We start from the raw sequence: 55,850 nt of genomic DNA on the forward strand, positions 1-55,850 counted from the left end.
GCAACGCGACACCGAACCATCCGGCTTCCAATGGATCGTGAGCGACGCCACCGACGACAACGTCCTCGCCTTCCTACGGCTGGACGCACACGCCACACCCCTGCTGGCCGTCTCCAACCTCTCCCCCGTCGTCCGCCACGACTACCGCCTCGGCGTCCCCGACACCACCCCCACCTGGCACGAACTCCTGAACACCGACGCCGCACAGTACGGCGGCAGCAACGTCCACAACCCCGACCCACTGAAACCGGACTACTCCCCCTGGCACGGCCGCCCGTCGAGCATCCGGCTGACCCTGCCGCCACTGGCGACGGTGTGGCTGAGCCCGGCTTTGTTCTGACGTTCGGTGTCGGTGACTGTCCGTCCAGATCGGCTCGCGCCCGTCCGGCGCGCCGAACGCGCAGTCGGTGGCGAACTCATTCCCCGGTCGCGCGGCGACCGGCGCACTCGTGTAGGGATGAGGCCACCCTGGGGAGATTCCCGATGCCCGCCCTTCCAGCGAGCACCCGGAAACTCCGGACAGGCCTAGTCGAGGGCGTCCGCCAACGCCTCCGGCAGGTCACGGGTGTACAGCATGCCCAGCCTCTGCGTGGCCCGGCTCAGGGCCACGTACAGGTCGCTCGTGCCACAGCGGCCGGGCTCGACCACCAGCACGGAGTCGAACTCCAGCCCCTTGGACTGACGCGCGTCGAGCAGCACCACGGTCCGGGTCAGGTCCGGTTCCGCGCCCGCCGTCACCCCCTCCAGTCGCGCGGCGAGCGAGCGGTGCAGTTCGCGCGGCGCGATCACCGCGAGCCGGCCTTCGGAAGGGGTCAGCTCCTCCACCGCCTCGGCCACGGCTGCGGGCAGGTCGTCGGTGGCGCGCACCCAGGGCCGTACGCCGGTGGACCTGACCGAACTCGGCGGCTGGAAGCCGGGGTTCTGCGCGCGCACCACGCTCGCCGCCACCTCCATGATCTCGGCCGGGGTGCGGTAGTTCACGCCGAGGCGGGTGTGTTCCCAGCGGTCCTCGACGTACGGCGCGAGGATCTTCGACCACGAGCCGACCCCGGCGGCCTCGGCCGTCTGCGCGGGGTCACCGACCAGGGTCATCGAACGGGTCGGGCAGCGCCGCATCAGCAGCCGCCACGCCATCGGCGACAGTTCCTGCGCCTCGTCGACGATGATGTGCCCGAACGCCCAGGTGCGGTCGGCCGCCGCGCGTTCGGCCGCGCTGCGATGGTCGGCCTCCTCGTGCCGCTCGGCGAATCGCTCGGCGTCGATGATGTCGTGCGCGGACAGCACCTCCGAGGCGTCAGGATCACCGTCCTCCTTGTCCTCGAACTCGTAGGTCCGGGACGCGTACGACACGTCCAGCACGCCCTGCGCGTACGCGATCTGCGTCTCACGCTCACGCTCCGCGCGGGAACGGGCCAACCGGTCGTCCTCCCCCAGGAGTTCGGCCACCTCGTCGAGCAGCGGCACGTCGGCCGTTGTCCAGGCGCGGGTGACCCGGCGGCGGATCGCCCCGGCGTCCTCGTCGGACACGTACCCCTCGGGGTCGGCGAGGAAGTCCGCGACCAGCCGCTGCGGGGTCAGCCGCGGCCACAACCGGTCGATCGCCGACCAGACTTCGGGGTTCTCGGCGAGTTCGTCACGGATCTGGGTGATGTCGCTGGCGTCCAGGAGGTTGGAGCCGTCGTACGGATCGGTGCCGATCCGCTCGGCGACCATGTCCGTCAGCGTGTTCAGGATGTGGCCCTCGAAGTGCTCGCGTGCCACGTTGTGCGGCAGCTTGGCCGCCCGGGTTCGCTCGCGGGCGACGCTCACCAGGCCGTCGTCGAGCATCAGGATCTCCCGGTCGTGCTCGATGGCGATCACCGGGTCGGGCAGCGCCTGCCGGTCCCGTACGACGGCGGTAAGCACGTCGGCCATGTCGGCGCGGCCCTTCACAGCGGCTGCTTCGGGCGTGTCGGTCGCGGTCGCCTTCACACCGGGGAACAGCTCGCCGACCGTCGCCAGCAGCACACCCGTCTCACCGAGCGAGGGGAGCACCTCGCCGATGTAGCCGAGGAAGGCGGGGTTCGGGCCGACGATGAGAACCGCACGGCGGGCGAGCAGCTCCCGGTGTTCGTAGAGGAGGTATGCCGCCCGGTGCAGGGCGACGGCCGTCTTGCCGGTACCGGGACCACCCTCCACCACCAGTACGCCCCGGTGCGGCGCCCGGATGATGCGGTCCTGATCGGCCTGGATGGTCCGCACGATGTCGCCCATCCGGCCGGTGCGCGCCGAGTTGAGCGCGGCGAGCAGCACGGCGTCACCGGACGGGTCCTCGTGGCCGGTGCGCTCGCGGTCGCCGAGGTCGAGGATCTCGTCGTGCAGCGCCGTGACCCGGCGTCCGTCGGTGGCGATGTGCCGGCGTCTGCGCAGGCCCATCGGAGTATGGCCGGTGGCCAGGTAGAAGGGACGGGCGACCTCGGCCCGCCAGTCGATCAGCACCGGCGTGCGGTCCGCGTCGTCGGCACGCAGCCCGACACGGCCGATGTGGTGGCTCACACCGGAGGTGAGATCGATACGTCCGAAGCAGAGCGAACCTTCCACGGCGTTCAGCGCCGCCAGCAGCCCGGAACGTTCGGCGACGAGAATGTCCCGCTCCAGCCGGGCCTGCATGGGCTTGTCGCCCTGCGCCAGCGCGCCCGTGACGGATGCCTCGGTGTCACCGCGCAGTGCGTCCACGCGCGCGTACAGCCCGTCGATGAATTCCTGCTCCCGGCGCAATTCATCGTCTGGAAATTCGGTGTTTGACAATTCCACTCCCGCCCGGATATACTCTGCTCAGTGAACTTCTCCGCGACTCTATTCATCTGGAATCGCGAACCATCGAATATACGCAGAAAAATCCCCCGAGCGCAATTGCTCGGGGGATTTCTTGTGTACTGCGTGGATTCAGAGGACGTCGGACAGCTCCTCCAGCAGCCGCCGCTTGGGCCGCGCCCCCACCATCGACTTCACCGGCTCGCCGCCGCGGAACACCATGAACGTCGGCATCGACAGCACCTTGTAGGCGTTCGTCGTCGCCGGATTGGTGTCCACGTCCAGCTGCACCACCTTGAGCCGGCCCTCCTGCCCGGCCGCGAGATCGCTGAGCACCGGCCCCATCTGCCGGCACGGCGGGCACCAGTCGGCGGTGAACTCCACCAGCACCGGCAGCTCCGCCCTGATCACCTCCGCCTCGAAGTCCGCGTCCGTCACCTCGGCCACACCTGCCGCCTTGATCACAGCTTCCGCCCTCCCAGCTCGCACACCGGTTCCGGACCGCCCGGAACCGCCGCCTCGGCCGCCAGCGCCTCACGCGCCCGCTCCGCCTTCGCCAACTGCTCGCCGACCTTCTCCCGCACCGCACGCAACTCGCCGATCAACGCGTCGAGTTCGTCCAGCTTGCGCCGGTAGACCGCGAGCGACGCCGGGCACGAGTCACCCTCCGGGTGCCCGGCCCGCAGACACTCCACGAAGGGCCGCGTCTCCTCCAGGTCGAACCCGAAGTCCTGCAGTGTGCGGATCTGCCGCAGCAGCGTCAGGTCCCGCTCGTCGTAGGTGCGATGCCCCTGGGTGTCCCGCCGCGCGGGCAGCAGCCCCCGCGACTCGTAGTACCGCAGCGTCCGTGTCGTCGTCCCGGCCCGCGCGGCCAGCTCGCCGATTCGCATGGGTACGACCGTAGGCGTTGACGTCGGCGTCAAGGCAAGGCCGGTGAAGGTGGGGTCAGGACCCGTCTGGCGGGAGCGGCGGCTAGCGCGGCACAGGGGAGTCGGTGAAGACGTCACGCCGGTACTTGGTGACGAACACCAAGTGGACGTGCGGGTTATGGCCGACATGGCGGCCGGTGGGGACCTCGTGATCGGATTCCAGCGTGGTGTCAGGACCCGAACGCTACAGTGATCGCATGACCACCGAACGTGTGCAGAGAAGCTGTGGTTCGGGCATGGTGCCCGGCTCGCGCTGACCCCTGCCCAGGTCCGGCTCATCGACGGCCAGGCGCACGCTGCCCGCACCACGTGGAACCTGCTGCACGACTGGTGGACGATGCTCCCCAGGGACAAGCGCACACTGGCCGCAGGGACACCGCGATCCGTCAGGCCCGCAAGGACATCGACTGGCTCGCCGCCCTCCCCGCCCAGGCCGCACAGGCGGTGCTGAAGACGTACTTCCAGGCGTGGAAGAACTACTGGCCTCGACGCGGCGGTCGCGGGGTCCGGTGGCGGCCGGCTCTAGACGGTGATCCCCGCCGACTCCTCCGCTTCAAGGACGGGCGCGCTCTGCCGCTCCTCCTCGAACGGCTTGCGACCGCCCGCGCGGCCCGGACAGCCACTCGAGGGAATCGTCACCGGTGTCAAGGCTGTTCGAGTTCGCCCAGACCCATCACCCGCAGCGCATGGTTGGCCATCTCCAGATGACCGGTCGCGTTGGGATGCGCCTCGTCGTCCAGCCACGAGATCGGATCCGCCGTGCCATGGTGCGCGAGCCAGTGCCCTTCGTGGTCGACGAGCAGCGCGCCGGTCTCCGCGGCGAGCTCCCGTACCGCCTGGCAGTACGCAGGCATGGCCGCACGCCGCTCGCGGCCCGAGAAACCGACCAGAACAGGGGTGTGCAGCACGATCTGTGTGCCTTCACCGACGCCGTCGATGATCTTGCGCATCGCGTCGTGGAAGGCGGGCAGCCCGGCCTGGCCGGCCAGGCAGTCGTTCGTGCCGAGCGAGACGGACAGCACGTCGGGCTGAAAGCGGCCGATCAGCCACTCATGTGCTCCGAGCACCTCACCCGCGCTCCATCCGGAGACACCAGAGTTGATCACGACATCGGTGATCCTGCCCAGCTGCCACCCCACCCGCTCGTGCACATGCTCGACCCAGCCACGTGCACCATGGGTGTGCAGCACGCCCTGGGTGATGCTGTCTCCGGTCGCCACCCAGGTCATGGGCGTGTCGGCCAGCCGAATCATGATGTGTTCCCTCCCTCTTCCGCCGCCGCGCGTCCGGCTGGGCGCGGCGTCCCGCCGGTGGGCCATGCTGCCTCCCCGAGACCACCTGCGCAACGCCCGCGCGAGGGTGGGGGGAGTCGCCGACGACGCGTCGGTGCCGTCGTAGACCTGGCCAGGTGGAACCCGCTCAGACCATCACCCCCGCCGACTCCTCCACCTCCAGGAGGGACGCGCTCTGGCGTTCCTCCTCGAACGCCCGCCGCCCGCCCCGCAGTCCGAACAGCCGCTTGCCGATGGCGATGTAGAGGACGGCGATGATGTTGAGGACCAGGGTGGTGATCTTCACGGCGCTGACGTGCTCGGTCAGCTCGTAGATCTCCAGTGGCAGGAAGGCGGCGGTGGCGACCACCGTCAGATACTCCGCCCAGCGCTTGGCGTACCAGAGGCCCACCGCCTCGATGATCTCGACCAGGGCGTACGCCAGCAGCAGAGACGCCAACAGCAACAGTGTGGAGTGCTTGTAGCCGAAGGTCTTCTGGATGGTGCCGATGACCGGGGAATGGTCCAGGTCGTAGTGGAAGTGCTTGAAGACCGGCCGGAAGACATCCAGGTACTCGTTGAACAGTCGCCGCACCGCGTCCTGACTGTTGCTGAATTTCCAGACCGCCACCGCGACCAGCACGATGAACACCCCGCGCAGCGCCCGCTCGACCGCCAGGAAGCGCAGGATGAACAGGTCGCGCAGCACCTTGCCGCGCGGCACCAGCGGGGCGTCACCGGCCGGTCCCGAGCCGTGCGGCTCGCCGAGCGCGAAGTCGCCGCAGCGCAGGCAGCGCCACACTTCCCCCAGGGCGGTCTCCGCGTGCAGCCGGATACGCAGCCGGGGGTCGTCCGGCGCGTAGGTGACATGGCCCTTACGTGCGCAGGTGCGCCGGTCCCAGTCGATCGCCATTCCCCCGTACCTCCTTTGTATGCGTACAGCCGTGCCGCGCCGGTTGATCGACGCGGCACGGTATCGCATCGCGGTAAGAGACGACCGCCGGACGGTTTCAGCCTGCGGCGTGCACCTCGCGCACCTGCGCGGAGTGCGGGCACATCGACACAGCGAACCGGGTCTCCCAAGCCCTCTTCGCGTGCCGGTCCTGCGGCGTCGTTGCGCACGCGGACCGCAACGGCTCCCGCAACATCCGCGCCCGCGCGTGGGAGTTGTGGCGACGCGGGGCCCAGTCAACGGCCCCTGCCCCACCACCGCAACAGCGGGGCGGGGCTGGACGCAAACGCAGCACCACAGCCAGTGATGCCCGTTGTGCAAGCCCGGGACTTTCAGTCCCGGGTAGTTGACTTCACACCGTCACCGATTCGTCGGCCTCCTCCTCCGCGGGCTCCGCCACGGTCGCCTGGCCGCGCGGCAGCAGCAGCGCAACGGCCAGCGCGCCCACGCCGAGGATCACGGCGCCGATGAGGCTGGTGTGGGCGACGGAGTCCGCGAAGGACGAACCGACCGCTTCCTTCATCTGCTGGGCGCCCTGGGCGAGTTGGCCGGCCTGTGCCTTCAGTTGGGCGGCCTGCTGGGGGTCGGTCGCCTGGGCGGCCTGTGCCGCGAGCTGCTGGGCCTTCTCCCCGATGCCCTGCGCGACGGCGTATCCGGCGCCGACCGAGTCCTGGGCGGTGGACAGGGCGCTCGCCGGGAGCTTGCTGCCGGCGGTGGCGTCGGAGAGGTGGTCGGAGTAGGAGGTCGCGAGCAGCGAACCGAGGATCGCGATGCCGAGCGAGCCGCCCAGCTCCAGCGAGGTGTCGTTGACGGCGCCGCCGACACCCAGTTCGGACTCCGGGAAGGCGCCCATGATCGCGTCGGTGCAGGGCGAGAGGGCGAGGCCGATGGCCAGGCCCAGGATCATCAGGGGCGCCACGAAGTCGCCGTACGAGGACGAACCATCCACCTGAGTCAGCAGCGCCAGGGCCGTGGTACCGCCGACCATGCCCGCGGTGACCGTCCACTTCATGCCGACGCGCGGGGTGAGGTAACCGGTCAGCGCCGAGCCGACGAAGACGGCGCCCGCCAGCGGCAGCATGCGTACGCCGGTGGCCAGGGCGTCGTAGCCCAGGACGAACTGCAGGTGCTGGGTGAGGTAGTAGAAGGCGCCGAAGACCGCCAGGAAGAACAGGGCGACGGCGAGGTTGGAACCGGCGAAGCGGCGGTTGGTGAAGCGCCGGACGTCGAGGATCGGGTGCGGGTGGCGCAGCTCCCACAGGACGAAGGCGACCAGGCCCGCGCCCGCGACGGCCGCGGCCGTGACCGCCTTGGCGTCCCAGCCGAAATGCGGACCCTCGATGATCATGTAGACCAGTGAGCCGGTCCAGACCACCGACAGCAGACCGCCGACGTAGTCGATCCGGTCGTGGTGGCCGGCCTTGGAGGGCGGGACCAGGGCGAAGGCGGCGATCAGGGCGACGGCGGCGATCGGCACGTTGATCAGGAAGGTCGAGGCCCAGCCGTGGTCCTTGAGCAGCGCGCCCGCGACGACCGGACCTGCCGCGATCGCGAGCCCGGCGGTGGCGGTCCACAGGGTGATCGCCTTGGCGCGCTCGGCGCGCGGGAAGGTCGCGGCGAGCAGGGAGAGCGTGGCCGGCATGATCAGCGCGGCGCCCACTCCCATGATCGCGCGAGCGGCGATGACGGTCGCGGCGCTGTCGGCGAGGTAGCCGAAGACGGACCCGCCGCCGAACACGACCAGTCCGAGGACGAGTGCGCCGCGGCGGCTGTACTTGTCGCCGATCGCGCCGAGCAGCAGCATCAGCGCCGCGTACGGGACGGTGTAGCCGTCGATGACCCACTGCAGGTCGGCGCTGGTGAGGCCGAGGTCCTGGGTCATGTGGGGCGCGGCGACAGTGAGGGCGGTGTTCGCCATCACGATGATCAGCAGGCTCAGACAGAGGACGAGCAGCGCCCACCAGCGGCGGGCGTAGGGCCGGCCCGTCCTCTCGACCGGTTCCTTGATGACGAGACGCATGGGTGCGGGACTTCCTCTTCTCTCCACTGCGGGTCTGGATTGCACAGCTTGGATTGCACAGCACCGTGCAATTGCACAACGATGTGCAATGTACGGCGTTGCACAGTACTGTGCAAGTCAAGGAGGTGGAGGCCCTGTGGTGGCGTACCCGGGCGCCGAGGGGCCGTGCACAATGGCAGCCATGACCACGGGTAACGCCAGCCGGGCCGATGCGAACCACCGACGCATCCTGGAGGTCGCGCTCGCCGAGCTGCTGCGCGACCCGGACGCGTCCATGGACCAGATCGCACGGGCCGCGGGTGTCGTACGGCGCACGGTGTACGGGCACTTCCCGAGCCGTGAGGCACTGATCAGCACGCTCGTCGACGGCGCGGTGGAGGCGGTCGCGGCAGCACACGCGGCGGGCCGCGAGGGCGTCGCGGACCCGGCGGAGGCGGTCGCCCGCTCGACGCTCGCGGTGTGGGAGATCGCCGACCGCTACCGGATCCTGGTCGCCCTGGCCCAGCGCAGCGTCACCGTGCAGGGCATCCGCGACCGTCTGGCGCCGGTCCGCGGGGCGTGCGCGGAGATCCTCGCCCGCGGCCTGGAGCAGGGCGTGTTCGAGTCGCCGCTGACGCCGGGGGCACTGGCGTATCTCCACGAGCAGATGCTGTTCGCACTGATGGCGGCGGTGAACGAGGACCTGCTGGCAGCGCGCGAGGCGGGCCGCTCCGCCGCGGTTACCTTGCTGACCACGGCGGGCGTACCCGCCTCACGGGCCACCGAACTGGTGGCGAAACTGACCGACGACTGAAAGACCCCTCCGGCAGCGGATTCCGCTGCCGGAGGGGTCTTGAAGGTGTGGCCCGGACGGCCGACGACGGGGGATGTCCCAGCCGCCCGGGGGTACGGGAGGGGGGCTCAGGCCTTGACCGGCTCCGGCCCGGGCGCCGGGGTGTGGGCGTCGGTGCTCTCGTCCACGAGCGTCCGCTCGTCGAAGGGGATCTCGCCGGCGAGCACCCGCTGCACGCGCTCCTTGTCGACCTCACCGGTCCAGGTGCCGATGAGAAGGGTGGCGACCGCGTTGCCCGCGAAGTTCGTCAGGGCACGGGCCTCGCTCATGAAGCGGTCGATGCCGATGATCAGGCCGACGCCGTCGACGAGGGCGGGCTTGTGCGACTGCAGACCGCTGGCCAGGACGGCGATGCCGGAACCGGAGACACCGGCGGCACCCTTCGAGGCGATCATCATGAAGAGCAGCAGGCCGATCTGCTGACCGATGCCCAGCGGCTGGTCCAGCGCGTCCGCGATGAACAGCGAGGCCATGGTCAGGTAGATCATCGTGCCGTCGAGGTTGAAGGAGTAGCCGGTCGGCACGGTGATGCCGACGACCGGACGGCCGACGCCCAGGTGCTCCATCTTCGCGATGAGCCGCGGCAGCGCGGACTCGGAGGAGGAGGTGGACAGGATCAGCAGGAACTCACGGCCGAGGTACTTCAGCAGGTGCCAGAGGTTGACCTTGGCCACCAGGCGCACCAGCGTGCCGAGCACGAGCCCGACGAACAGGATGCAGGTGACGTAGAACCCGATCATGATCGTGGCCAGCGCCTTGAGCGCGTCCATGCCGGTCTCGCCGACCACCGCGGCCATGGCACCGAAGGCACCGACCGGGGCCGCCCACATGATCATCGCGAGCACCCGGAAGACCAGCTTCTGGATGTGCTCGACGCCGCGCAGGACCGGCTCACCACTGCGGCCCATGGCCTGCAGCGCGAAGCCCGCGAGCAGCGCGACGAGCAGCGTCTGCAGCACCTCGCCCTGGGTGAAGGCCGAGACGAAGGTGGTGGGGATGATCCCGAGCAGGAAGTCGACCGGGCCCTCGGCGGCGGCCTCGGCCTGCGTGTGGCCGACGCCCTTCACCGCCTCGGTCAGGTGCATCCCGCTACCGGGGTGGACGATGTTGCCGACCACGAGGCCGATGGCGAGCGCGACGGCGGACATCACGAGGAAGTAGCCGAGGGCGAGCCCGCCGACCTTGCCGACCTTGGCGGCCTTCCGCACGGAGCCGACGCCGAGCACGATCGTGCAGAAGATGATCGGCGAGATCATCATCTTGATCAGGGCCACGAAGCCCGTGCCGAGCGGCTTCAGCTCCTTGGCGAAGTCCGGCGCGGCGAACCCCACGGCGATTCCTAGCACCACAGCGGCGATCACCGCGATGTAGAGATAGTGCGTGCGGTCCCGCTTGGCTGCGGGCGCGGCAGGTGCCGTTTGGGGTGTGCTGGCCACGGCTGCCCTCCTCGACGACGTTGTCGGATCATCCGGCGTGCGGCTCACGTCCGGGGGAACCGGGAGACGTGCTCCCGGCAGACCAGGAGGCGCGTTCCCGGCAGGCCGGGAAGCGGAGCGCTCCTGGGGGGATGCGGCGACTATCTCCCGCCCTGTGAAGACGGTCACGCTTCCGTTCATTTAGTTCACGCATACATGGGGCGACCGGAACGGCGAGGCAGACTTGAACCCATGCGCGTGCCCCATCCGTCAAGACCCCGCAGCCTGGCCGGTCAGCTCTTCGCGATGCAGGCCGTACTGATCGCGGTGCTCGTCGCCGGGTACTCGCTCTTCACCTTCGTCAACGATCACAACCAGGCCCGGAACGCGGCCGGCCGCCAGGCGATGGCGGTGGCCCGCTCGCTCGCCGACTCCCCTTCGGTACGGGCGGCGATCCGCACCTCGGACCCGACGAGCATGCTCCAGCCGTACGCGATGCGGGTGCAGCAGAACACGGGCGTGGACTTCGTCACGATCATGAATCCGAAGGGCATCCGCTGGACCCACCCCAATCCCTCGCTGATCGGCGAGCGCTTCCTCGGCCACACCGCCCGCGCGTTGAAGGGCGAGGCCTTCAACGAGACGTACACCGGGACGCTGGGCCCGTCCGTCCGGGCCGTCGCGCCCATCCGGGACGGCGACCGGATCGTCGGCCTGGTGAGCGCGGGCATCAAGGTCGAGACGGTGTCGGCTCAAATCCAGGAGCAGGTGACGACCCTGATCGGGGTCGCGGGCGGCGCCCTGGTACTGGGCGGCATCGGCACCTACGTGATCAACGCTCGGCTGCGTCGCTCCACGCACGGCATGAACGCGACCGAGCTGAGCCGTATGCACGACTACCACCAGGCCGCGCTGCACGCCGTGCACGAGGGGCTGCTGATGCTGGACGGCCGGTTCCGGGTGGCCCTGATCAACGACGGTGGCCGGGAGCTGCTGGGGGTGAGCGGCGAGGTGGTGGGCCGCTCAGTGGCGGACCTGGGCCTGCCGACCCCGCTGACCAGCGCCCTGCTGTCGTCCGCACCACGGGTGGACGAGGTCCACCTGACGGCGACGCGGGTCCTGGTGGTCACCACCTCCCCGGTCTCCGGCGGCGAACAACGGGGCACCGTGGTCACCCTGCGCGACGTCACCAGACTCCAGTCGCTGATGGGCGAGCTGAACTCGGAGCGGGGCTTCACGCAGGCGCTGCGCTCACAGGCCCACGAGGCGGCGAACCGCCTCCACACGGTCGTCTCACTCATCGAGCTGGGCCGCGAGGACGAGGCGGTCGAGTTCGCCACCGCCGAGCTGGAACTGGCGCAGGCCCTCACGGACCAGGTGTTCGCGGCCGTCAACGAACCGGTCCTCGCCGCCCTGCTGCTCGGCAAGGCGGCGCAGGCGAACGAGCGGGGTGTGGAGCTGGTCGTGTCGCAGGACAGCCGCATCGACGACGGCCTGCTACTGCCGTCGCTCCCCGCGCGGGACCTGGTCACGATCCTCGGCAACCTGATCGACAACGCGATGGACGCGGCGCAGGGCTCGGTGGGGGCCCGGGTGACAGTGACGGCGTACTCGGTGGGGACGGAACTGGTCCTGCGGGTCTCGGACACGGGGGCCGGGGTGGACCCCGCCCACGCCGAGGCGGTGTTCGAACGCGGCTGGTCGACGAAGCCCGAGACCGACCCCGCCGGCCGTGGCCTGGGCCTCGCCCTGGTCCGCCAGACCGTACGGCGCCACGAGGGCACCCTCACGGTGTCGGAGGCGGCAGGAGGCGGGGCGGAGTTCGAGGCGCGGGTGCCGTTGCCTACGGTGGGGGCGGTCCCGGTGGCAGAGCTGGTGGCCGGGGCTGCCCCGCACGGAGGTGACGCATGACCGAGCCCATCCGCGTACTCGTCGTGGAGGACGACCCGGTCGCCGCCGACGCGCATGTGCTGTATGTCGGCCGGGTCCCGGGCTTCAAGGCGGTCGGCAAGGCGCACACGGGCGCTGAGGCACGGCGGATGCTGGACCGTATGCCGGTGGACCTGCTGCTCCTTGACCTGCATCTGCCGGATACGCACGGTCTGCAGCTCGCGCGGACGCTGCGGGCGGCCGGATATCACGCGGACGTCATCGCGGTGACGTCGGCGCGGGACCTGGCGGTGGTGCGGGAGGGAGTCTCGCTGGGCGTCGTGCAGTACGTGCTCAAGCCGTTCGCCTTCGCCACGCTCCGGGACCGGCTGGTGCGGTACGCGGAGTTCCGTGGGACGGCGGGCGAGGCGAGCGGTCAGGACGAGGTGGACCGGGCGCTGGCGACCCTGCGGGCGCCTGGTCCCTCGGCTCTTCCGAAGGGGCTGAGCGCGCCGACGCTGAAACGGGTGACGGAGGCACTGAGGGGCGCCGAGGAGGGGCTCACGGCCGCGAGGGTCGGCGAGAACGTGGGCATCTCCCGGATAACGGCCCGGCGGTATCTGGAGCACCTGGTGGAGACGGGAAGGGCCGGGCGGAGCCCGTTGTACGGGCAGGTGGGTCGCCCGGAGCTGATGTACCGGTGGGTCAGGGGCCGCTGATGCGGGCGGTACGGCCGCCCGCGTCGGAGCGACCCCCACGCTGCCACGAGCCCCTGCACGCTCATTGACCTGACGAGACCACCCCTCTTACGTTCACCGAGCAGCCATCTCGGCCACAACGACGTGAGCTCGTAGGAGGTCGTGCCCGTGCGCCCCACCGCCGCCCGCTCCCGCTCAACCGTCCCGCTCACCGGATGCGTCGCTCTCGCCCTTGCCGCAGCCGCCCTCAGCGCCTGCAGTTCCGGTTCCGGCAGCGACGCGAACACGGTGAAGGTCTCCTTCAAACAGTCCACGGACAACTCGATCCACGTCATGGACGACTACCTGGCCGGCGTCAAGAAGCAGTTCGAGAAGGCGAACCCCGGCAAGAAGGTCCAGTTGGTCCCCATCAAGGCCCCGGACTCGGAGTACTACACCAAGCTCCAGCAGATGCTCCGCTCCCCGAAGACCGCCCCTGACCTGGTCTACGAGGACACCTTCCTGATCAACTCCGACATCACCAGCGGCTACCTCAAACCCCTCGACCCCTATCTCGCCAAGTGGAAGGACTGGGACCAGTTCATCGACACCGCGAAGGCGGCGGCGCGGGCCGAGGACGGGAAGACGTACGGCGTCTCGGACGGCACCGACACCCGCGGCCTCTGGTTCGACAAGGGCATCTTCCGCAAGGCGGGCCTGCCCACCGACTGGCAGCCGAAGACCTGGGACGACATCCTCACCGCGGCCCGCACGATCAAGCGGAAGGTCCCCGGCGTCACACCCTTCAACCTCTACACGGGCAAACCCGCCGGCGAGGCCGCCGCCATGCAGGGCTTCGAGATGCTCCTCTACGGCACGAACGACGGCACGTCCGACCCCCTGTACGACAAGGCGACGAAGAAGTGGATCGCCGGGGGCCAGGGCTTCAAGGACGCCCTCGAGTTCGTCCACACCGTCTACCAGGAGAAGCTGGGCACGGACGTCTCCCAGGCCCTCGACCCCAACATCCAGACGATCGTCCGCGGCGACATGCTTCCCAAGGGCAAACTCGGCATCGCCCTCGACGGCTCCTGGCTCCCGCAGGACTGGCTGCCGGGCAGTGGGCATGAGTGGCCCGGCTGGTCGAAGGAGCTGGGCCTGGCCGCCATGCCCACCCAGCACGGCCAGGCCCCCGGCAAGGTGAGCGTGTCCGGCGGCTGGACGTGGTCGATCCCCGCGAAGGCGGGCAATCCCGACCTGGCCTTCAAGTTCATCGAGACGATGCAGACGAAGGCGAACGCGCGCAAGTGGTACATCGCCAACTCCGGCATCGCGGTACGCAAGGACGTGGCGGCGGACCCGTCGTACGCGAGCGCACAGCCAGGCATCAAGTTTTTCACGGGCCTGGTGAGCAGTACGCACTACCGGCCGGCGTTCCCCGCGTACCCCAAGGTCTCCACGGCCATTCAGGAGGCCATGGAGCACGTGACGACGGGTGACGCGTCGGTGGAGAAGGCTGCGAGCGGCTACGACAAGGCGCTCGATGCGGCCACCGACAACCAAGTGATCAAGAAGTGAGCACCGCTGCGAGGGCGGCCCGGCGGGTGCCGGGCCGCTCGTTGACCCGTGCGCTCCCGGTCGCCCCGGCTCTGGTCCTCCTGCTCCTGTTCCTGGCCGGCCCCATCGCGTACTGCGCCTACATCGCCTTCACCGACCTGCAGTTGACCGGCCAGGCCCACTCCTCCTTCGTCGGTTTCGCGAACTTCCGTACGGCGTTCAAGGACGAGGCGTTCCTCAACGCGGTCTGGCTGACCCTGGTGTTCACGGTCCTGTCCTCGCTGGTGGGCCAGAACACGCTGGGCCTGGCGCTGGCCTCGCTCATGCGGCGGGCCTCGAAGCCGGTCCGCACCCTGACGGGCGGCATCGTGATCACGGCATGGGTGCTGCCCGAGGTGGTGGCGGGATTCCTGCTCTACGCCTTCTTCCGCCGGGAGGGCACCTTGAACGCGATCCTGGACTGGCTCCATCTCCCGCGACAGAACTGGCTGTTCACGCTTCCGATCCTGGCGGTCTCGTTCGCGAACGTATGGCGGGGGACGGCGTTCTCGATGCTGGTCTACTCGGCGGCCCTGAACGACATCCCGAAGGAGATCACGGAGGCGGCCGAGGTGGACGGGGCGTCAGGCCCGCGCCGTCTGTGGCACATCACGCTGCCGATGATCCGCCGCTCGATCGGCACGAACCTGATGCTGAACACGCTGCAGACGCTCTCGGTCTTCGGGCTGATCTGGGTGATGACCAGAGGCGGCCCGGGGAACAGAAGCCAGACCCTGCCGCTGTTCATGTACGAGCAGGCCTTCCAGAACAGCATGATCGGATACGGAACGGCGGTGGCGTTGCTGCTCCTGCTCGTCGGTTCGCTGTTCGCGCTCGTGTACATGCGCTTGCTGCGCACGGAGGTGTGAGGTGGCGTCTCCGCTCATGTCCCGCCGCAGGAACCGCCGGTTGGCCGCCGATGCCGGGCTCCTCGCGGCGGCGGCCGCGTTCGTTCTGCCGCTGGCCTGGGTGATCCTTTCCGCGGTGGACCCGCACGCGGATCTGCGGGTGAAGACACCGGACGGGGTCACGCTCGACAACTTCACCGCGGTACTGAAGCCGGACATCACCTTCACTCCACTGCTGAACAGTCTGATCCTGTGCGGCGGGGGAACTCTGCTGACGGTGGTGTGCGCGGCGCTGGCCGCGTACCCGCTGTCACGCTTCCCGTCCCGCCTGAACCGGCCGTTCCTGATGACCATTCTGTTCGCGACGAGTCTGCCTATCACCGCGATCATGGTGCCGGTGTACGCGCTGTACGTCCGGGTGAACCTGATCGACACCACTCAGGGGACCATCTTCTTCTTCACGGCCTCCCAACTGCCCTTCGCCATCTGGCTGATGAAGAACTTCATGGACGGCGTACCGAAGGAGCTCGAGGAGGCCGCGTGGACGGACGGGGCGTCCTCGCTGCAGTCGCTGATACGGATCGTGCTGCCGCTGATGGCGCCGGGGGCCGCGGTGGTGACCGTCTTCTCGTTCGTGATGATGTGGGGGAACTTCTTCGTCCCCTTCATGCTGCTGCTCACCCCGGATCAGATGCCGGCGTCGGTGAGCATCAACGAGTTCTTCGGGAACCGAGGGATGGTGGCGTACGGGCAACTGGCCGCGTTCTCGGTCATCTACTCGACGCCGGTGATCCTGCTGTACGTGCTCATCGCGCGACGGCTGGGCGGGGGGTTCGCGCTGGGCGGGGCGGTCAAGGGGTGACCATGACCTCGGACCAGGACGTGCTGTGGCGTCGTTGCGTGCACCTGGGCCGCGTCCTGCTGCCACTGATGGACCAGGAGCCATGGCGCCAGGCCCGTCGCCACGAGAACCTGCGGGACCGGGGCATCGACACTGCGGTAGGGGAGCGGCTGATCGAGATCTCAGCGGCCCTGGCCGCCTACGCCGCCGCCACCGACCCTCCACTGTCCACCGCGGAACTTGACGCTCTGCCTCTGAACGCGGTGGTCGAAGCGCTGAACGACAAATGCGACGTCGAACTTCTCGCCGGGCTTCCGGACACGTTCGCCGACGGCCGCGACGAACTCGCCGTCAACCTCTATCGCCTGTGCTCCTACCTGGTCGTCGGGCTGACGAACCACCGGCTCCTCCAGATGAGAAGCGAGGCCCGCCATGCACTGGTGACCCTCGCCAATCGTTCACGGACGACATCCCCCACGTGCGAAGACCTCTTCCGCTGGGCCGTCGAAGCCGGCCTGGCACAGTGATCAAAGCGTTTTCGCCCCGCAGCGCGGTAAACAGACCTCGCCCACGTCCAGCCCGTACCGCTCCGCCCAGGTTCCCCAGACCTTGCGCTGGTTGCTCACCGCATCGATCAACGTGCCGTCGACGTCGAACAGGACGTACTTCATGCGGCTCGGCCGCGTAGGTTCACTGGTCATCAACACCGTTGGGCCATGGTTGCGGGCGCAGGCCTCAGAGCCGGTCAAGCGGGACATGCTCGCCGCCGCGTCGGACCTCACATACCTGACGGGCTGGATGGCCATGTACGAGAAGGTTCACGGCCTGGGGCAGACCTACTACGGCAAGGCTCTCAAACTTGCCGACGAAGCAGGCGATCATGTCACCTACTGCCGCACACTGCGGGGCATGTCGCTGCGTGATCCAAGGGCGCCTCCGGGGGAGCTGACGACAAACCCCGGAGGCGGCGCGATCCCAGGCGCGCGCCTCCGCGCTCAGCAGCACGCGATCCGGCCCGGCGCAACGGCGTCAGGTCTAGAAGACCGACTCCGTCTCCTCCATCCGGTCCGTCGGTACCGTCTTCAGTTCGGTCACCGCCTCCGCCAGTGGCACCATCACCACCTCCGTGCCGCGCAGCGCGGTCATCATGCCGAACTCACCGCGGTGCGCCGCCTCGATCGCGTGCCAGCCGAAGCGGGTGGCGAGCACCCTGTCGTACGCGGTCGGCGTGCCGCCGCGCTGGACGTGGCCGAGGATGACCGGCTTGGCCTCCTTGCCGAGCCGCCTCTCCAACTCGTAGGCCAGTGCGGTGCCGATGCCCTGGAAGCGCTCGTGGCCGTACTGGTCGATCTCGCCCTTGCCGTAGTCCATCGTGCCCTCGGCGGGGTGCGCGCCTTCGGCGACGCAGACGACGGCGAACTTCTTGCCGCGGGCGAAGCGCTCCTCGACCATCTTGACGAGATCGGCGGGATCGAAGGGGCGCTCGGGCAGGCAGATACCGTGGGCGCCGGCCGCCATACCCGACTCCAGGGCGATCCAGCCGGCGTGCCGGCCCATGACCTCGACGACCATCACACGCTGGTGGGACTCCGCCGTCGTCTTCAGGCGGTCCATGGCCTCGGTGGCCACGGTCACCGCCGTGTCGAAACCGAAGGTCCGGTCCGTGGACGAGATGTCGTTGTCGATCGTCTTGGGAACGCCGACCACGGGCAGGCCCGCGTCCGACAGCATCCGCGCCGCCGTGAGCGTGCCCTCGCCGCCGATCGGGATCAGCGCGTCGATACCGAAGTCGCGGATCATGTCCGAGGCGTTCTCGCAGGCCTCGCGGAGGCGGTCGCGTTCCAGGCGGGAGGAGCCGAGAATGGTGCCGCCGCGGGCCAGGATGCCGCTCACGGCGTCGAGGTCGAGGCTTCGGTAGTGACCGTCGAGCATGCCCCGGTAGCCGTCCTCGAAGCCGATCACCTCGTCGCGGTACTGCGTGACCGCTCGGTGCACGACTGACCGGATCACTGCGTTCAGGCCCGGGCAGTCGCCGCCTGCGGTGAGTACTCCGATGCGCATCGTGCTGTATCTCCTGCTCGCTGTCGATATCGGTGAGCTCATCCGATTGTTTCACGGCTCCCGGCAGGCGGCGTTGTCACAACAGCCCCTGCCCTGACGGGCGCCTTAACCAGCGCCAAGGGTATTGTCAAGAGGGTTCCGCTAACCCTCACGGACGATTTTTTGCGGACCTATAACCCCATAAAAATATCCGTAATCGGTCGTAGACGACCCGGGGGCCGCAAGAGCCCTGCTCGCCGCCCCCGTGAGACGAAACGGAGATCACGCGTGACGCGCAGCGTGTACGTGACCGGGATCGACCGCGGCGACGGCCGCCAGGTCGTCGATCTGGGGTTCATGGAGCTCCTGACCCGGCAGGTCGACCGGGTGGGTGTCTTCCGCCCCCTCGTCCACGACGACGGGCCGGACCGTCTCTTCGAGCTGCTGCGCGCCCGCTACCGACTCACCCAGGACCCGGCGACCGTCTACGGCATGGGGTACGAGGAGGCCTCCGCGCTCCAGGCGGAGCGGGGCACGGACGAGCTGGTGTCCGCGCTCGTCGACCGGTTCCACATCGTGGCCCGCGACTACGACGTCGTCCTCGTCCTCGGCACCGACTTCGCCGACACCCAGCTCCCGGACGAACTGGCCCTCAACGCCCGGCTCGCCAACGAGTTCGGGGCGTCCGTGATACCCGTGGTGGGCGGACGCGGTCAGACTCCCGAGTCGGTGCGCGCCGAGACGCGCAACGCCTATCGCGCGTATGCCGGCCTGGGCTGTGACGTCCTCGCCATGATCGTCAACCGGGTCGCCGGCGAGGACCGGGACAAGATCGCCGACCGTCTCGAGTCCCGGCTCCCGGTGCCCTGCCACGTCCTTCCCGACGAGCCCGCTCTCTCGGCCCCGACGGTCGCCCAGATCGCCCACGCGCTGGGCGCCCGGGTCGTACTCGGTGACGACTCGGGGCTGGCGCGGGACGTCCTCGACTTCGTCTTCGGCGGCGCGATGCTGCCGAATCTCCTCGCCGCACTGACCCCGGGCTGCCTGGTGGTGACCCCGGGCGACCGCGCGGACCTGGTCGTCGGCTCGCTCGCCGCACACAGTGCGGGCAACCCGCCGATCGCCGGTGTGCTGCTCACCCTGGACGAGGTACCCGGCGAGGAGATCCTCACCCTCGCCGCCCGGCTCGCCCCGGGCACCCCGGTGCTCTCGGTGCCCGACAACAGCTTTCCCACCGCCGCCCGGCTCTTCTCCCTGGAGGGGAAGCTGAACGCGGCCACCCCGCGCAAGGCGGAGCGGGCGCTCGGCCTCTTCGAGCGGTACGTCGACACCACCGCCCTCCTCACCCGGGTGTCCGCACCGAGCAGCGACCGGGTCACCCCGATGATGTTCGAGCACAAGCTGCTGGAGCAGGCCCGCGCCGACAAGCGCCGGGTCGTGCTTCCGGAGGGCACCGAGGAGCGTGTGTTGCACGCGGCCGAGGTGCTGCTGCGCCGGGGCGTCTGTGACCTCACGCTGCTCGGGCCCGTCGACCAGATCCGCAAGAAGGCCGCCGACCTCGGCATCGACCTCGGCGACGCGCGGCTGATCGACCCGGCCGTCTCCGAGCTGCGCGACGCCTTCGCCGAGAAGTACGCCCGGCTGCGCGCGCACAAGGGCGTCACGGTCGAGCTGGCGTACGACGTCGTCGCCGACGTGAACTACTTCGGCACCCTGATGGTCCAGGAGGGCCTCGCCGACGGCATGGTCTCGGGGTCCGTGCACTCCACGGCCGCCACCATCCGGCCCGCCTTCGAGATCATCAAGACACGGCCCGATGCGAAGATCGTCAGCTCGGTCTTCTTCATGTGCCTGGCCGACAAGGTGCTCGTCTACGGCGACTGCGCCGTGAACCCCGACCCGGACGCCGAGCAGCTCGCCGACATCGCCGTCCAGTCGGCTGCCACCGCCGAGCAGTTCGGCGTGGAGCCGCGGATCGCGATGCTGTCGTACTCCACCGGCACCTCCGGCTCGGGCGCCGACGTCGACAAGGTGCGCAAGGCCACCGAGCTGGTGCGACAGCGCCGCGACGACCTGAAGATCGAGGGTCCGATCCAGTACGACGCCGCCGTCGAGCCCACCGTCGCGGCGACCAAGCTGCCCGGCTCTCAGGTCGCGGGGCAGGCGTCCGTGCTGATCTTCCCGGACCTCAACACCGGCAACAACACCTACAAGGCCGTGCAGCGCTCGGCCGGCGCCATCGCGGTCGGCCCGGTCCTGCAGGGCCTGCGCAAACCCGTCAACGACCTGTCCCGGGGCGCCCTCGTCCAGGACATCGTCAACACCGTCGCCATCACGGCCATCCAGGCCCAGGCCCCCCACGGGAAGGCGAGCGCCCAGTGAGCCCGTTTCACGTCCTCGTCCTCAACTCCGGCTCGTCGTCGGTGAAGTACCAGCTACTGGACATGCGTGACCGCAGCCGGCTGGCCCTGGGCCTCGTCGAGCGCATCGGCGAGCAGACGTCCCGGATCACGCACACGGTGCTCGCCACGGGCGAGACCCGTGAGCAGAACGGGCCGATCGCCGACCACGACACCGCCCTCAAGACCGTCGCGGAGGAGCTGGCCAGGGACGGGCTCGGGATCGACTCGCCCGAGCTGGCCGCCATCGGCCACCGCGTGGTGCACGGCGGCATGTTCTTCACCGAGCCCACCGTCATCGACGACGCCGTCATCACCGAGATCGAGCGGCTGGTCCCCGTCGCGCCGCTGCACAACCCGGCCAATCTCACCGGCATCCGTACGGCCATGGCGTTGCGCCCGGACCTGCCGCAGGTCGCCGTCTTCGACACCGCGTTCCACACGACCATGCCGGAGTCCGCGGCCCGTTACGCGCTCGACGTGAGGATCGCCGACCGGTACCGGGTGCGGCGGTACGGGTTCCACGGGACCTCGCACGCGTATGTGTCCCGGGCGACCGCCAGGCTGCTCGGCAAGGAGCCGGAAGACGTCAACGTCATCGTGCTGCACCTGGGCAACGGGGCGTCCGCCTCCGCGATCAGGGGCGGCCGGTGCGTGGACACCTCCATGGGGCTCACCCCGCTGGAGGGGCTCGTGATGGGGACGCGCTCCGGCGACCTGGACCCCGCCGTCATCTTCCATTTGCAGCGGGTCGGCGGAATGTCCATGGACGAGATCGACACTCTGCTCAACAAGCGGAGCGGTCTGTTCGGCCTGTGCGGCGACAACGACATGCGGGAGATACGGCGCAGGATCGACGAGGGCGACGAGGAGGCGCGGCTCGCCTTCGAGATCTACATCCATCGGCTGAGGAAGTACATAGGCGCCTACTACGCGGTACTCGGGCGGGTGGACGCGATCGCCTTCACCGCCGGGGTGGGCGAGAACGCGGCCCCGGTGCGGGAGGCGGCCGTTGCGGGCCTGGAGGAGCTGGGACTGGCGGTGGACGGTGATCTGAACGCCGTACGCAGCGACGAGCCACGGTTGATCTCGCCCGTGTCCGCGCGGGTGGCGGTCGCCGTGGTGCCCACCGACGAGGAACTGGAGATTGCCACACAGACCTACGCACTGGTCGGAAAGAACAGGAAAGAGCAGTAACGCCTGAGCGTCTGTCCGCCCATTTGTATGGCCTCTTAGACGAATATTCCGCAGCGAAACAAACCGATAGGATCGCGCCATGCGCCGTTCGAAAATCGTCTGCACTCTCGGCCCCGCGGTCGACTCCCACGAAATGCTCGTCGCGCTGATCAAAGCCGGCATGAACGTGGCCCGCTTCAACTTCAGCCACGGCTCGCACCAAGAGCACGAGGCGCGGTACGCCCGCGTCCGCGCCGCGTCCGCCGAGATCGGCAAGGCGGTCGGCGTCCTCGCCGACCTACAGGGCCCGAAGATCCGTCTGGAGACCTTCGCCGAGGGCCCGGTGGAGCTGGTGCGCGGTGACGAGTTCGTCATCACCACCGAGGACGTACCGGGTGACAAGTCGATCTGCGGGACGACGTACAAGGGTCTGCCGGGCGATGTCTCCAAGGGCGACCAGGTCCTGATCAACGACGGCAACGTCGAGTTGAAGGTGCTGGACGTAGAAGGCCCCCGGGTCAGGACGATCGTCATCGAGGGCGGCATCATCTCCGACCACAAGGGCATCAACCTGCCCGGCGCGGCGGTGAACGTCCCGGCGCTGTCCGAGAAGGACATCGAGGACCTGCGGTTCGCGCTGCGCATGGGCTGCGACATGGTCGCGCTCTCCTTCGTGCGGAACGCCGACGACGTCAAGGACGTCCACCGCGTCATGGACGAGGAGGGCCGCCGCGTCCCGGTCATCGCCAAGGTGGAGAAGCCGCAGGCGGTGGCGAACATGCACGACGTCGTGATGGCGTTCGACGGCGTGATGGTCGCCCGCGGCGACCTGGCCGTCGAATACCCCCTGGAAAAGGTCCCGATGGTGCAGAAGCGGCTCATCGAGATGTGCCGCCGCAACGCCAAGCCGGTGATCGTGGCCACCCAGATGATGGAGTCGATGATCACCAACTCCCGTCCGACGCGTGCCGAGGCGTCCGACGTGGCCAACGCCATCCTGGACGGCGCCGACGCGGTCATGCTGTCGGCAGAGTCCTCCGTGGGCGCGTACCCGGTCGAGACGGTCAAGACGATGTCGAAGATCGTCTCCGCGGCCGAGGAGGAGCTGATCTCCAAGGGCCTCCAGCCGCTCGTGCCGGGCAAGAAGCCGCGTACACAGGGTGGTTCGGTGGCCCGTGCCGCCGCTGAGATCGCGGACTTCCTCGGCGGCAAGGGCCTGGTGGCCTTCACCAAGTCCGGCGACACCGCCCGTCGGCTCTCCCGCTACCGTGCGACTCAGCCGATCCTCGCGTTCACCACGGACGAGTCCACCCGCAACCAGCTCACGCTGAGCTGGGGCGTGGAGTCGCACATCGTGCCGTTCGTGAACAGCACCGACGAGATGGTCGACCAGGTCGACCAGGAGCTGGTGAAGCTCAAGCGGTTCAACGACGGTGACATCGTGGTCATCACCGCCGGTTCCCCGCCCGGTATCCCCGGCACCACCAACATGGTCCGCGTCCACCACCTGGGCGAGAACCACCACTGACACACCGAAGCTCGGGCGTCCCCTGCGCTCAGGGGACGCCCGAGCAGTGCACGGCTCTCGAACGAGTTCTTCGGCTGCTGTTCAGCTCGCGCCGGTGACGTACTGGTGCATGCCGGGCAGGCGCAGCGTCCCGCCGAACTGGCCGGCCTGGGTGACCTTCACCTTGGTGAAGTAGATCAGCGGGATGTTCAGCGGCGGCGGCTTGTCCGGGCTGAACGTGACCGGTATCAGCCCGAACAGGTTGCCGGAGATGCTCTCCGTGTACATCACGGTGTCGCCGTCACGGATGGTCGACGTCGAGCCCTTGGCGGCCTGGACGTGGTACGTCAGGCCGTTCGGACCGACGACGAGCTGGTGCAGGTCGCCGATGTCGGTCCCCCCGGAGATCACGTACTTCAGGACCTTCTTGACCGTGCCGTTGGCCGTGCGGACCTTGACGACGCCCTGGTAGTCCGCGCTCTTTAGCAGCAGCGAACTGGCCTGGAGCTGCCAGGGGTCGTCGGGCAGCGCCACGATGTTCTCGACACCGCCCTCCGCGTCCGTGGCCGCTGGGCACTCGTCCGCGGACGGGGTGGCGCTCTCGGACGGGCTCGGGGACGCGGTCTCCGACGGCTGCACGGTGTCGTTCGCCGGCGGGGTCGCCTCGGAGGTCTCCTTCGCCGTCGTGTCCGCCGTGTCGGTCGGGTCGGTCGTGTCCGCCGTGTCCTTCGCGGTGTCCTCGACCGTGTCGGTGGCCTTCTCGGCCGTGTCCCTGGCGGTCTCGGCGGCGGAGTCCGAACTGCCCTCGGTCGCGGAGGCCGAGGGGGACGGTGTGGCGGAGTCGCTCGTCGACGATCCGTCACCGGGCGTCAGGGCGTCCTTGAGCGCGTTGCCCAGGTCGTCCAGCAGGTTTCCGCCGCTCGCCGAGGCGGACGGGGTCGGCGCGGGCGCGTCCGTGGCCGACGAGGTGTCCGGGGAACCCGCCGAGGGTGTGGGCGAGGACGCGGACGGCGTGTGTGTCACCTTGCCGTCGGAACGCGAACGTGCCGCCGAAGAGAGCGCGTTGTCGGACGTCTCGTCCGCGGACCCCGAGGGGGTCGGCTCCGCCGTGTCCGTGGACTTCGAAGCGCTCGCCGATGCGGACGGCGACGGTGTGGCCGACGCGTCCTTGGAGTCCTCCGAACCGGTCAGGGCCTCCACGCACTTCTGGTACTCGTCGGCGGTCAGGCTCTTGGCCGCCGGCTTGTCGTCGGCGCGGGCGAGCGAGGAGTTGAGTCCCATGCCCATGAGGAGCGCCGTCGGCATCGCCGCCAGGGCCATCGCCTTGCCGGCCGGCATGTGGAATCTGGTGAACAGCGGCTTTCTGGGGGCCGCGTGGCGCGGCCCGGTTCTCTCACGGGACTCCTCTGCATCAGTCCCGTGGGCCACCTCGTCAGCCGGCACTGTGCCTCCCGTTCGCCCCGTTCGCCGGGCTCGTTCCTGACAGATCGTTCGGCTCGCTCACCTCGTCCACAGGCCCCTCGGGCGCACTCTGTGGAGCATCGCCCTGCCCGTCGTCGTCGGGCTTCGCCGGCACGACCTCGGGCCCGGCCTCGGGCTTGACCCCGGTCGCCTCGGGCTTGACCTCGGGCTGCGCCCCGGCCTCGGCCTCGGGCTCGCCCGGCACCCAGGCGACCGCCATCGCACCGCCGATCAGGGCGAGCAGGAAGCCGACCACGAAGCCGCCGAAGTTGGAGACCGGGATGGACACCAGCGCCAGGAGGATGGCCGCGACTCCCGCAAAGGTCCGTACATGCCGCTGGAACCAGAGACTGACGCCCAGCACGACGAGCAGCACGCCGATGATGAGAGACCCGGCCCCCGCGGTGGTGGACATGGCCAGCGTGAGATGCCCGAGCTGCAGGTTCGCATACGGGAAGTACATGATCGGGAAGCCGCCCAGCAGGACGAAGAGTCCGGCCCAGAACGGACGGGTGCCTCTCCAGTCACGGAAGTTCCGCCGGAGGACTCGGAGGTAGTGCTCGTTCTGCCCAGGCGACTCGGCGCTCATGGAAACAGCTCCCTGGAACGGTGTTGCTGTGAGACGTACTGGTGATGCGGAAAGGGGTGGGGCGGGCGAGCCGGCCACAGGGCTGCTCGCCCGCCCCCGGGGTGCCTAGTAGCACTCCTTGGTACCCGTGGACAGCGACATCTTGAGACCGCTGAGCTTGAAGGTGCCGGCGGTGGTCGCCCACGCCTTCTGCTTCACGTTCTTCAGCGTCACCGAGTCGGCCTGCTGGGCGAACCCGAAGGGGTTGGCGCGCCCCTGCTCGATCTCGCCCCGGTTCATGCCAGGACCCTTCGAGGCGTCCTTGGCGGCCACGCCGATCTCGATGTTCTTGAACTCGGCGTCGGCGCCGAGTTCCTCGACATCGATGTACAGGTTCTCGGCGTGCACCGGAGTGCTGCCGCCGCCGGCCTTCAGGATGAGGCTGACGGAGCCGAGCACCGGAATGTTCGGCGTGACGACCGACTGACACATCTTCTTGAGGTCGGCCGACTTGAACCCCGAGACCGCGACCGGGTGAGCCGTCTTCTTGCCGTCGAGGGTGTACCCGTCGTCCAGGGCCCCGTACTGCGAGAAGCCCTTGCCCTCGAGTTCAGCCACCGTCACCTTGAACGACTGACCCGACACACTGAACGACGCGGCAAGAGCGCCCTGCGCGAGGGCGACGCCTATCGCTGCCGTCGCGGCGACGCTGGGCACCATGACCACAGCGAACCGCTTCCATCTGGTCCCGCCACGCACCTGGGACTGCATATTTCCTCCTTCTCGGACGTACATCTCCTGACCCCGGCTCGCTACCGGTCGGCGGCTCAGCCGGTCAGGGATGGGAGAAGTGCTACGTCCTCGGGAAGGAGAGCGCCCGCGCTCGACGGCACAAACAGCGCCCGAATCACCGGCGATCACCCCCGAGCGACAACCACTGGTCGCGCCTGACACGCATCACGCACAACCTGTCGGACAGGCTCCGCCGCGGCGGAGACCCCCCTGCCCAGGACCCGGCGCCACTGCCGCCGGCTCCTGCTCGGTGGGGACCCACGAAAATCCGTTGCCCCGACTGGCTGACGGGTACGGCAATGGACCGAGCGTCGCCGATCGTGGTGCATTCTCGCCGCCCCCGCAAGGGGTTCGTTACTCGCTAGTAACGGCCGGATAACCAAACAACGACGCGTCAGCATCAACCGGCAACTCTTGGTGAACCAAAAGGAGATGACGAAACAACAGAAGTGCGGACAGAACCGGGCAGCTCAACAGGCCCGGCTTACTCCAAGTAACAGCGGCCGCGTTTACCAAGATTTGGTAAAGCGCGGCCGCGATGTGTCTTGGTCGGCAAATCTTTGGCCCAAGGCTTACAGCCCAGGGAGTTTAACGACTGGTCAGAACAGAGCCCGTGCGAGCGCCCGACGCGCCGCGGTCACACGCGGATCGTCGGCCCCGACCACCTCGAAGAGTTCCAGCAACCTGAGCCGCACGGCGTCCCTGTCCCCACCCGCCGTGCGCTGCACGGTCTCGATGAGTCGACCGAACGCGTCCTCCACGTGCCCGCCCACCAGGTCCAGGTCCGCGGCGACGATCTGCGCCTGTACGTCACCGGGCTTTTCCGCGGCGTCCTTGCGCACCCGCTGCGGATCCAGGTCCCGCACCCGCTGCAGCAACTCCGCCTGGGCCAGGCCCAGTTTGGCCTCCGTGTTGCCCGGGTCGTCGCTCAGCACGTTCTTGTACGCCTGAACCGCACCGCCCAGGTCGCCCGCGTCCAGGGCCCGTACGGCGGCCTCCAGCAGCGCGTCGTAGGGACCCGCGGCGGGCTGGGGCGCCACCTGGGCGCCACCCGGCTCCGCGTCGGCGTCGACGGTCAGACCGGTCAGACCGAAGCGCTGCTCGGCGACCTCGACGAGCTGGTCGAGGGTCGCGCGGATCTGCTGCTCGGGGGTGACACCCTGGAAGAGGGGCAGCGCCTGCCCGGCGACGACGGCGAAGACGGCCGGGATCCCCTGGACCCCGAACTGCTGCATCAGCGTCTGGTTGGCATCGACATCGATCTTGGCGAGCACGAAGCGGCCGTTGTACTCGGTGGCCAGGCGCTCCAGGACCGGGCTCAGCTGCTTGCAGGGCTGGCACCACTCGGCCCAGAAGTCGATGACGACGGGCACCTCGGTGGACCGCTGCAGGACATCCCGCTCGAACCCCGCCTCATCGACGTCGATGACGAGGTCGGCCGGGGAGACCGCCCCTCCCCCGCCCTGCCGGGCCGCTTCGGCGCGCGCCTGCTCCGCCTTCGCCTTGGCCTCCTGGGCGGCCTTCACTGCGGCGAGGTCGACGACTCCGCTCATGGACATGTTCCGTGGCTGCATGAGTACATCCTCCCCCTTCCGTACGCCGCTGTGAAAAGCGCTGTCAAAGCCGTGCCTCGGCCGGTCCTGCTCCGCGCCGGGTCCCCACCCGGCGCCAGTGGTCGTCGCTCACGCGTGCGTCGCCATCTCATTGACGTCCACGCTTTCGCTACGAGTCGTAGCGTAACTGCTTGCGGGGGTCGCCGCGGCCGGCCCGCCGGTGATCTCCCTCACCACTTCACAGAACGCCCGGATACCGGCCACCGCGCCGACGGATAAGGTCACCGCCATGCAGAGCAGTACTCCCGCCGCCCGAACGGGGCGCCCGCGCAGTGCCGCCGCGGACGCCGCGATCCTCGAGGCGACGCGGGAGGCGCTGGTGGAGCTGGGCTGGTCGAAACTCACGCTGTCGGACGTGGCGACGCGGGCGGGAGTCGCGAAGACCACGCTCTACCGTCGCTGGGCGGGCAAGCACGAACTCGTGGTGGACGCGGTGGCTGCGCTCTTCGACGAGCTGGAGCTGCCCGACCGGGGCAGCCTGGCAGCCGACATCGAGGGTGTGGTGCTCCAGTTCGCGGCGATCCTGGACCGCCCGGAGGCGAAGAGCGGGCTGATGGCGGTGGTCGCCGAGTCGACCCGGGACGATGCCCTGCGCGAACGCATCCGCACCTCGATCGTGAACCGTCAGAAACGCCTGGTGCTGGAAGGTCGGGCCCGTGCCACCGTCCGCGGCGAACTGCCCCCGGAACAGAGCCCGGACGCCGCCTCCCGCTCAGCGGACCTGATCTTCGACGTGGTGGCGGGAGCGGTGGTGCACCGCACCCTGGTCAGCGCCCGCCCTGCGGACGAGGAGTGGGTACGCGGCCTGACAAGGGTGCTGCTGCTGGGGCTGGCGGGGGCGGCGTCGGCCTCGTGACCACACCGCCCCGCCCGCTCATGGCCAGGGGCTAGAAGCCGGCCGGCTCCGTGTACACACCCCACTCGTCCCGCAGCACCCCGCAGATCTCCCCGAGCGTCGCCTCCGCGCGTACCGCGTCCAGCATGGGCTCGATCATGTTGGAGCCGTCCCGCGCCGCCCGCAGCATCGCGTCCAGGGCCGAGCGCACCGCCACGTCGTCCCGCGCCGCCCGCCGGTCCGCGAGCACCCGCACCTGCTCACGTTCCACCTCGTGGCTGACCCGCAGGATCTCCAGGTCACCGGTGACCGACCCGGTGGCGACGTTCACGCCCACCACCTTCTTGTCACCCTTCTCCAGCGCCTGCTGGTAGCGGAACGCGGACTCCGCTATCTCGCCCGTGAACCAGCCGTCCTCGATCCCGCGCAGGATCCCGGAAGTGATCGGCCCGACCGGATGCCGCCCGTCGGGATGCGCCCGCAGGCCCCGCTCCTTGATCTGCTCGAAGATCTTCTCGGCGTCGGCCTCGATCCGGTCCGTCAGCTGCTCCACGTACCACGAACCGCCCAGTGGGTCGGCGACGTTGGCGACGCCGGTCTCCTCCATGAGCACCTGCTGCGTCCGCAGCGCGATCTCCGCCGCCTGCTCGCTCGGCAGTGCCAGCGTCTCGTCCAGCGCGTTCGTGTGCAGCGAGTTCGTTCCGCCGAGCACCGCCGCCAGCGCCTCCACCGCCGTACGCACCACGTTGTTGTACGGCTGCTGTGCCGTCAGCGAGACCCCGGCGGTCTGCGTGTGGAAGCGCAGCCACTGTGCCTTCTCGCTCTTCGCGCCGTACACGTCCCGCATCCACCGCGCCCAGATGCGGCGCGCCGCACGGAACTTGGCGATCTCCTCGAAGAAGTCGACGTGCGCGTCGAAGAAGAAGGACAGACCGGGGGCGAAGACGTCCACGTCAAGGCCGCGGCTCAGCCCCAGCTCCACGTATCCGAACCCGTCCGCCAGCGTGTACGCGAGCTCCTGGGCGGCCGTGGCACCGGCCTCCCGGATGTGGTAGCCGGAAACGGACAGCGGCTTGTACGCGGGGATGCCCGCCGCGCAGTGCTCCATCAGGTCGCCGATGAGACGGAGGTGCGGCTCGGGCTGGAAGAGCCACTCCTTCTGCGCGATGTACTCCTTGAAGATGTCCGTCTGGAGCGTGCCGTTCAGTACGGCCGGGTCCACGCCCTGACGCTCGGCGGCGACCAGGTACATGCAGAAGACGGGGACGGCCGGCCCACTGATGGTCATCGAGGTCGTCACATCGCCCAGCGGAATGTCCTTGAACAGGACCTCCATGTCCGCCGCCGAGTCGATCGCCACCCCGCAGTGCCCGACCTCGCCGAGCGAACGCGGGTCGTCGGAGTCACGGCCCATGAGCGTCGGCATGTCGAAGGCGACGCTCAGGCCTCCCCCGCCGGCCTCCAGGATCATTTTGTAGCGTTCGTTCGTCTGTTCGGCGTTGCCGAATCCGGCGAACTGCCGGATGGTCCAGGTCCGCCCCCGGTAGCCGGTCGGGTACAGGCCACGGGTGAACGGGTACTCACCCGGCCAGCCGATCCGCTCGAAGCCCTCGTACGTATCCCTGGGCCGTGGTCCGTACACGGGCTCCACCGGGTCGCCGGAGAGCGTCGTGAAGTCGGCCTCGCGGGTGCGCGAGGCGTCGTAGCGGGCCTGCCAGCGTCGGCGGCCCTCCTCGATGGCGTCAGCGTCCATACCCTCGAATTTACTAGGACGTCCAAGTAAATGTCGACGGCAGACCGCCGTACGCGTTCCGTACGGCGGTGTGGGCCGGGTCTCAGACCTTTCAGGCCTTGGCGGCCACGGGCTCCGCGTCCGCGAGCCTGGCCTCCAGCTCCTTGCTGACCTTGCGCTCCACGAAGAACGCGGCCGTCGGGATCGTGCCCGCCAGCAGCACCCAGAGCTGCTTGCCGACCGGCCACTTCGCCTTGGCACCCAGGTCGAAGGCGAAGACGAGGTAGACGACGTAGAGCCAGCCGTGCGCGATGGCCACGACACGGGTCAGGTCGGCGGCGCCGTCCATGCCGAGGCCGTACTTGGCGACCATGCCGAGACACAGCAGGACCAGCAGCGCACCGGTGATGTAGGCCATGACGCGGTAGCGGGTCAGCACGCTTCGTTTCATGGGTATGAGCGTAACCGCCGGTTTGGGGCGATCTTCCGGCACCCCCGGCGCCCCCGTGGCCGTGTTCCTCCAGGAAGGAGAGGGGGTCAGTCCTCCTTGAAGTCCCCCGCGGCGACCCGCAGCGGCCGCAGCATCGCGAAGAGCTCGCCGCACTGCTCCGCGTCGTAGGCACCGAGCCCGAAGTCCATCGCCATCAGGTCGCGGGTGGCCGCGTCGCACACCTCGCGGCCCTTGTCGGTGATGGAGGCGAGGGTGCCGCGGCCGTCGTCGGGATTGGGCCGCTTGGCGACGAGGCCGGACCTCACCAGACGGTCGACGGTGTTCGTGACGGACGTGGGGTGCACCATGAGCCGCTCACCGATCTTGGACATCGGCAGCTCGCCCGCCTTGGAGAAGGTGAGCAGCACCAGCGCCTCGTAGCGCGCGAAGGTCAGTCCGTACGGTTTCACGACCGCGTCGACCTCGGCGAGCAGGATCTGCTGCGCCCGCATGATCGAGGTGATCGCGGCCATGGACGGCACGCTTCCCCACCGCTGCTTCCAGTGTTCGTCGGCGCGGGCGATGGGATCGAAGGACAGACTGAGGGGCTTCGGCACGGCATCGACCTTACCGGCCGGTCATATCGCGGTCAGCCCCGTCTCGCGTGGCGGTCGGCCGGCCGTCACGGGGCGCACACTGGAAGCGGAAGGCCATATGTCATGAGCCGAGCGTGGAGGTGAGTGATGAGCACCCTCGAAGAACACGTCGACATCAAGGTCCCCATCGATACGGCCTGGGACAGCCTTCATCGCGTGGAGAATTATCCGCGCTTCATGCAGGGAGTGCGTGACGCCCGCACGGAGACGGGCGGCCGGGCCCATCTGGACGTCGAGACGGGCGGCCGGACCCGGGAACTCGAGGCCGAGGTCTCCGACCGCGGCAGGGAACGCGTGATGAAGTGGCAGACCACGGGCACCCCCCACCTGGCGGGCACCCTCTCACTGCAGTCGATCGACCAGAACAACACGCGGATCCAGGCACGGCTCGAGTACGAACCCGAGGCCGTCAGGGAGACGTTCGGCGGACCCAAGGGATTCGCCCAGGCGAACGCGATCGAACGGGTCGTCCGCAGCGATCTGGAGCAGTTCAAGGAGTACGTGGAACGGGAGAGGTGAACAGCGCCGCAGGAACCCTCTGGGCGGCGTGAGACCACCGGACCGGTGCTAGGCCCTAAGGACCTACGGTCGCGACGGCGACCGCCGCAGTGCGTGCCGTACGGCCCGCTGTGCCACCGGCCCCAGGCCTTCGAGCGCCGCCATGAGAGATCCGAGGTGCTCCAGCGCGGCGAACGCGGCCGACGCGCCCTGCTTGTCGACGCCCTCGTAGAGTTCGATCCCGACGAAGGACGCCGACACCGCGCGGGCAAGACCGGCCGCGTCCGCGAACTCACCCAGGGGTGTCGAGGCGAGCACCCGGGTCAGGACCCGCTCGATCTCCACGATCCACAGGTCCAGCCCGGCCGCCGTCGCCGGCGCGAGCCGGGGATGCGTCTGAGCTCCCGCGAGCAACTGGCCGAGGACCGCCACATGCCCCGCCGCCTTCTCCTCCTGGTGCATCTCCCGCCCGAACGCGAGGAGTTCACCGAGCGAGCCGATCCGGTCGAGCCGCTCCCGGTAGACCTCCACCCGTTGCCGGGTTCCGTACCGGCACGCCGCCGCGAGCAGCTCGTCCACCGATCCGAAGTGGTAGAAGACCAGCGCCTGGTTGACCCCGGCGGTGGCCGCGATCGTACGGGCCGACGTCCCGGCGATGCCCTGCTCGGTCAGCGTCCGCAGGGCCCCCTCCAGCAACTTCTGTTTCGTCGCCTCGCTCATGCCCGCGCCTCCTCCCGGATGGGCCTGAGCCCGGGACGCACCCCGAGCACACCGGCGTCCGTGTAGGACGCGGTGAACGATCCCTCATAGCCGAACAGCGGGCCGACGTACCGGTTCACCACCCGCACCCGGATCCGGAAGCGCCCCACGGACTCGTCGTACGACTCCCTCACCTCGGCCTGGCCGCCGATGAGTTCCGGCACACGCACGTCCACCGGCCCTTCCCGGAAGCGGTGTTCACCGGAACGGATCAGCAGTGAACCGTCCGGCTCCGCCCGGAGGTGCAGGTCGCTCGCCAGGTGCTGGTGCGTGCCCAGGTAGTCGAGGACTCGGTCACCCCGGGGGCCGAGCACCATCTGCGCGTCGAAACGGCGGGCGCGGCCGGGGAGGTCGAAGGTGCGCACGAAGGACACCGTCTCCCGGCCGAATGTGTCGGTGTACGGCACGTTCTCGATGGTGAAGGGGACGTTCCGCCCTTGGCGGGGAACGAGGATGTGCCGTGTGCCGCCGAGCGCAAGGAACGGCTTGACCAATCCCCTGCCGTGCCAGATGCGGTCCATCACTCCGCGCCCCGTGCAGGCCTCGCCGCCGGCCAGCCCCACGGAGAAGCGGCGCTGGAGCTGCGGGTGCAGCCGTCCGAAGTCGGTGCCCATCGCCGTACGGAAGATCGAGGTCATGACCGTCGCTCCAGGGCGGCGAGGAGACGCGGCGCGCACATCCGCGTGGGCGGGGTACGCAGACAGCGGCGGGCGGCGGGGGTACGGGAGAGCGGTGGCATGAGCACGGCCGCCGTGATGGCGACCGCCAGCAGCAGCGGGAACGGGTAGGCCATCGCCGCCGCGAGCGGGCCGAAGAGGTGCGGGAGGGAGCCCAGGCCGAGGCCGGCGCAGGCGACGGTGACGACCAGGGCACGGACGGCCACTTCCACGAGCCAGTTCACGAGGGCGCGCTCCGGTGCGACCCCCCGCTCCAGCCACAGCCGCAGCCGGTCGAAGGACCAGGCGGTCGCCCATCCCATCAGTGGCCGGAACAGCAGGCGGTCCGCGAGCGTGCCCGCACGGCCCCAGCGTGGCCGGTAGTCGTACCCGGTGAGGAAACGAACCCCGTCATCGTCGGGGATGTACCGCCAGTAGCCGCTCCCCTCGGCGATCAGCGACAGCGGATGTGGCGAGGAGAACCGCAGCGCGGAGGTGCGCGTTCCGTCCGGGCGGGTCTTCTCCCCCGCCGACACCCCGGTCCCCGAGACCGTCAGGAACGGCAGGACGCGCGTGGCGTAGCGAAAGCGCTGCGGCTCGTCCGCTGCGCGCGGCAGGTGGTCGATCTCGGTGAAGCGGAGGTCCCAGCGCCGATGCTGCGCGGGGTCCTGCGTACGTGCCCACAGTTCGTCGAGGTCGCCGCGTATGCGCGCCTCCACGTAGAGCCCCATGGCGAATCCCCCATGTCAATGGCCTCTTTTGAGCGACCGCTCAATCAACTGCCGCGACAGTACAGCAGGTTTGAGCGACTGCTCAAACCTCGGGAACGAGAAAACCCCGACCCTTCGGGCCGGGGTTCTCCGCTGTTGGACCGCGAGCTCAGTCGGTGGACAGATATCGCTCCACCGTCTCCACCTTCGAGGTGAGGCCGTCCGTCACCGTCGGGCGGATGTCCGCCTTCAGAACGAGGGACACACGCGGAGCGCGCTCCTCGACGGCCGCGACGGCACGCCTCACGACGTCCATCACTTGGTCCCACTCGCCCTCGATCGAGGTGAACATCGCGTCGGTGCGGTTCGGCAGCCCCGATTCCCGGACGACCTTCACGGCCTCGGCGACGTACTCCCCCACGTCCTCGCCGACGCCCAGTGGCGTGACGGAGAAGGCGACGATCACGCGTTCACGACCCCTTCCTTGCGGGCTCGGGCGGCGATGACGGCGTTCTCGGCCTCGCGGCGCAGCTTGCGCTCGGCGAAGAAGCCGCCGGTCGGCAGCACGGAAAGGACGAAGTAGACGGCGGCGGTCTTCACGGACCACTTGGTGCGGTTCCAGGCGTCCGCCCAGAAGATCACGTACAGGACGAAGAGGATCCCGTGGATCGCGCCCATCACGGGCACCGCGTTGAAGTCCGTGGTGCGCTTCAGCACCGAGCAGACGAGCAGCAGCAGGAAGGAGACGGCCTCGGGAGCCGAGACCAGGCGGAGCCGGCGGAGGGCGGTGGCGGTCTTTATGTCCACGGGTCACCTTCGGTGGGAGAGTCGTCGGTTTGTGAACGGGCGCACAAGCGTCCGCCCATTGTGACATCCGGGACCCGGTGAGTCGGACACGGGGGTATGGGTCGATATGGGACACCAAATGGGCACATGCGTTCCCCGAGTGCCGACGACCGGTCCGGCCGCTCCACCCCGAGAGGCAGATCCGGGTGCGGATCCACCTTTGGGCCCTGTCCGCCACCCCCGCCCGGCCGCTACCTTCACCACGTGGCGATGTTCCGACTTCAGGACAGCAAGGTCCTGGCCGTCGACATGACCGGGGACGCCGTGAAAGCGAAGAACGGCTCCATGGTCGCGTACGACGGGCAGATGACCTTCAAGAAGCTCACCGGCGGCGGCGACGGGATCCGAGGCATGGTGACCCGGCGGCTCACCGGCGAGCGGATGACCGTGATGGAGGTGAAGGGACACGGGACCTGCTGGTTCGCGGACCGGGCCTCCGAGATCAATCTCGTACACCTCCAGGGGGACAAGCTGTACGTCGAGTCGAGCAACCTCCTCGCGACGGAGGCGGGCCTGCGTACGGGCACGACGTTCACCGGCCTGCGCGGCGCCTCGCAGGGCAACGGGCTGTTCACGACGACCGTCGAGGGCCACGGCCAGGCTGCGATCATGTCGGACGGTCCGGCGGTGGTGCTGCGGGTGAGCGCGCAGTACCCGCTCACCGTCGACCCGGGCGCGTACATCGCGCACCAGGGGAACCTGCGGCAGTCGTTCCAGTCCGGAGTGACGTTCCGCACGTTCATCGGTGAGGGCGGCGGAGAGGCCTTCCAGATCCGCTTCGAGGGGGACGGACTGGTCTACGTCCAGCCCAGCGAGCGCAACACGATCGCGGGGGATCTCTGACATGGCCTTCCGGGAAGTGAACTCGAAGATGATCGAGGCGACGGTCGTACCGGGGCAGCGCCTGTACAGCCAGCGGGGCGCGATGCTCGCCTACCGGGGCGAGGTCTCCTTCACCCCGAACATCCAGGGCGGTCAGGGCGGGATCATGTCGATGATCGGCCGCCGCGTCGCGAACGAGGCGACGCCGCTGATGACGGTCGAGGGCAACGGCACGGTGATGTTCGGGCACGGCGGGCACCACGTCCAGGTGATCGAGCTCACGGGCGACACCCTGTACGTCGAGGCGGACCGTCTGCTCGTCTTCGAGGGCACCCTGCAGCAGGGCACGATGTTCATGGGCTCACAGGGCGGCGTCATGGGTATGGTGCGCGGCCAGGTCACGGGCCAGGGTCTGTTCACGACCACCCTCAAGGGCCACGGCGCGGTCGCGGTCATGGCGCACGGCGGCGTCATCGAGGTGCCGATCACCCCGCAGCGCCCGGTCCACGTCGACCCCCAGGCGTATGTCGCGCACCACGGCGACGTACGCAACAAGCTGTCCACGGCGATCGGTTGGCGGGAGATGGTGGGCCGTGGCTCCGGCGAGGCGTTCCAACTGGAACTGAGCGGCAGTGGTGCGGTGTACGTCCAGGCGTCCGAGGAGAAGCTGTGACCACCTACCCGGGCACCGGCCCCGTGATCTTCGACCCGATGACGCTGCCCGTCGACGACAACGTCAACGACTACACCTTCTGCGTGGACCTCAAGGGAAGCCAGTGGTTCCTGCAGAAGGGCAAGATGATCGCCTACTACGGCTCGATCGAGTTCAACGGCATCGGCCACGGCCCGCTCGAACACCTGGTCCGTACGGCCTTCCATTCACCTCTGCACGCGAGCGACTGGGTGGTGGCGCAGGGCTCGGGCAAGATGCTCCTCGCCGACCGGGCCTTCGATGTGAACTCCTACGACCTGGACGACGGCAACCTGACCATTCGCTCGGGCAACCTGCTCGCTTTTCAGCCGAGTCTCGCCCTGAAGCAGTCGATCATTCCGGGTTTCCTGACACTGATCGGAACCGGCAAGTTCGTGGCCGCGTCCAACGGTCCGGTGGTGTTCATGGAACCCCCGATCCGGGTGGATCCGCAGGCGCTCGTCGGCTGGTCCGACTGCCCGTCGCCCTGCCACCACTACGACCACGGGTATCTGACGGGTGTGTGGGGTGGTCTGCGCGCGATGACGGGGTTCGGCGGGGCCTCCGGGGAGGAGCACCAGTTCGAGTTCATCGGAGCGGGCACGGTCCTGCTCCAGTCCACGGAGACGCTCATGTCCGAGCAGGCCACCGGGGCGGTCCCGCACGAGCCCGGCGTGCCGGGTGGCGGGCAGCCCGGCCACCAGGGCCGGCAGCCGGAGGGGGCACACCTTCCGGGGCAGTTGGGGGACCTCACGCGCCGCTTCGGACTGTGAGCGGTACTCTGCACAGTGTGACATCGAACGCATGCACGCCGGCGCCCCATCTACGCTAGTTCGCCTTTCAACTTCTTAGGTAGACTTTCACTCATGGAGACCGAGACGGCCACGCCCTGGCTGACCGAAGCGGAGCAGTGCGCCTGGCGCACCCACCTCGAGGTCAACAGGCTGCTGACATACCAGCTCGAAAGGGATCTGCAGCCGTTCGGCCTGACGATGAACGACTACGAGATCCTGGTGAACCTCTCGGAGTCGGAGGGCAGGCGCATGCGCATGAGCGACCTCGCGTCCGCCACCCTCCAGTCCAAGAGCCGCCTCTCGCACCAGATCACCCGCATGGAGAACGCCGACCTGGTGCGCCGCGAGAACTGCGAGTCCGACCGCCGGGGCCTGTTCGCGGTGCTCACGGACCACGGCATGGAGACGATGCAGAAGGTCGCGCCCCATCATGTGGCCTCTGTGCGACGGCACTTCATCGGCCTGCTGTCCGCCGAGGACCTGGAGAACCTGCGCACGTCCCTGCGTCCGATCGCGGACCACCTTCGGGGGCAGCGCGGCAAGCCCTAGAAAGGCCGCCGGCCGCCCCCGGGGCGCTGACCGAAGGGCGCAGCGACTGCCGGGGGCAGACGGCCGTCAGCCCCCGGCGCGTGCGTCGCCGGCCGACGGTTCCGCGTCGGCCGCGGCTCGCGACGCCCCCGGTGCGCCCACGGGCCGTGGGCGCCCGGCCGACCTGGTCGCCGCCCACCCTCCGGCGAGGACGGCGGCGGCCACGGTCACCGCCCCGGACACCGCGAAGCACACCGCCAGCGGCAGTCGCCCCACCAAGGCGCCCATCGCCGCCGAGCCACCCGAACCTCCCGCGTTCACCGCCATGTTGACCCAGGTGCCCGCCTGGGTGCGGAAACCCGGCGGGGCGGAGTCGTCCGCGACCAGGTACGAGGTCGTGAGCGCCGGGGCGATGAACAGGCCGGCGCAGGCCACGGCCGCCGTGAGGACACCGAGGCCGGGCGCCAGACCCGCCCCGGCCAAGGTCACTCCCAGCGCCCCGGCGAGCAGCGACAGCCGCGCCCGCGCGCCGATACGCCAGTCGACCGCGCCGTTCAGCAGCCCGCCGACCGCGCTGCCCGCGGACAACGCCGCGAGCACCCACGCCACGGTGTCGTCGCCGTGGCCCCGCTGCTCCGCGAAGGCCACGACCAGCAGGTCCAGCGCGCCGACCGCCAACCCCACACCCAGGGCCACGAGCACGGGCTGCACCAGACCCTGCCCACCCCGCAACCGCCCCGCGGAGCGCGCCTTCTTCGCCGCCTCGGGGCGTACCCCGGTCACTGCGGGAGAGGAGACGAAGGCAAGGGTTCCGACCGCCACCAGCAGCGCGCTGAGCGCCACCCCGGCCGCCGGCGGCGCCCACCGCACCACTACGCCCACGAGCAGCGGCCCGGACACGAAGAGCAGCTCCTCGACGACGCCGTCGAGCCCGTAGGCGCGCTGCAGCAGCCGCTGGTCGACGGCGAGTTCACTCCACACGGCCCGCATGGTGGGACCCAGCGGGGGCGCGAAGGCACCGGCGGCGACGGCCAGGGCGCCCAGCAGCGGCACGGGTGCGCCGGGACGCCAGCTCGCCACGCTCAGCAGAGCCAGGGCCCCGGCGTACAGCAGGGCCATCGGCACCAGGGCCCGGCGGGGGCCGTACCGGTCGACGAACGCCGCACGCAGCGGCGAGAGCAGGACCATCACGGCCCCGAAGAGCGCCATGACCGTACCGGCCACGGCGTACGACCCGGTCGCCCGGGTCACGGACAGCAGGACGGACACGGCGACCGTCCCGTACGACAGTCGCGCCACGGCAGCGGCGCCGAAAGTGCGGCGGGCGTACGGGAGACGGAGAACGGCGGCATACGAGGGCCGCACGGAAGAAGGCGTGGACACGCGGAAGTTCCTCAACTGGAGGCAACGAGGGGACGCCGGATGGCCGCGACGACCACGGTCGAACACCGCTCGTCGATCGCGGGCCTGGGCGGCCGCTATGCCAAGAGGAGGAACACGCGGGCAACTTATCAGCGTGGGCGGGACGTTGGCCACGGGTTTCCGGTCAGCCCGGTTCCCCGCCGACCGTCCCCCGGCCCGCTCAGTTGTTCGTCAACCCGGCCACCAGTTCGTCCGCCGCCCGGTAGGGGTCCAGTTCCCCCGCCACGATCCGCTCGGCCAGCGCGCCGAGGTGACGGTCGCCGTGCAGGTCGCCGATCCGCTCCCGCAGGGCGGTCACCGCGATCGTCTCGACCTCGTGGGCGGCGCGGGCCAGCCGGCGCTCCGCCAGGACCCCCCGCTCCTCCATCCACGCCCGGTGCTTCTCCAGCGCCTCGACGACCTCCTCGACGCCCTCGCCACGAGCGGCGACCGTCTTCACGATCGGCGGGCGCCAGTCACCGGGGGCCCGCGCCTCCCCGAGACCCAGCATGTGGTTCAGTTCGCGGGCGGTCGCGTCCGCGCCGTCACGGTCGGCCTTGTTGACGACGTACACATCGCCGATCTCCAGGATGCCCGCCTTCGCGGCCTGGATGCCGTCACCCATCCCCGGGGCCAGCAGCACCACCGAGGTGTCGGCCTGAGAGGCTATCTCGACCTCGGACTGGCCGACGCCGACCGTCTCGACCAGGATCACGTCGCAGCCCGCCGCGTCCAGGACGCGGATCGCCTGCGGGGCCGCCCACGCCAGGCCGCCCAGGTGCCCCCGGGTGGCCATCGAGCGGATGTAGACGCCGGGGTCCGAGGCGTGCTCCGACATCCGGACGCGGTCGCCGAGCAGCGCGCCGCCCGAGAAGGGCGAGGAGGGGTCGACGGCCAGGACGCCGACCCGCTTGCCCTGCTTGCGGTACGCCGTCACGAGCGCCGACGTGGACGTGGACTTGCCGACACCCGGGGAGCCGGTGAGGCCCACGACATACGCGTTGCCCGTCAGCGGCGCGAGGGCCGCCATGACCTCCCTGAGCTGGTCAGACGCCCCCTCCACCAGGGAGATCAGCCGGGCCACGGCCCGTGGCCGGCCTTCCCTGGCCTGGGCCACCAGCGAGGAGACGTCCTGCATCACAGCTCCGTTCACTCAAGAGACGTACAGAATGCTCAGGCCTTGGGTACCCGCACGATCAGCGCGTCGCCCTGGCCTCCGCCACCGCACAGCGCGGCCGCGCCGACGCCGCCACCGCGCCGCTTGAGCTCCAGGGCGAGGTGGAGTACGAGCCGGGCGCCGGACATGCCGATCGGGTGTCCGAGGGCAATGGCACCGCCATTCACATTCACCTTTTCGGCGGAAACCCCAAGGTCCTTCATTGACTGCACGGCGACAGCCGCGAACGCCTCGTTGATCTCGATCAGGTCGAGGTCCGAGACCTCCAGGCCTTCCTTCTTCAGTGCGTGCAGGATCGCGTTCGAGGGCTGCGACTGCAAAGAGTTGTCCGGTCCGGCCACGTTCCCGTGGGCGCCGATCTCCGCGATCCACTCCAGGCCCAGCTCCTGCGCCTTGGCCTTGCTCATCACGACCACGGCCGCGGCGCCGTCCGAGATCTGCGAGGAGGACCCGGCCGTGATCGTGCCGTCCTTGGTGAACGCCGGGCGCAGCTTCGCCAGCGACTCCACCGTCGTCTCACCGCGGATGCCCTCGTCCTTGCTGAACACGACCGGCTCGCCCTTGCGCTGCGGCACCTCGACCGGGGTGATCTCCGCCTCGAAGACGCCGTTCTTCTGGGCGGCCGCGGCTCGCTGGTGGGACAGGGCGGCGATCTCGTCCTGCTCGCGGCGGCCGAGGCCGAGGCGCGTGTTGTGCTTCTCGGTCGACTCGCCCATGGCGATGCCCTCGAAGGAGTCGGTCAGGCCGTCGTACGCCATCGCGTCGAGCATCTGCACCGCGCCGTACTTGAAGCCCTCGCGGGACTTCGGCAGCAGGTGGGGGGCGTTGGTCATGGACTCCTGGCCGCCCGCGACGACCACGTCGAACTCACCCGCACGGATGAGCTGGTCCGCGAGGGCGATCGCGTCGAGGCCCGACAGGCACACCTTGTTGATCGTCAGGGCCGGGACGCTCATCGGGATGCCGGCCTTGACCGCGGCCTGGCGTGCCGGGATCTGGCCCGCCCCGGCCTGGAGCACCTGTCCCATGATCACATACTGCACCTGGTCGCCGCCGATACCCGCGCGGTCGAGGGCGGCCTTGATCGCGAAGCCGCCGAGGTCCGCTCCGGAGAAGGACTTCAGCGAGCCGAGCAACCGTCCCATCGGAGTACGGGCACCGGCGACGATTACGGAGGTCGTGCTGTTCGTTCCTGACATGAGCTGCGATCCCCTTCCGGCCTGCACAGCCGAGGAGTGAACGAGGGTTTACTTCGAATGTACTGAGCGGTGCCGGGCCACGTCATCGGGCTGTCAGTGTGATCGCGCGCACGTTGCGTAACCACCCCAGGGGCGCTGCACTAACACCATGCTGACGCGAATCGACCACATCGGGATCGCCTGTTTCGACCTCGACAAGACCGTCGAGTTCTACACCTCGACGTACGGCTTCTCGGTGTTCCACACCGAAGTCAACGAGGAACAGGGGGTGCGCGAGGCCATGCTGAAGATCAACAACACGGACGACGGCGGCGCCTCCTACCTCCAGCTGCTCGAACCCATCCGCGAGGACTCCACCGTCGCCAAGTGGCTGGCGAAGAACGGCGAGGGCGTCCACCACATCGCCTTCGGCACGGCAGACGTCGACGGCGACGCCGCGGACATCCGCGACAAGGGCGTGCGCGTCCTGTACGAGGAGCCACGGCGCGGCTCCATGGGGTCGCGGATCACCTTCCTGCACCCCAAGGATTGCCATGGAGTACTGACAGAACTGGTCACTTCGGCGACCGTTGAGTCACCTGAGCACTGACTCCCGCACATCAGGGCTTGTAGGGTTGGGGCGGTCGCCGCTCTCACCAGGGCGACCGGGTCCCGCCGTGGTCGGTGGGACGCGAGTCCGGGGTCCGGGTTTCGAGGGCGAGCGTCAGGGCGGCAGCCCATGCTCCGCGTTGATCTGACACCATTCCCCGGGGGCCCCGTTCGGCGGACGGACGGAGCTCGTTTGGAGAGACTTGCGACCAGGGGACGGATGGGACCGCGCAGTGCGGGGCTACGAACGCCAGGAGCGAGAGCCGGCGGCTGACGTCGACCACCTCTCTCGGTTCGAGGCCGAGATGGAACGGCTGAAGACCGAGCGGGAAAAGGCGATTCAGCACGCCGAGGACCTCGGCTACCAGGTCGAGGTGCTGCGCGCCAAGCTGCACGAGGCGCGGCGCACGCTCATGTCGCGGCCGGCCTATGACGGGTCCGACCTCGGCTACCAGGCCGAGCAGATGCTCCGCACCGCCCAGATGCAGGCGGACCAGATGCGGGCGGACGCCGAGCGCGAGCTGAGTCAGGCCCGCGCGCAGACGCAGCGCATCCTTCAGGAGCACGCCGAGCAGGCCGCCCGGCTCCAGGCCGAGCTGCACACGGAGGCGGTCACCCGCCGTCAGCAACTCGACCAGGAGCTGGCCGAGCGCCGCCAGACCGTCGAGTCGCACGTCAACGAGAACGTGGCGTGGGCCGAACAGCTGCGCGCCCGCTCCGAGTCCCAGGCCCGTCGGCTCGTCGACGAGTCGCGTGCCGAGGCCGAGCAGGCCCTGGCCGCGGCCCGTGCCGAGGCCGAGCGGATCACCTCGGAGGCCCGCCAGCGGCTGCAGAACGAAGCGGAGGCCGCCCGGTCGGAGGCCGACCAGATCCTGCGCCGGGCCCGGGCGGACGCCGAGCGGCTGCTGAACGCCGCCTCCACCCAGGCCCAGGAGGCCACCGAACACGCCGAGCAACTGCGCTCCGCCTCCGCGAGCGAGTCGGACGCCGCCCGTCGGCAGGCGACCGAGCTGAGCCGATCCGCCGAGCAGCGGATGTCCGAGGCCGAGACGGCGCTGCGCCAGGCACGCGCCGAGGCCGAGAAGGTCGTCGCCGAGGCGAAGGAGGCCGCGGCCAAGACCCTCGCGGGCGCCGAGTCGGCCAACGAGCAGCGCATGCGCACGGCCAAGGAGCAGGTCGCCCGACTGGTCAGCGAGGCCACCAAGGAGGCCGAGGCCACCAGGTCCGAGGCCGAGCGAGTGGTCGCGGACGCCAAGGCCGAGGCGGAGAAGCTCGTCGCGGAGGCCTCCGAGAAGGCCCGCACCATCACGGCCGAGGAGTCCGCCTCCCAGCTCGCCAAGACGGCCCGTACCGCCGAGGACGTACTCAACAAGGCGTCCGAGAACGCCAAGGCGACCACCAAGGCCGCCGCCGAGGAGGCCGAGCGGATCCGGACCGAGGCCGAGGCCGAGGCGGACCGGCTGCGCGCCGAGGCACACGACATCGCCGAGCAGCTCAGGGGCGCGGCGAAGGACGACACCAAGGAGTACCGCGCCAAGGCGGTCGAGCTGCAGGAGGAGGCGCGCCGGCTGCGCGGCGAGGCCGAGCAGCTGCGCGCCGACGCCGTCGCCGAGGGCGAGAAGATCCGCTCCGAGGCCCGCCGCGAGGCCGTCCAGCAGATCGAGGAGGCGGCCAAGACCGCCGAGGAGCTGCTCGCCAAGGCGAAGGCCGACGCGGACGAGATGCGGGCGACGGCCACCGCCGACAGCGAGAAGGCCCGTAGCGAGGCCATCGAGCGCGCGACGACGCTGCGCCGCCAGGCCGAGGAGACCCTGGAGCGCACCCGCGAGGAGGCCGAGCGGCACCGGACCGAGGCCGCCGAGCAGGCCGAGGCCGTCAAGGAGGAGGCCGAGCGGGCCGCCCGCGAGCTGCGTGAGGACACCGAGCGGACCGTCGAGGCTCGCCGCGCGGAGGCCGCTCAGGAGCTGACCCGTCTCCAGTCCGAGGCCGAACAGCGGCTCGCCTCCGCCGAGCAGGCGCTCGGGGACGCCCGGTCGGAGAGCGAGCGGATCCGCCGCGAAGCCGTCGAGGAGACCGACCGGCTGCGCGCCGAGGCCGCCGAACGCATTCGTACGCTCCAGGCGCAGGCCGAGACCGAGGCCGAACGGCTGCGCACGGAGGCCGCCGCCGACGCGTCCGCCTCCCGTGCGGAGGGCGAGGCCGTCGCCGTACGCCTGCGGTCGGAGGCCGCTGCCGAGGCCGAGCGGCTCAAGTCGGAGGCACAGGACGCCGCCGACCGCGTCCGGGCCGAGGCACAGGCCGCCGCCGAGCGGCTGGCCGTCGAAGCCACGGAGACGCTCGCCGCCGCCCAGGAGGAGGCCGCCCGGCGCCGCCGCAAGGCCGAGGAAGTCCTCGGCGCGGCGCGCGAGGAGGCCGACCAGGAGCGCGAGCGGGCCCGCGAGCAGAGCGACGAACTGCTCGCCGTGGCGCGCGCCCGGGTCGAGGAGGCCCAGGCCGAGGCCGTACGGCTGGTCGAGGAGGCCGACCGGCGCGCGACCGAGATGGTGTCGGCCGCCGAGCAGCACGCCCAGCAGGTGCGGGACTCCGTGGCCGGGCTGCACGAGCAGGCCCAGGAGGAGATCACCGGCCTGCGCTCCGCCGCCGAGCACGCCGCGGAGCGTACGCGCACCGAGGCGCAGGAGGAGGCGGACCGGGTCCGCACCGACGCCTACGCGGAGCGCGAGCGGGCCACCGAGGACGCGAACCGTATCCGCCAGGAGGCCGCCGAGGCGTCGGAGGCCGCCAAGTCCCTGGCGGAGCACACGGTTTCGGAAGCGATGAGCGAGGCCGAGCGGACGCGTTCGGACGCCGCCGAGCACGCCCAGCGGGTGCGGACGGAAGCCTCGGACACCATCGCCACCGCCGAGCAGGACGCGGCGCGCACGCGTGCGGACGCCCGCGAGGACGCGAACCGGATCCGGTCGGACGCGGCCACCCAGGCGGACACCCTCATCACCGAGGCGACGTCGGAGGCCGAGCGACTGACCGCCCACACCGCCGCCGAGGCCGAGCGGGTCCGGGCCGAGTCCGTGGCCAAGGCCGAGAATCTCCTCGCGGACGCCACCGGTGAGGCCGAGCGGCTGCGCGCGGAGGCCGCCGAGACGGTCGGGTCCGCGCAGCAGCACGCCGAGCAGATCCGCGGCGAGTCGGAGCAGCTCAAGGCCGAGGCGGAGGCGGAGGCGGAGCGGATCACCGCAGCCGCGCGCGAGGAGGCCGAGCGCACGCTGGACGAGGCCCGCAAGGACGCCAACAAGCGGCGTTCCGAGGCGGCCGAGCAGGTCGACACGCTCATCACGGAAACCGCCGCCGAGGCCGACAAGTTGATCTCGGAGGCGCAGCAGACCGCGCACAAGACGACGGCGGACGCCGAGACGCAGGCCGACACGATGGTGGGCGCCGCCCGCAAGGAGGCCGAGCGGCTGGTCGCCGAGGCGACGGTCGAGGGCAACACGCTGGTGGAGCGGGCCCGCGCGGACGCGGACGAACTGCTCGTCGGCACCCGCCGGGACGCGACCGCGATCCGCGAGCGCGCGGAGGAGCTGCGCGAGCGCATCACGACCGAGATCGAGGAACTGCACGAGCGGGCGCGGCGCGAGTCGGCCGAGACGATGAAGTCGGCGGGCGAGCGGTGCGACGCACTGGTCAAGGCCGCCGAGGAGCAACTGGAGAAGGCCAAGGCGGAGGCCAAGGAGACGGTCTCGGAGGCCAAGTCCGAGGCGAGCAAGGTGCGCATCGCCGCGGTCAAGAAGGCCGAGGGTCTGCTCAAGGAGGCCGAGCAGAAGAAGGCCAAGCTCGTCGCCGAGGCCGAGGAGATCAAGGCCGAGGCGGTCCGCGAGGCCCGGCAGGCGGTCGAGGAGGGCAAGCGCGAGCTGGAGATCCTGGTACGCCGGCGCGAGGACATCAACGCGGAGATCTCCCGCGTCCAGGACGTCCTGGAAGCACTGGAGTCTTTTGAGGCCCCGTCCGGTGGCAGTGTCAAGGCGGGTGCCGCCGCGGGTTCGACACGTTCGGGTGGCAAGGCATCAGAAGGCTAGCCAGGAGGGACGATTCTGTGCTCTGTCGGGCGTTTCACGTGGGTTCTGGCAAGGTCTCTGACGGTCGGCCACCCAAAAGGAGTGTCATTCTCCAGATCAAACACGCATCCGCTCGATGACACGCCGCTTGGCCCCCTAGGATTTCCTCTATCACCTCACCGGTCTCATTTGACAGGAACCCCATGAGCGACACTTCCCCCTACGGCTTCGAGCTTGTGCGGCGTGGGTACGACCGCGCTCAGGTGGACGAACGAATCTCCAAGCTCGTCTCCGACCGTGACAGCGCTCTCACCCGCATCACCGCCCTGGAAAAGCGCATCGAGGAACTCCACCTCGAAACGCAGAACGCCCAGGCCGCCGTCAGTGACGCGGAGCCTTCCTACGCGGGTCTCGGCGCGCGTGTCGAGAAGATCCTCCGCCTCGCTGAGGAAGAGGCCAAGGACCTGCGCGAGGAGGCCCGCCGCGCCGCCGAGCAGCACCGTGAACTGGCCGAGTCGGCCGCCCAGCAGGTGCGCAACGACGCGGAGTCGTTCGCCGAGGAGCGCAAGGCCAAGGCCGAGGACGAGGGCGCCCGGATCGTCGACAAGGCCAAGAGCGACGCCTCGCAGCTTCGTGCCGAAGCCCAGAAGGACGCGCAGAACAAGCGCGAGGAGGCGGACGCCCTCTTCGAGGAGACCCGCGCCAAGGCCGCGCAGGCCGCCTCCGACTTCGAGACGAACCTCGCCAAGCGCCGCGAGCAGTCCGAGCGCGACCTGGCGTCCCGTCAGGCCAAGGCCGAGAAGCGTCTGGCGGAGATCGAGCACCGCGCCGAGCAGCTTCGTCTGGAGGCCGAGAAGCTGCGCACGGACGCCGAGCGCCGTGCCCGTCAGACAGTCGAGACGGCCCAGCGCCAGGCCGAGGACATCGTGGCCGACGCGAACGCCAAGGCCGACCGCATCCGCTCGGAATCCGAGCGCGAGCTCGCGGCGCTCACCAACCGCCGCGACTCGATCAACGCCCAGCTCACCAACGTCCGCGAGATGCTGGCGACGCTCACGGGCGCGGCGGTGGCCGCGGCCGGCACGCCGTCGACGGACGACGAGCCGGTCACCCGCGGGGTTCCCGCCCAGCAGTCCCGGTGACCGCCTGACCGGCTGACAACGACGTGGCCCGCGCCCTTCGGGGTAGCGGGCCACGCTCGTCGGGGCACACAACGGGCTGCCGGCACGATCCGTACCTGACAAGCGAGGACCGGCTCACCTCGGTGACCTGCGGACTTTTACCTTCTCTTGAATGGAACCGTCAGCACCCCGTTATGCTCCTAACTCTTACGGGGGGCACGCGCCCCGACGTCCTGAACCTTTCGATGGGTGCGGAGCATGATCGAGGCAGTCGGCCTGACGAAGCGCTACGGCGCCAAGACGGCCGTATACAACCTTTCCTTCCAGGTGCGGCCGGGTTCCGTCACCGGCTTCCTCGGGCCGAACGGCTCCGGCAAGTCGACGACCATGCGGATGATCCTCGGCCTGGACAACCCCACCTCGGGGCAGGTGACGATCGGCGGCTACCCGTACCGCAAACTGCCGAACGCCTCGCGCCAGGTCGGCGCCCTGCTCGACGCCAAGGCCGTACACGGCGGACGTAGCGCCCGCAACCACTTGCTGAGCCTTGCTCAGCTCTCCAACATCCCGGCCCGGCGCGTCGATGAGGTGCTCGGTGTCGTCGGCCTCCAGGACGTGGCCAAAAAGCGGTCCAAGGGTTTCTCCCTCGGTATGGGTCAACGGCTCGGCATCGCCGCCGCGCTCCTCGGCGACCCCCAGGTGCTCCTCTTCGACGAGCCCGTCAACGGCCTCGACCCCGAGGGCATCCTGTGGGTGCGCAATCTGATGAAGGCCCTCGCGGCGGAGGGCCGCACGGTCTTCGTCTCCTCCCACCTGATGAGCGAGATGGCGCTCACCGCCGACCACTTGATCGTGATCGGACGCGGGCAGTTGCTGGCCGACATGAGCGTCACGGACTTCATCTCCGCCAACTCCGCGGACTTCGCACGCATCCGCACGTCCGGCACCGAGCCGCAGCAGCGGGAGAAGCTGACGACCGCGCTGACCGAGGCAGGCGGGCATGTGCTGCCCGAGCAGGACGGCGCACTGCGCGTCACCGGGCTGCCGTTGCCGCGCATCAGTGACATCGCGCACGAGGCCGACGTACGCCTGTGGGAGCTGTCGCCGCATCAGGCGTCGCTCGAGGAGGCGTACATGCGGATGACACAGGGCGCCGTCGACTACCGCTCGACGACGGACCCGAGGGCCGGGCTCCAGCAGCCGCTGCCGCCCGGCGCACAGCCTCCGATGCCGGTGCCGGGACAGGGCCAGCCGGACTGGTACGCCCCGCCGCCGCCACAGCAGGGCGGGCAGCCGTTCGCGATGCCGGGGCAGCCGAACCCCTACGCGCAGCCCGCGCCCCAGGGTCAGGCACCGGCTCAGCCCGCTGCCCCGGCCGCTCCACCCGCGCCCCAGCAGACGCCCGCCCCCGCCCCGACCGAGCCCGAGGACGCCCGATGAGCACGCCCCAGCCTCCGCTGCCGCAGGCCGCGCCCGCCCGGCCGGCGGACCCCGGGTCCGCCCGCCCCGCCTACACCTCGCCGATCCCGGTCGTCCGGACCCACTTCGGGCACGCCGTCGTCTCCGAGTGGACGAAGATCAGGTCGCTGCGCTCCACGATGTGGACGCTCGGGATCTTCGTTCTGCTGGTGATCGGCATCGGGCTCGCCGCCGGCGCGCTGGTCGCGAACTCGTCGTCGGAACTGCACGGCGACAGCCCGCTGCCGCTCGGCTTCTTCGGACTGCTGCTGGGCAGCATGTGCGTCATCACGCTGGGCGTGCTGACCACGGCGTCGGAGTACGGCACCGGCATGATCCGCACCACGATGACGACGTGCCCCAGCCGCGGGCGGGTGCTCATGGCCAAGGCGACCGTGTTCTTCGCCGTCGCTTTCGTGATCACGCTGGTGACCACCTCGTTCGTCGGCATCGCCCAGGTGGCCATGCTGGACGGCCACGGCAGCGGAACCCCGTCCGGCGAGGACTGGCTGAAGGCCACGGTCGGCGTCAGCCTCTACATCGCGCTGCTCGGGCTGCTCTCGCTCACGGTCGGCTCGCTCGTCCGGCACTCCGCCGGCGCCATCACCACCATGATCGGGGCGGTGCTCGCCCCGCTGGTCATCGCGCTGTTCATGGCGACGCCGTCGCTCGAGAGCGTGCGCACCGCGTTGTTCGAGTACTCGATCCCGAGCCAGCTCGCCGTCTTCTACGACGGCTCCCTGAGTCCGTCGGCCTCGGGCCCGTCCGGCTGGGATCCGCTGTGGATCATGTTGAGCGTGACGGCCGTCGTCTTCGGCGGCGCCTGTCTGCTGCTGGAGAAGCGCGACGTGTAGGGCGGGTCAGTACCTGGGCGCGTTACGGGACCGCTGCACCCTTGTGGTGCGGCGGTCCTTGGCGTTCCAGCAGGCCTTGTGCCAGTGCCGCCGGTCCTCCACGCCCGCGTGCTCGGGCCAGGCCACCATGTGCGGGACGCCGGAGGGGATCACCTGGTCGCAGCCGGGGCAGCGGTAGGTCTTGCCCTGGGCGGCGGCGCCCGCCACATGGCGCACGCTCCACTCCTCGCCCTGCCAGCTCTCGGTGAACTGCCGACCTCCGTACCGCGACGTGTCGTCGTCCTCGCTCCGGCCGGACGAGCCGGCGCCCTTGGGTCGGTTGCGACGCGGGGACACAGAACACCTCACAGGGCTGTACAGGGAGCGGGACCTCATCCAGCCTACGCGGCGCCGACCGGGGTAGGCGCACATCACTCAACCCGGCGGAACACCCTCCCATCGGCACATTTTCCAGACAATCCGCAAATTCCGCCGTCTCACCGTGACTTGGGCACATGTCAGGCAGTTATGCCGGGTGGGGGAGCTCCGCGTCGGAGCCAGGAAAGCAGGAAGTGCCATGCGCGTGGGAAGTTTTGTACTGGCCGCCCAGTTTCCGGGACAGGGTCAAGGGGAGGCACTGCACCGCGCGGTGCGGTCGGCCGAGGTCGCCGATGAGGCGGGCCTGGACACGGTGTGGCTGGCCGAGCACCACTTCGTCCCGTACGGGACATGCCCGTCGGCGATCACCCTGGCGGCTCATCTGCTGGGCCGCACCAGCCGGGTCAGGGTCGGCACGGCGGTGAGCGTCCTGCCCACCGCCCATCCTGTGGCGCTCGGCGAGCAGGCCGCACTGCTGCACCTCACCTCGGGCGGGCGCCTCTCGCTCGGGGTGGGGCGTGGCGGGCCGTGGGTGGACCTGGAGGTCTTCGGCTCGGGCCTTGAGGCGTACGAGACGGGGTTCCCGGAATCACTCGATCTGCTGGTGCGCTGGCTGCGCGAACCGTCCGTAGCCGCCGCGGGGGAACGATTCAGCTTCCGTGAAGTCCCGGTCGTCCCCAGGCCGTCGGAGTCACTCACCGGCACCGAGGGCCCCGAGGTCGTCGTCGCGTGCACCTCGTCGGCGAGCGTGCGGCTCGCGGCCGAGCGGGGACTGCCGATGCTGCTCGGCATGCACGTCGGGGACGAGGAGAAGGCCGAAATGGTGGCGCTGTGGCAGCAGTACGCCCGAGCGGCCGGCGTCGACGCGGATGTGATCGCGGGCGCCCCTCATGTCTCGGCCGGCGTCTGTCAGATCGCCGACCGGCGCACCGACGCGGTGGAGGCACTCTCCAAGGCGATGCCGGGTTGGCTGAAACAAGGTCTCGACGCCCATGTGACGGTCGACGGACGGACCCGCTCGATGCGGGACCCGCTGGCCTACACCGAACTGCTCTGCGAGCTGCACCCGGTGGGCACCCCGCGACTGTGCGCGGACCGGCTCATGGAGACCTCCGAGCGGACTGGGATCTCCCGCTTCGCCCTGCTCGTCGAGGGCTCCGGCGACCTCGCGGCGACAGAGGAGAACGTACGGCGGCTCGGTGCCGAGGTGCTTCCCCATCTCGGCTGAGTCCGCCGGGGCACGGTCCGTCGGCGGGGCGGTCGGCGGGCAGTCGACGGGAGCCTGCCGCTCCGGTACAGATGCACCTCCCGTGTACGGAGCGGCAAGCCAGACGACATCGCCCGCGTCAGCAGTCGCGCAGTTCCGGTGACTGGTTGAGCAACTGATTGCGGACCGAGGTGAAGCGGGCCAGTGTGTCGTCCACCGAGGAGTCCAGCGGGAACACGGCCACCCGGTGGCAGTTCTGGAAGGCCAGGCGCACTCCGAAGTGCCGCTGCAGGGCGCCGCGTATCGCGTCACTCGCAAGCGCTCGCAGCAGCTGTCCACGTGCCTGCTCGTCCGGCGGGGGCGTCTGGTTGTCGGCGAACTCTCCGCCGTCGACCTTCAGCTGAGCCACCAGGGAGCTGATCATTTCCCATGCGTAAGGCAGGGAGGTCCGGACGCAGTCGACGAAATCGGCTTCGTCGACCTCGCCTCGCTCGGCCTGTTCGAGTAGGGCCGGTGAGACGTCGAGCGACATGGGTTCTCCTCTCGCACCCCCGGGGCATCGGGGGCTGATGGACAGGGAAGGGAGTTCGCACTGTCGAACACGCTGCGTACACGCCGCGCGACCTCCTGGTTACTACGGTAAGCACCGGCTGGTGACGGCACCAGGAGAATGCGCATACCGCGCACTTCCACTACGCGCACAACCGGCCAGCGACGATCAGGGACAAGTCGGGAGATAGAGGGGATGCTGCTGGGGTTGAAAGGCCGCTCGATGATGCGGAGGCCAGTGGGTGCGGTGGGATCCGACGAGGGCGGGCACGGGCCGTGGGGGCGTCGACCCAGGAGGGCGAATCGCGTCGAAGCGGTGGCGTCGAGTAGCGTTGCCGACCATGCGTCTCGTCATTGCCCGATGCTCCGTCGACTACGCGGGCCGTCTCACCGCCCACCTTCCCTCCGCACCCCGGCTGATCCTGGTGAAGGCGGACGGCAGCGTCTCGATCCACGCGGACGACCGGGCCTACAAGCCCCTCAACTGGATGTCGCCGCCCTGCACCCTCAAGGAGGGCTCGGGCGACGAGGAAGGCGTCTGGACCGTCATCAACAAGGCGGGCGAGAAACTGATCATCACGATGGAGGAGATCCTCCACGACTCCACGCATGAACTCGGTGTGGACCCGGGCCTGATCAAGGACGGCGTGGAAGCACACCTTCAGGAACTGCTCGCCGACCGCATCGAGACGCTCGGCGAGGGCTACACGCTCATCCGCCGGGAGTACATGACGGCGATCGGCCCGGTGGACATCCTGTGCCGGGACGCCGAGGGCCGGACCGTCGCCGTGGAGATCAAGCGGCGCGGCGAGATCGACGGTGTGGAACAGCTCACGCGCTACCTGGAGCTCCTGAACCGCGACCCCCACCTCGCTCCGGTCCGCGGCATCTTCGCGGCCCAGGAGATCAAGCCCCAGGCCCGCGTCCTGGCCACGGACCGCGGCATCGGCTGCACGGTCCTGGACTACGACGCGATGCGCGGCATCGAGGACGACAAGCTGCGCCTGTTCTGAGGGACGGTACGCCGACGCAGGGCCGGGTCCACATGGTGGGCCCGGCCCTGCCGTACTGAGCCGGCCGTCAGGCCACCGGACCAGGACCGCTCGGCGTTCCCGGGCCGCCGCTGCCCGGCGCGCTCGCCGTACCGCTCGTCGTGGCCGGGACGCTGGGGGCCGGGCCGTCGGCCGAGCTGGAGGCGGGCGGCGTGAGAGATTGCGTCGGCGGTGGCTGCGAGGAACCGGTCGGCGTCGGCTTCGGGCTGGGCGGCGGGCTGCTCTCCGTCTTCGTGGGCAGCGGTGTCGTCGGCTTGGAGGTGGGCGGCTTCAACGTGGGCGACTTGGACGTGGGCTCGGATGTGGGCGGCTTGGACTCAGGCGTCGACGGCTGTGTCGACGGTGGCTTCGACGGCGTCGTGCCCTGCGTGCCCGTCGGGTTGTCCGAGGGGCCGCCGGTGGTGCCGCTCGGCGTCGGGTCGCTCGAGGTGCCGCTCGTGCTGTCCGGGTCGGGTCGGGGCGACGTCGGGGCACCGACCACGCCCGACCTGCCCGATCCGTCCGATCCACCGGCCTGCTCCGGCTTGTCGGCGCCGAGGCTGCCGTCCTTCGCGCCGTGGCTCGCGGAGGGGCCCACACCGACCTTCTCCGACGGAATGTCGTTGTCGTTGCCGTTGCCCGAGGTCATGCCGAGCGCCACGACCGTGCCGAGCACGGCTGCCAGCGCCGCCCCGGCGCCCGCCGCCACCAGATTCCGCCGGGTGCCCTTCATCACACCGCGGACACCGCCGGTCCTGGGCGCCGGCTCGGCCACGGCCTGATGTGTGACCAACGTGGCGGTGTCACCGTGCGGTTCGGGAAGCAGCCCGAAGTCGGCCGGTACACCTCCGGGCGGCGACGCCGACTCCTCGTGCCGCGCGTCGGACACCTCCTCGCCCGCCGCCGTACGCCCGACGAGCGGCGTGGCGCCGGAGCGGTCGGCGACCAGGGCGAGAGCGCGCCGTCCGGCGACCGTGCCGTGCTTGTCGGCGAGGGCACCCCGCAGCCCGATGGAGGCCTCCAGCTCGGCGCGGGCGCGCTCGAGTTGGCCGCAGCACAGCGCCAGGATGCCCAACTCGTGGTGGTAGTAGGCCTGTTCGCCCACCTCGCCGGCGAGCCGGGACGCCTCCACGCCGAAGCGCAGTGCCCGCTCCCAGGCAGCCCAGTGCAGCCCCGCGGAGAGGGCGGGCGCGGCCTGCCGGGCCAGTCGTACGGCCGCGCTCGCCTCGCCCTCCGCGGACGGGGTCGTGGTGGGTACCAGGACGGCCAGGACGGCCAGCACGGCGTCCGCCTCCGCCGAGACCCGTTCCGGGGTGACCGAGGGGTGCCCGGCCCACCAGGTGTAGTGCTGGGCGGCCTTGAGCGCGTACTCCTGGGCTCCGGTCGCGTACCCGGCGGCCTCCAGTTGCGTCTGCACGCCGGCCGCGAGCCGGTAGCGGGGGCCGACCGGGGAGACCAGCGCGCAGTCGACGAGTTCGGCGAGCGCGGCGTCCGCGTGGGTGTCGTCCGCGAGGGCCGGCAGATGGGTCTGGTGGGGCACCTCGCCGCCGAGCGCGACCGCGAACTTGAGTGTCTCGCGGGCCGAGGGGCTCAGCCGGGAGGCGAGCAGCGGTGCGGGGGCGGCGGCCTCGGCGAGCGACGGCAGCGGTACGTCGGGCCCGTCCCCGGCTTCGAAGGACACGTCCACGGCGTTTTCCCCGAAGGCGCCGAACTCTTCGAAGGCGTCGGCTTCTTCGCGCCGCTGGTCACGCTGCCGCAGCAGCGCCCCGGCCTGCAGGAAGCGCAGCGGCAGGCCCTCGGACTCGAACCACAGGTCGCCCGCCCACTGCGCCTCTTCGTCGGTGAGGTCGCGACCGACGGCGCGCTCGACGAGTTCGAGCCCACCGGCGCGGTCGAGTCCACCGAGGAAGACCTCCTCCACGAGCGAGTCGGCGGAGGGCGCCGGCGCGTCGGGCGTGGCCGACAGCAGGAAGGCGCACTCGGGGGTCGCGTCGAGCAGTTCGTCGAGCGCGTTGCCGCCGATCTCCAGGTCGTCGAGGACGACGACGGCGCCGATCCCGCGCACGTGCAGGAGCAGCTCGTCCCGTTCGGGCCGGTACAGGGGCGCCTTGTAGACGGCCGAGAAGAGGTCGTGCAGGAGGTCGCCGGCGGTGCGCCGATAGCCGCTGAGGCGGACCACCCCGTCGGGGGCGAGGTCCGCGCAGTCCTCGGCGACGACGTCCAGGAGCGCGCTGCGTCCGGAGCCGGAGGGCCCGGTGAGGCGAACCGAGCGGCCGCGCGCGAGCAGCCGTACGAGCCGCTCTCGTTCGTCCTGGCGCTCAAGGAGCGGCAGCCGCTGCCGGGTGGCCCCGGGTGGAGCGGGCGGGCGGCCGGCGCGGGCGAGTTCGGCCCGCTCCGCGGTGGTGTGCTTCTGTGGCCGCGCGGGCCGCTCCCCCGGCGGGCAGGCCTCTATCTCACTGCCGTCGACCGGGTTGACGGTGAGCAGGAAGTCGCCCGTCACAAGCCGGACGGTGCGGGCGGGTGTCGGTGTCGACGGTACGAAGTCCGGTATAGCGGGGTCCCGCGGCGGGCGCTGGCGCGGTGTCTCGTGGGCGCCGTCCCGGCCGTACTCTTCGGGTTCCCGGGTGTTCGGGTCCATAGGTCCTTGCCCCCAAAAGCGTCGTGTGCCTGAGCCCCTCCCGGCCTTGCTGCACACTGCGCTGTCGCTTCTGGTCCGGTGCCCGCTCGAGGCTTCGGGCGGCGGGCAGCCGAACCCTAAACCTTCGCACAGTATCTCCGACCAGCCGGGGTGCCGCGCCGCCCGAGACGTCACAGTCTCGTGAGGATTGCACCCGACGTGCGGTTCGTCGGCGTTCGCGCCCGTGACGCCGCGCCCGCGGCGACCCGTCACACCCGGGGCAGGGACTCCACCCCGATCCCGCCCTCGATGGCGAGGATCCGGTGCAGCCGGGTGGCCACCAGCAGGCGCTGCATCTGCGGTGGTACGTCTCGCAGCACCAGCCGCCGACCGCATCGCCCGGCCCTCCGGTGAACCCCCATGATCACTCCGAGCCCGGTGGCGTCCCAGGAGTTCAGTTCGGACAGATCGAGCACCAGGTCGCCGACTCCGTCGTCGACGGCCGAGTGCAGGACCGTACGGGCGTCCGCCGCGCTGTGGACGTCGAGGCGGCCCCCGACGACCAGCTCGGCGTGGTCGCCCCTGATGTGCATATGCGCTCCCCGTGAGTGCGTTGGCGTACTCAGCGTTGTGGTTGTGCAACCTCTGACTACTCAGAAGGCAATCTGGTTGCCGTCTGTGAG

General features: G+C 69.9%; 51 protein-coding genes and 4 pseudogenes. 27 read left to right on the top strand and 28 right to left on the bottom strand.

The annotated features are described in order from the left end of the window. Positions 1-340 (top strand): alpha amylase C-terminal domain-containing protein (locus ACWDEX_RS20735; RefSeq protein WP_450465124.1); only part of this gene is annotated, 340 nt, incomplete at its 5' end. A gap of 185 nt (positions 341-525) precedes the next feature. Here ACWDEX_RS20735 and ACWDEX_RS20740 read toward each other — a convergent pair. The 3 genes from ACWDEX_RS20740 to ACWDEX_RS20750 all read right to left on the bottom strand — a co-directional run bounded on the left by ACWDEX_RS20740 (position 526) and on the right by ACWDEX_RS20750 (position 3,683). Then, positions 526-2,787: a HelD family protein gene (locus ACWDEX_RS20740; protein ID WP_450465125.1), complete on the bottom strand. Its 2,262-nt coding sequence runs from the start codon at positions 2,785-2,787 to the stop codon at positions 526-528. 138 nt (positions 2,788-2,925) lie between these two features. Beyond that, positions 2,926-3,258 carry a thioredoxin family protein gene (locus ACWDEX_RS20745; RefSeq protein ID WP_450465127.1) on the bottom strand — a complete coding sequence of 111 codons (333 nt, stop codon included), beginning with the start codon at positions 3,256-3,258 and terminating at the stop codon, positions 2,926-2,928. Next, the gene (locus tag ACWDEX_RS20750) at positions 3,255-3,683 is read right to left on the bottom strand and encodes a MerR family transcriptional regulator (RefSeq protein ID WP_450465129.1); all 429 of its coding nucleotides are present in this window, start codon (positions 3,681-3,683) and stop codon (positions 3,255-3,257) included. The genes ACWDEX_RS20745 and ACWDEX_RS20750 overlap by 4 nt, the downstream gene beginning before the upstream one ends. 316 nt (positions 3,684-3,999) lie before the next feature. Here ACWDEX_RS20750 and ACWDEX_RS20755 point away from each other — a divergent pair. Further along, positions 4,000-4,214 (top strand): annotated as a pseudogene (locus tag ACWDEX_RS20755) (RNA-guided endonuclease InsQ/TnpB family protein); the annotation flags it as partial. Between the two features lie 152 nt (positions 4,215-4,366). Here the strand turns inward: ACWDEX_RS20755 and ACWDEX_RS20760 are convergent. Then, positions 4,367-4,975: an SGNH/GDSL hydrolase family protein gene (locus ACWDEX_RS20760; RefSeq protein WP_450465130.1), complete on the bottom strand. Its 609-nt coding sequence runs from the start codon at positions 4,973-4,975 to the stop codon at positions 4,367-4,369. Between the two features lie 166 nt (positions 4,976-5,141). After that, a complete protein-coding gene (locus ACWDEX_RS20765; protein ID WP_450465131.1) occupies positions 5,142-5,906 on the bottom strand; it encodes a DUF2127 domain-containing protein in 765 nt (254 codons plus the stop codon). Between the two features lie 107 nt (positions 5,907-6,013). Here ACWDEX_RS20765 and ACWDEX_RS20770 point away from each other — a divergent pair. After that, positions 6,014-6,295: pseudogene (locus ACWDEX_RS20770) on the top strand (zinc ribbon domain-containing protein); the annotation flags it as partial. Positions 6,296-6,297: 2 nt separating this feature from the next. On the opposite strand, the gene ACWDEX_RS20775 reads toward ACWDEX_RS20770, so the two are convergent. Further along, the gene (locus ACWDEX_RS20775; RefSeq protein ID WP_450465132.1) at positions 6,298-7,965 is read right to left on the bottom strand and encodes an MFS transporter; all 1,668 of its coding nucleotides are present in this window, start codon (positions 7,963-7,965) and stop codon (positions 6,298-6,300) included. Positions 7,966-8,137: 172 nt separating this feature from the next. Here ACWDEX_RS20775 and ACWDEX_RS20780 point away from each other — a divergent pair, with 172 nt between their 5' ends. Next, positions 8,138-8,758, top strand: coding sequence for a TetR/AcrR family transcriptional regulator (locus tag ACWDEX_RS20780; RefSeq protein ID WP_450465133.1), 621 nt, complete (start codon positions 8,138-8,140; stop codon positions 8,756-8,758). Positions 8,759-8,865: 107 nt separating this feature from the next. Here the strand turns inward: ACWDEX_RS20780 and ACWDEX_RS20785 are convergent, their stop codons facing one another. Then, a complete protein-coding gene (locus ACWDEX_RS20785; RefSeq protein ID WP_450465135.1) occupies positions 8,866-10,233 on the bottom strand; it encodes a cation:dicarboxylate symporter family transporter in 1,368 nt (455 codons plus the stop codon). Between the two features lie 231 nt (positions 10,234-10,464). Between ACWDEX_RS20785 and ACWDEX_RS20790 the strand changes: the two genes are divergently transcribed. The 6 genes from ACWDEX_RS20790 (at position 10,465) to ACWDEX_RS20815 (ending at position 16,570) form a co-directional block, all read left to right on the top strand. Beyond that, positions 10,465-12,123, top strand: a complete 1,659-nt coding sequence (locus ACWDEX_RS20790; protein ID WP_450465136.1) for an ATP-binding protein — start codon at positions 10,465-10,467, stop codon at positions 12,121-12,123. Then, entirely contained in the window at positions 12,120-12,800 is a 681-nt protein-coding gene (locus ACWDEX_RS20795) for a response regulator (RefSeq protein WP_450465137.1), read from the top strand. Before ACWDEX_RS20790 ends, ACWDEX_RS20795 begins: the two co-directional genes overlap by 4 nt. A gap of 141 nt (positions 12,801-12,941) precedes the next feature. Further along, positions 12,942-14,336: an extracellular solute-binding protein gene (locus tag ACWDEX_RS20800; protein ID WP_450465138.1), complete on the top strand. Its 1,395-nt coding sequence runs from the start codon at positions 12,942-12,944 to the stop codon at positions 14,334-14,336. After that, positions 14,333-15,223, top strand: coding sequence for a carbohydrate ABC transporter permease (locus ACWDEX_RS20805; protein ID WP_450465139.1), 891 nt, complete (start codon positions 14,333-14,335; stop codon positions 15,221-15,223). The genes ACWDEX_RS20800 and ACWDEX_RS20805 overlap by 4 nt, the downstream gene beginning before the upstream one ends. Positions 15,224-15,239: 16 nt before the next feature. Continuing rightward, the gene (locus tag ACWDEX_RS20810) at positions 15,240-16,064 is read left to right on the top strand and encodes a carbohydrate ABC transporter permease (protein ID WP_450465140.1); all 825 of its coding nucleotides are present in this window, start codon (positions 15,240-15,242) and stop codon (positions 16,062-16,064) included. 2 nt (positions 16,065-16,066) lie between these two features. Continuing rightward, entirely contained in the window at positions 16,067-16,570 is a 504-nt protein-coding gene (locus ACWDEX_RS20815) for a hypothetical protein (protein ID WP_450465141.1), read from the top strand. A 33-nt stretch (positions 16,571-16,603) separates the two neighbouring features. Here ACWDEX_RS20815 and ACWDEX_RS20820 read toward each other — a convergent pair. Then, positions 16,604-16,744 (bottom strand): annotated as a pseudogene (locus tag ACWDEX_RS20820) (phosphatase); the annotation flags it as partial. Here ACWDEX_RS20820 and ACWDEX_RS20825 point away from each other — a divergent pair. After that, positions 16,734-16,964: pseudogene (locus tag ACWDEX_RS20825) on the top strand (hypothetical protein); the annotation flags it as partial. The pseudogenes ACWDEX_RS20820 and ACWDEX_RS20825 overlap by 11 nt on opposite strands. Positions 16,965-17,078: 114 nt before the next feature. On the opposite strand, the gene ACWDEX_RS20830 reads toward ACWDEX_RS20825, so the two are convergent. Then, positions 17,079-18,104: an ATP-dependent 6-phosphofructokinase gene (locus ACWDEX_RS20830; RefSeq protein ID WP_450465142.1), complete on the bottom strand. Its 1,026-nt coding sequence runs from the start codon at positions 18,102-18,104 to the stop codon at positions 17,079-17,081. A 267-nt stretch (positions 18,105-18,371) separates the two neighbouring features. Between ACWDEX_RS20830 and pta the strand changes: the two genes are divergently transcribed. The 3 genes from pta (at position 18,372) to pyk (ending at position 23,186) form a co-directional block, all read left to right on the top strand. Further along, on the top strand, positions 18,372-20,465 hold the full coding sequence (gene pta / locus ACWDEX_RS20835) for a phosphate acetyltransferase (RefSeq protein ID WP_450465143.1): 2,094 nt from the start codon (positions 18,372-18,374) through the stop codon (positions 20,463-20,465). Then, positions 20,462-21,679: an acetate kinase gene (locus tag ACWDEX_RS20840; RefSeq protein WP_450465144.1), complete on the top strand. Its 1,218-nt coding sequence runs from the start codon at positions 20,462-20,464 to the stop codon at positions 21,677-21,679. The genes pta and ACWDEX_RS20840 overlap by 4 nt, the downstream gene beginning before the upstream one ends. A 79-nt stretch (positions 21,680-21,758) precedes the next feature. Next, positions 21,759-23,186, top strand: a complete 1,428-nt coding sequence (gene pyk / locus ACWDEX_RS20845) for a pyruvate kinase (protein ID WP_450465145.1) — start codon at positions 21,759-21,761, stop codon at positions 23,184-23,186. Between the two features lie 81 nt (positions 23,187-23,267). On the opposite strand, the gene ACWDEX_RS20850 is transcribed toward pyk, so the two are convergent. The 4 genes from ACWDEX_RS20850 to ACWDEX_RS20865 form a co-directional block, all read right to left on the bottom strand. Then, positions 23,268-24,608, bottom strand: coding sequence for a hypothetical protein (locus ACWDEX_RS20850; RefSeq protein ID WP_450465147.1), 1,341 nt, complete (start codon positions 24,606-24,608; stop codon positions 23,268-23,270). Continuing rightward, positions 24,598-25,215, bottom strand: coding sequence for a DUF6114 domain-containing protein (locus tag ACWDEX_RS20855; protein ID WP_450465148.1), 618 nt, complete (start codon positions 25,213-25,215; stop codon positions 24,598-24,600). Before ACWDEX_RS20855 ends, ACWDEX_RS20850 begins: the two co-directional genes overlap by 11 nt. A gap of 105 nt (positions 25,216-25,320) precedes the next feature. Then, the gene (locus tag ACWDEX_RS20860; protein ID WP_450465149.1) at positions 25,321-25,965 is read right to left on the bottom strand and encodes a DUF6230 family protein; all 645 of its coding nucleotides are present in this window, start codon (positions 25,963-25,965) and stop codon (positions 25,321-25,323) included. Positions 25,966-26,585: 620 nt separating this feature from the next. Further along, on the bottom strand, positions 26,586-27,560 hold the full coding sequence (locus ACWDEX_RS20865) for a tetratricopeptide repeat protein (RefSeq protein WP_450465150.1): 975 nt from the start codon (positions 27,558-27,560) through the stop codon (positions 26,586-26,588). Positions 27,561-27,828: 268 nt separating this feature from the next. Between ACWDEX_RS20865 and ACWDEX_RS20870 the strand changes: the two genes are divergently transcribed. Next, positions 27,829-28,455, top strand: a complete 627-nt coding sequence (locus ACWDEX_RS20870; protein WP_450465151.1) for a TetR/AcrR family transcriptional regulator — start codon at positions 27,829-27,831, stop codon at positions 28,453-28,455. Between the two features lie 31 nt (positions 28,456-28,486). On the opposite strand, the gene ACWDEX_RS20875 is transcribed toward ACWDEX_RS20870, so the two are convergent. The 3 genes from ACWDEX_RS20875 to ACWDEX_RS20885 form a co-directional block, all read right to left on the bottom strand. Next, complete coding sequence (locus tag ACWDEX_RS20875) at positions 28,487-30,187, bottom strand: acyl-CoA mutase large subunit family protein (RefSeq protein WP_450465153.1); 1,701 nt, start codon at positions 30,185-30,187, stop codon at positions 28,487-28,489. Between the two features lie 91 nt (positions 30,188-30,278). Beyond that, positions 30,279-30,617, bottom strand: a complete 339-nt coding sequence (locus tag ACWDEX_RS20880) for a DUF3817 domain-containing protein (protein WP_450465155.1) — start codon at positions 30,615-30,617, stop codon at positions 30,279-30,281. 86 nt (positions 30,618-30,703) lie between these two features. Then, complete coding sequence (locus ACWDEX_RS20885) at positions 30,704-31,213, bottom strand: MarR family winged helix-turn-helix transcriptional regulator (protein WP_450465156.1); 510 nt, start codon at positions 31,211-31,213, stop codon at positions 30,704-30,706. 126 nt (positions 31,214-31,339) lie between these two features. Between ACWDEX_RS20885 and ACWDEX_RS20890 the strand changes: the two genes are divergently transcribed. Continuing rightward, positions 31,340-31,771, top strand: coding sequence for an SRPBCC family protein (locus ACWDEX_RS20890; protein WP_450465158.1), 432 nt, complete (start codon positions 31,340-31,342; stop codon positions 31,769-31,771). Positions 31,772-31,834: 63 nt separating this feature from the next. On the opposite strand, the gene ACWDEX_RS20895 is transcribed toward ACWDEX_RS20890, so the two are convergent. From ACWDEX_RS20895 to ACWDEX_RS20915, 5 genes are all read right to left on the bottom strand, one after another. Next, positions 31,835-32,470 (bottom strand): TetR/AcrR family transcriptional regulator, encoded by a 636-nt coding sequence (locus ACWDEX_RS20895; RefSeq protein WP_450465160.1) that lies wholly within the window; start codon positions 32,468-32,470, stop codon positions 31,835-31,837. Beyond that, positions 32,467-33,147 carry a DUF4166 domain-containing protein gene (locus ACWDEX_RS20900; protein WP_450465161.1) on the bottom strand — a complete coding sequence of 227 codons (681 nt, stop codon included), beginning with the start codon at positions 33,145-33,147 and terminating at the stop codon, positions 32,467-32,469. The genes ACWDEX_RS20895 and ACWDEX_RS20900 overlap by 4 nt, the downstream gene beginning before the upstream one ends. Further along, positions 33,144-33,896, bottom strand: coding sequence for a hypothetical protein (locus tag ACWDEX_RS20905; RefSeq protein WP_450465162.1), 753 nt, complete (start codon positions 33,894-33,896; stop codon positions 33,144-33,146). Before ACWDEX_RS20905 ends, ACWDEX_RS20900 begins: the two co-directional genes overlap by 4 nt. A 148-nt stretch (positions 33,897-34,044) precedes the next feature. After that, on the bottom strand, positions 34,045-34,341 hold the full coding sequence (locus ACWDEX_RS20910) for an MTH1187 family thiamine-binding protein (protein WP_450465163.1): 297 nt from the start codon (positions 34,339-34,341) through the stop codon (positions 34,045-34,047). Continuing rightward, positions 34,338-34,682, bottom strand: a complete 345-nt coding sequence (locus tag ACWDEX_RS20915) for a DUF3817 domain-containing protein (protein WP_450465165.1) — start codon at positions 34,680-34,682, stop codon at positions 34,338-34,340. Before ACWDEX_RS20915 ends, ACWDEX_RS20910 begins: the two co-directional genes overlap by 4 nt. Before the next feature lie 249 nt (positions 34,683-34,931). Here ACWDEX_RS20915 and ACWDEX_RS20920 point away from each other — a divergent pair, with 249 nt between their 5' ends. The 4 genes from ACWDEX_RS20920 to ACWDEX_RS20935 all read left to right on the top strand — a co-directional run bounded on the left by ACWDEX_RS20920 (position 34,932) and on the right by ACWDEX_RS20935 (position 37,577). Then, the gene (locus ACWDEX_RS20920) at positions 34,932-35,564 is read left to right on the top strand and encodes an AIM24 family protein (RefSeq protein WP_450465275.1); all 633 of its coding nucleotides are present in this window, start codon (positions 34,932-34,934) and stop codon (positions 35,562-35,564) included. Between the two features lies 1 nt (position 35,565). Then, positions 35,566-36,216: an AIM24 family protein gene (locus ACWDEX_RS20925; protein WP_450465166.1), complete on the top strand. Its 651-nt coding sequence runs from the start codon at positions 35,566-35,568 to the stop codon at positions 36,214-36,216. Between the two features lie 38 nt (positions 36,217-36,254). After that, entirely contained in the window at positions 36,255-37,007 is a 753-nt protein-coding gene (locus ACWDEX_RS20930; protein ID WP_450465276.1) for an AIM24 family protein, read from the top strand. A 93-nt stretch (positions 37,008-37,100) separates the two neighbouring features. Continuing rightward, positions 37,101-37,577, top strand: coding sequence for a MarR family winged helix-turn-helix transcriptional regulator (locus tag ACWDEX_RS20935; protein WP_450465167.1), 477 nt, complete (start codon positions 37,101-37,103; stop codon positions 37,575-37,577). Positions 37,578-37,643: 66 nt separating this feature from the next. Here ACWDEX_RS20935 and ACWDEX_RS20940 read toward each other — a convergent pair whose 3' ends face one another. From ACWDEX_RS20940 to ACWDEX_RS20950, 3 genes are all read right to left on the bottom strand, one after another. Beyond that, the gene (locus ACWDEX_RS20940) at positions 37,644-38,939 is read right to left on the bottom strand and encodes an MFS transporter (protein ID WP_450465168.1); all 1,296 of its coding nucleotides are present in this window, start codon (positions 38,937-38,939) and stop codon (positions 37,644-37,646) included. A 199-nt stretch (positions 38,940-39,138) separates the two neighbouring features. Next, positions 39,139-40,095 carry a methylmalonyl Co-A mutase-associated GTPase MeaB gene (gene meaB, locus ACWDEX_RS20945; RefSeq protein ID WP_450465169.1) on the bottom strand — a complete coding sequence of 319 codons (957 nt, stop codon included), beginning with the start codon at positions 40,093-40,095 and terminating at the stop codon, positions 39,139-39,141. 35 nt (positions 40,096-40,130) lie between these two features. Beyond that, complete coding sequence (locus ACWDEX_RS20950; RefSeq protein WP_450465171.1) at positions 40,131-41,333, bottom strand: acetyl-CoA C-acetyltransferase; 1,203 nt, start codon at positions 41,331-41,333, stop codon at positions 40,131-40,133. A 148-nt stretch (positions 41,334-41,481) separates the two neighbouring features. Here ACWDEX_RS20950 and mce point away from each other — a divergent pair, with 148 nt between their 5' ends. From mce to ACWDEX_RS20975, 5 genes are all read left to right on the top strand, one after another. Beyond that, a complete protein-coding gene (gene mce / locus ACWDEX_RS20955; RefSeq protein ID WP_450465172.1) occupies positions 41,482-41,922 on the top strand; it encodes a methylmalonyl-CoA epimerase in 441 nt (146 codons plus the stop codon). 232 nt (positions 41,923-42,154) lie between these two features. Next, positions 42,155-45,994: a polarized growth protein Scy gene (gene scy / locus ACWDEX_RS20960; protein ID WP_450465174.1), complete on the top strand. Its 3,840-nt coding sequence runs from the start codon at positions 42,155-42,157 to the stop codon at positions 45,992-45,994. A 182-nt stretch (positions 45,995-46,176) separates the two neighbouring features. Continuing rightward, positions 46,177-47,115 (top strand): cellulose-binding protein, encoded by a 939-nt coding sequence (locus ACWDEX_RS20965; protein WP_450465176.1) that lies wholly within the window; start codon positions 46,177-46,179, stop codon positions 47,113-47,115. 237 nt (positions 47,116-47,352) lie between these two features. Further along, positions 47,353-48,534 (top strand): ABC transporter ATP-binding protein, encoded by a 1,182-nt coding sequence (locus ACWDEX_RS20970; protein ID WP_450465177.1) that lies wholly within the window; start codon positions 47,353-47,355, stop codon positions 48,532-48,534. Continuing rightward, positions 48,531-49,406 carry an ABC transporter permease gene (locus tag ACWDEX_RS20975; protein ID WP_450465178.1) on the top strand — a complete coding sequence of 292 codons (876 nt, stop codon included), beginning with the start codon at positions 48,531-48,533 and terminating at the stop codon, positions 49,404-49,406. Before ACWDEX_RS20970 ends, ACWDEX_RS20975 begins: the two co-directional genes overlap by 4 nt. 6 nt (positions 49,407-49,412) lie before the next feature. Here the strand turns inward: ACWDEX_RS20975 and ACWDEX_RS20980 are convergent, their stop codons facing one another. After that, the gene (locus ACWDEX_RS20980; RefSeq protein ID WP_450465179.1) at positions 49,413-49,742 is read right to left on the bottom strand and encodes an ATP/GTP-binding protein; all 330 of its coding nucleotides are present in this window, start codon (positions 49,740-49,742) and stop codon (positions 49,413-49,415) included. A 220-nt stretch (positions 49,743-49,962) separates the two neighbouring features. On the opposite strand from ACWDEX_RS20980, the gene ACWDEX_RS20985 reads away from it, so the two are divergent. Then, entirely contained in the window at positions 49,963-50,991 is a 1,029-nt protein-coding gene (locus ACWDEX_RS20985) for an LLM class flavin-dependent oxidoreductase (protein WP_450465181.1), read from the top strand. 118 nt (positions 50,992-51,109) lie between these two features. On the opposite strand, the gene ACWDEX_RS20990 is transcribed toward ACWDEX_RS20985, so the two are convergent. Further along, on the bottom strand, positions 51,110-51,502 hold the full coding sequence (locus ACWDEX_RS20990; RefSeq protein WP_059130027.1) for an SCO5389 family protein: 393 nt from the start codon (positions 51,500-51,502) through the stop codon (positions 51,110-51,112). Between the two features lie 358 nt (positions 51,503-51,860). On the opposite strand from ACWDEX_RS20990, the gene nucS reads away from it, so the two are divergent. After that, positions 51,861-52,532 (top strand): endonuclease NucS, encoded by a 672-nt coding sequence (gene nucS, locus ACWDEX_RS20995; protein WP_450465182.1) that lies wholly within the window; start codon positions 51,861-51,863, stop codon positions 52,530-52,532. 67 nt (positions 52,533-52,599) lie between these two features. On the opposite strand, the gene ACWDEX_RS21000 is transcribed toward nucS, so the two are convergent. Together ACWDEX_RS21000 and ACWDEX_RS21005 are read right to left on the bottom strand one after the other, a co-directional pair. Next, complete coding sequence (locus tag ACWDEX_RS21000; RefSeq protein WP_450465183.1) at positions 52,600-55,188, bottom strand: ATP-binding protein; 2,589 nt, start codon at positions 55,186-55,188, stop codon at positions 52,600-52,602. 248 nt (positions 55,189-55,436) lie between these two features. Next, positions 55,437-55,760 (bottom strand): STAS domain-containing protein, encoded by a 324-nt coding sequence (locus ACWDEX_RS21005; RefSeq protein ID WP_450465184.1) that lies wholly within the window; start codon positions 55,758-55,760, stop codon positions 55,437-55,439. Between the last annotated feature and the right edge of the window lie 90 nt (positions 55,761-55,850).

The organism is Streptomyces sp. NPDC001020 (assembly GCF_053599115.1).

Excerpts from the sequence above, each read along its gene's own strand:
- ACWDEX_RS20750 (WP_450465129.1), bottom strand. The coding sequence starts at position 3,683 with ATGCGAATCGGCGAGCTGGCCGCGCGGGCCGGGACGACGACACGGACG.
- ACWDEX_RS20760 (WP_450465130.1), bottom strand. The coding sequence starts at position 4,975 with ATGATTCGGCTGGCCGACACGCCCATGACCTGGGTGGCGACCGGAGAC.
- ACWDEX_RS20765 (WP_450465131.1), bottom strand. The coding sequence starts at position 5,906 with ATGGCGATCGACTGGGACCGGCGCACCTGCGCACGTAAGGGCCATGTC.
- ACWDEX_RS20775 (WP_450465132.1), bottom strand. The coding sequence starts at position 7,965 with ATGCGTCTCGTCATCAAGGAACCGGTCGAGAGGACGGGCCGGCCCTAC.
- ACWDEX_RS20780 (WP_450465133.1), top strand. The coding sequence starts at position 8,138 with ATGGCAGCCATGACCACGGGTAACGCCAGCCGGGCCGATGCGAACCAC.
- ACWDEX_RS20790 (WP_450465136.1), top strand. The coding sequence starts at position 10,465 with ATGCGCGTGCCCCATCCGTCAAGACCCCGCAGCCTGGCCGGTCAGCTC.
- ACWDEX_RS20795 (WP_450465137.1), top strand. The coding sequence starts at position 12,120 with ATGACCGAGCCCATCCGCGTACTCGTCGTGGAGGACGACCCGGTCGCC.
- ACWDEX_RS20810 (WP_450465140.1), top strand. The coding sequence starts at position 15,240 with ATGTCCCGCCGCAGGAACCGCCGGTTGGCCGCCGATGCCGGGCTCCTC.
- ACWDEX_RS20815 (WP_450465141.1), top strand. The coding sequence starts at position 16,067 with ATGACCTCGGACCAGGACGTGCTGTGGCGTCGTTGCGTGCACCTGGGC.
- ACWDEX_RS20830 (WP_450465142.1), bottom strand. The coding sequence starts at position 18,104 with ATGCGCATCGGAGTACTCACCGCAGGCGGCGACTGCCCGGGCCTGAAC.
- pyk (WP_450465145.1), top strand. The coding sequence starts at position 21,759 with ATGCGCCGTTCGAAAATCGTCTGCACTCTCGGCCCCGCGGTCGACTCC.
- ACWDEX_RS20855 (WP_450465148.1), bottom strand. The coding sequence starts at position 25,215 with ATGAGCGCCGAGTCGCCTGGGCAGAACGAGCACTACCTCCGAGTCCTC.
- ACWDEX_RS20860 (WP_450465149.1), bottom strand. The coding sequence starts at position 25,965 with ATGCAGTCCCAGGTGCGTGGCGGGACCAGATGGAAGCGGTTCGCTGTG.
- ACWDEX_RS20865 (WP_450465150.1), bottom strand. The coding sequence starts at position 27,560 with ATGCAGCCACGGAACATGTCCATGAGCGGAGTCGTCGACCTCGCCGCA.
- ACWDEX_RS20870 (WP_450465151.1), top strand. The coding sequence starts at position 27,829 with ATGCAGAGCAGTACTCCCGCCGCCCGAACGGGGCGCCCGCGCAGTGCC.
- ACWDEX_RS20875 (WP_450465153.1), bottom strand. The coding sequence starts at position 30,187 with ATGGACGCTGACGCCATCGAGGAGGGCCGCCGACGCTGGCAGGCCCGC.
- ACWDEX_RS20880 (WP_450465155.1), bottom strand. The coding sequence starts at position 30,617 with ATGAAACGAAGCGTGCTGACCCGCTACCGCGTCATGGCCTACATCACC.
- ACWDEX_RS20890 (WP_450465158.1), top strand. The coding sequence starts at position 31,340 with ATGAGCACCCTCGAAGAACACGTCGACATCAAGGTCCCCATCGATACG.
- ACWDEX_RS20895 (WP_450465160.1), bottom strand. The coding sequence starts at position 32,470 with ATGAGCGAGGCGACGAAACAGAAGTTGCTGGAGGGGGCCCTGCGGACG.
- ACWDEX_RS20900 (WP_450465161.1), bottom strand. The coding sequence starts at position 33,147 with ATGACCTCGATCTTCCGTACGGCGATGGGCACCGACTTCGGACGGCTG.
- ACWDEX_RS20905 (WP_450465162.1), bottom strand. The coding sequence starts at position 33,896 with ATGGGGCTCTACGTGGAGGCGCGCATACGCGGCGACCTCGACGAACTG.
- ACWDEX_RS20920 (WP_450465275.1), top strand. The coding sequence starts at position 34,932 with ATGTTCCGACTTCAGGACAGCAAGGTCCTGGCCGTCGACATGACCGGG.
- ACWDEX_RS20925 (WP_450465166.1), top strand. The coding sequence starts at position 35,566 with ATGGCCTTCCGGGAAGTGAACTCGAAGATGATCGAGGCGACGGTCGTA.
- ACWDEX_RS20930 (WP_450465276.1), top strand. The coding sequence starts at position 36,255 with ATGACGCTGCCCGTCGACGACAACGTCAACGACTACACCTTCTGCGTG.
- ACWDEX_RS20935 (WP_450465167.1), top strand. The coding sequence starts at position 37,101 with ATGGAGACCGAGACGGCCACGCCCTGGCTGACCGAAGCGGAGCAGTGC.
- meaB (WP_450465169.1), bottom strand. The coding sequence starts at position 40,095 with ATGCAGGACGTCTCCTCGCTGGTGGCCCAGGCCAGGGAAGGCCGGCCA.
- ACWDEX_RS20950 (WP_450465171.1), bottom strand. The coding sequence starts at position 41,333 with ATGTCAGGAACGAACAGCACGACCTCCGTAATCGTCGCCGGTGCCCGT.
- mce (WP_450465172.1), top strand. The coding sequence starts at position 41,482 with ATGCTGACGCGAATCGACCACATCGGGATCGCCTGTTTCGACCTCGAC.
- ACWDEX_RS20965 (WP_450465176.1), top strand. The coding sequence starts at position 46,177 with ATGAGCGACACTTCCCCCTACGGCTTCGAGCTTGTGCGGCGTGGGTAC.
- ACWDEX_RS20970 (WP_450465177.1), top strand. The coding sequence starts at position 47,353 with ATGATCGAGGCAGTCGGCCTGACGAAGCGCTACGGCGCCAAGACGGCC.
- ACWDEX_RS20975 (WP_450465178.1), top strand. The coding sequence starts at position 48,531 with ATGAGCACGCCCCAGCCTCCGCTGCCGCAGGCCGCGCCCGCCCGGCCG.
- ACWDEX_RS20985 (WP_450465181.1), top strand. The coding sequence starts at position 49,963 with ATGCGCGTGGGAAGTTTTGTACTGGCCGCCCAGTTTCCGGGACAGGGT.
- ACWDEX_RS20990 (WP_059130027.1), bottom strand. The coding sequence starts at position 51,502 with ATGTCGCTCGACGTCTCACCGGCCCTACTCGAACAGGCCGAGCGAGGC.
- nucS (WP_450465182.1), top strand. The coding sequence starts at position 51,861 with ATGCGTCTCGTCATTGCCCGATGCTCCGTCGACTACGCGGGCCGTCTC.
- ACWDEX_RS21000 (WP_450465183.1), bottom strand. The coding sequence starts at position 55,188 with ATGGACCCGAACACCCGGGAACCCGAAGAGTACGGCCGGGACGGCGCC.
- ACWDEX_RS21005 (WP_450465184.1), bottom strand. The coding sequence starts at position 55,760 with ATGCACATCAGGGGCGACCACGCCGAGCTGGTCGTCGGGGGCCGCCTC.